At 68.8% G+C, this 53,881-nt stretch carries 57 protein-coding genes (1 of these 57 cut by a window edge); 27 read left to right on the plus strand and 30 right to left on the minus strand.

Annotated elements, in window-relative coordinates:
* The first annotated feature begins 316 nt into the window (after window positions 1-316).
* Together ACQUQ0_RS06130 and ACQUQ0_RS06135 are read left to right on the plus strand one after the other, a co-directional pair.
* Entirely contained in the window at window positions 317-853 is a 537-nt protein-coding gene (locus ACQUQ0_RS06130; protein ID WP_435183837.1) for a hypothetical protein, read from the plus strand.
* Between the two features lie 48 nt (window positions 854-901).
* Window positions 902-1,273 (plus strand): hypothetical protein, encoded by a 372-nt coding sequence (locus tag ACQUQ0_RS06135; protein WP_435183838.1) that lies wholly within the window; start codon window positions 902-904, stop codon window positions 1,271-1,273.
* Window positions 1,274-1,278: 5 nt separating this feature from the next.
* On the opposite strand, the gene ACQUQ0_RS06140 is transcribed toward ACQUQ0_RS06135, so the two are convergent.
* From ACQUQ0_RS06140 to ACQUQ0_RS06155, 4 genes are all read right to left on the minus strand, one after another.
* Entirely contained in the window at window positions 1,279-2,052 is a 774-nt protein-coding gene (locus tag ACQUQ0_RS06140) for an alpha/beta fold hydrolase (RefSeq protein ID WP_435183839.1), read from the minus strand.
* Window positions 2,053-2,106: 54 nt separating this feature from the next.
* Window positions 2,107-2,694 (minus strand): DUF7504 family protein, encoded by a 588-nt coding sequence (locus ACQUQ0_RS06145; protein WP_435183840.1) that lies wholly within the window; start codon window positions 2,692-2,694, stop codon window positions 2,107-2,109.
* A gap of 84 nt (window positions 2,695-2,778) precedes the next feature.
* Window positions 2,779-5,547, minus strand: coding sequence for an alanine--tRNA ligase (alaS, locus tag ACQUQ0_RS06150; RefSeq protein ID WP_435183841.1), 2,769 nt, complete (start codon window positions 5,545-5,547; stop codon window positions 2,779-2,781).
* 121 nt (window positions 5,548-5,668) lie between these two features.
* Window positions 5,669-9,952, minus strand: a complete 4,284-nt coding sequence (locus tag ACQUQ0_RS06155) for an LAGLIDADG family homing endonuclease (RefSeq protein WP_435183842.1) — start codon at window positions 9,950-9,952, stop codon at window positions 5,669-5,671.
* A gap of 118 nt (window positions 9,953-10,070) precedes the next feature.
* Between ACQUQ0_RS06155 and samp2 the strand changes: the two genes are divergently transcribed.
* Window positions 10,071-10,277, plus strand: a complete 207-nt coding sequence (samp2, locus tag ACQUQ0_RS06160) for a ubiquitin-like small modifier protein SAMP2 (RefSeq protein WP_372386596.1) — start codon at window positions 10,071-10,073, stop codon at window positions 10,275-10,277.
* Window positions 10,278-10,283: 6 nt separating this feature from the next.
* Window positions 10,284-10,727: a GNAT family N-acetyltransferase gene (locus ACQUQ0_RS06165; protein ID WP_435183844.1), complete on the plus strand. Its 444-nt coding sequence runs from the start codon at window positions 10,284-10,286 to the stop codon at window positions 10,725-10,727.
* Here the strand turns inward: ACQUQ0_RS06165 and ACQUQ0_RS06170 are convergent, their stop codons facing one another.
* Window positions 10,728-12,107: a phosphoglucomutase/phosphomannomutase family protein gene (locus ACQUQ0_RS06170; protein ID WP_435183845.1), complete on the minus strand. Its 1,380-nt coding sequence runs from the start codon at window positions 12,105-12,107 to the stop codon at window positions 10,728-10,730.
* Between the two features lie 99 nt (window positions 12,108-12,206).
* Between ACQUQ0_RS06170 and ACQUQ0_RS06175 the strand changes: the two genes are divergently transcribed.
* On the plus strand, window positions 12,207-12,746 hold the full coding sequence (locus ACQUQ0_RS06175) for an NADPH-dependent FMN reductase (protein WP_435183847.1): 540 nt from the start codon (window positions 12,207-12,209) through the stop codon (window positions 12,744-12,746).
* Between the two features lie 29 nt (window positions 12,747-12,775).
* On the opposite strand, the gene ACQUQ0_RS06180 is transcribed toward ACQUQ0_RS06175, so the two are convergent.
* From ACQUQ0_RS06180 to larB, 4 genes are all read right to left on the minus strand, one after another.
* Complete coding sequence (locus ACQUQ0_RS06180; protein WP_435183848.1) at window positions 12,776-13,027, minus strand: GIY-YIG nuclease family protein; 252 nt, start codon at window positions 13,025-13,027, stop codon at window positions 12,776-12,778.
* Between the two features lie 11 nt (window positions 13,028-13,038).
* On the minus strand, window positions 13,039-13,935 hold the full coding sequence (surE, locus tag ACQUQ0_RS06185) for a 5'/3'-nucleotidase SurE (RefSeq protein ID WP_435183849.1): 897 nt from the start codon (window positions 13,933-13,935) through the stop codon (window positions 13,039-13,041).
* A gap of 165 nt (window positions 13,936-14,100) precedes the next feature.
* Window positions 14,101-14,250 (minus strand): DUF7563 family protein, encoded by a 150-nt coding sequence (locus tag ACQUQ0_RS06190; protein WP_435183850.1) that lies wholly within the window; start codon window positions 14,248-14,250, stop codon window positions 14,101-14,103.
* A 187-nt stretch (window positions 14,251-14,437) separates the two neighbouring features.
* Complete coding sequence (gene larB / locus ACQUQ0_RS06195) at window positions 14,438-15,205, minus strand: nickel pincer cofactor biosynthesis protein LarB (RefSeq protein WP_435183852.1); 768 nt, start codon at window positions 15,203-15,205, stop codon at window positions 14,438-14,440.
* A gap of 253 nt (window positions 15,206-15,458) precedes the next feature.
* On the opposite strand from larB, the gene ACQUQ0_RS06200 reads away from it, so the two are divergent.
* Window positions 15,459-15,626 carry a DUF1931 family protein gene (locus ACQUQ0_RS06200; protein WP_257627937.1) on the plus strand — a complete coding sequence of 56 codons (168 nt, stop codon included), beginning with the start codon at window positions 15,459-15,461 and terminating at the stop codon, window positions 15,624-15,626.
* A 64-nt stretch (window positions 15,627-15,690) separates the two neighbouring features.
* Here the strand turns inward: ACQUQ0_RS06200 and rpiA are convergent, their stop codons facing one another.
* The 4 genes from rpiA to ACQUQ0_RS06220 are packed head-to-tail and all read right to left on the minus strand — an operon-like array spanning window position 15,691 to window position 19,938.
* A complete protein-coding gene (gene rpiA / locus ACQUQ0_RS06205; protein WP_435183853.1) occupies window positions 15,691-16,383 on the minus strand; it encodes a ribose-5-phosphate isomerase RpiA in 693 nt (230 codons plus the stop codon).
* 51 nt (window positions 16,384-16,434) lie between these two features.
* The gene (locus tag ACQUQ0_RS06210) at window positions 16,435-17,559 is read right to left on the minus strand and encodes an ORC1-type DNA replication protein (RefSeq protein ID WP_435183854.1); all 1,125 of its coding nucleotides are present in this window, start codon (window positions 17,557-17,559) and stop codon (window positions 16,435-16,437) included.
* 57 nt (window positions 17,560-17,616) lie between these two features.
* Window positions 17,617-17,901 (minus strand): hypothetical protein, encoded by a 285-nt coding sequence (locus ACQUQ0_RS06215; protein WP_435183855.1) that lies wholly within the window; start codon window positions 17,899-17,901, stop codon window positions 17,617-17,619.
* A gap of 36 nt (window positions 17,902-17,937) precedes the next feature.
* Window positions 17,938-19,938, minus strand: a complete 2,001-nt coding sequence (locus ACQUQ0_RS06220; protein WP_435183857.1) for a MutS-related protein — start codon at window positions 19,936-19,938, stop codon at window positions 17,938-17,940.
* A gap of 112 nt (window positions 19,939-20,050) precedes the next feature.
* Between ACQUQ0_RS06220 and larE the strand changes: the two genes are divergently transcribed.
* Window positions 20,051-21,001, plus strand: coding sequence for an ATP-dependent sacrificial sulfur transferase LarE (gene larE / locus ACQUQ0_RS06225; protein ID WP_435183859.1), 951 nt, complete (start codon window positions 20,051-20,053; stop codon window positions 20,999-21,001).
* A 3-nt stretch (window positions 21,002-21,004) separates the two neighbouring features.
* Here larE and ACQUQ0_RS06230 read toward each other — a convergent pair whose 3' ends face one another.
* Window positions 21,005-22,483, minus strand: a complete 1,479-nt coding sequence (locus tag ACQUQ0_RS06230; protein ID WP_435183860.1) for a twin-arginine translocase subunit TatC — start codon at window positions 22,481-22,483, stop codon at window positions 21,005-21,007.
* 168 nt (window positions 22,484-22,651) lie between these two features.
* Between ACQUQ0_RS06230 and tatC the strand changes: the two genes are divergently transcribed.
* On the plus strand, window positions 22,652-24,871 hold the full coding sequence (gene tatC / locus ACQUQ0_RS06235) for a twin-arginine translocase subunit TatC (protein WP_435183861.1): 2,220 nt from the start codon (window positions 22,652-22,654) through the stop codon (window positions 24,869-24,871).
* Window positions 24,872-24,890: 19 nt separating this feature from the next.
* On the opposite strand, the gene ACQUQ0_RS06240 is transcribed toward tatC, so the two are convergent.
* Entirely contained in the window at window positions 24,891-25,319 is a 429-nt protein-coding gene (locus tag ACQUQ0_RS06240; RefSeq protein ID WP_435183862.1) for a molybdopterin-dependent oxidoreductase, read from the minus strand.
* 106 nt (window positions 25,320-25,425) lie between these two features.
* Here ACQUQ0_RS06240 and ACQUQ0_RS06245 point away from each other — a divergent pair, with 106 nt between their 5' ends.
* A complete protein-coding gene (locus tag ACQUQ0_RS06245) occupies window positions 25,426-25,599 on the plus strand; it encodes a ribbon-helix-helix domain-containing protein (RefSeq protein ID WP_372386612.1) in 174 nt (57 codons plus the stop codon).
* Window positions 25,592-26,302: a queuosine precursor transporter gene (locus ACQUQ0_RS06250; RefSeq protein WP_435183863.1), complete on the plus strand. Its 711-nt coding sequence runs from the start codon at window positions 25,592-25,594 to the stop codon at window positions 26,300-26,302. The genes ACQUQ0_RS06245 and ACQUQ0_RS06250 overlap by 8 nt, the downstream gene beginning before the upstream one ends.
* 15 nt (window positions 26,303-26,317) lie before the next feature.
* On the opposite strand, the gene ACQUQ0_RS06255 is transcribed toward ACQUQ0_RS06250, so the two are convergent.
* Window positions 26,318-27,103 carry a 23S rRNA (uridine(2552)-2'-O)-methyltransferase gene (locus tag ACQUQ0_RS06255; protein WP_435183864.1) on the minus strand — a complete coding sequence of 262 codons (786 nt, stop codon included), beginning with the start codon at window positions 27,101-27,103 and terminating at the stop codon, window positions 26,318-26,320.
* 198 nt (window positions 27,104-27,301) lie between these two features.
* On the opposite strand from ACQUQ0_RS06255, the gene ACQUQ0_RS06260 reads away from it, so the two are divergent.
* Window positions 27,302-28,045: a DNA polymerase sliding clamp gene (locus ACQUQ0_RS06260; RefSeq protein WP_372386615.1), complete on the plus strand. Its 744-nt coding sequence runs from the start codon at window positions 27,302-27,304 to the stop codon at window positions 28,043-28,045.
* A gap of 6 nt (window positions 28,046-28,051) precedes the next feature.
* Here ACQUQ0_RS06260 and ACQUQ0_RS06265 read toward each other — a convergent pair whose 3' ends face one another.
* The gene (locus tag ACQUQ0_RS06265) at window positions 28,052-28,642 is read right to left on the minus strand and encodes a DUF7474 family protein (protein ID WP_435183865.1); all 591 of its coding nucleotides are present in this window, start codon (window positions 28,640-28,642) and stop codon (window positions 28,052-28,054) included.
* Window positions 28,643-28,764: 122 nt separating this feature from the next.
* On the opposite strand from ACQUQ0_RS06265, the gene ACQUQ0_RS06270 reads away from it, so the two are divergent.
* Entirely contained in the window at window positions 28,765-30,000 is a 1,236-nt protein-coding gene (locus ACQUQ0_RS06270) for a DNA primase (RefSeq protein WP_435183866.1), read from the plus strand.
* 18 nt (window positions 30,001-30,018) lie between these two features.
* Here the strand turns inward: ACQUQ0_RS06270 and ACQUQ0_RS06275 are convergent, their stop codons facing one another.
* Both ACQUQ0_RS06275 and hjc read right to left on the minus strand, forming a co-directional pair.
* A complete protein-coding gene (locus ACQUQ0_RS06275) occupies window positions 30,019-30,213 on the minus strand; it encodes a DUF7472 family protein (RefSeq protein ID WP_435183867.1) in 195 nt (64 codons plus the stop codon).
* A gap of 172 nt (window positions 30,214-30,385) precedes the next feature.
* Window positions 30,386-30,859: a Holliday junction resolvase Hjc gene (gene hjc / locus ACQUQ0_RS06280; RefSeq protein ID WP_435183868.1), complete on the minus strand. Its 474-nt coding sequence runs from the start codon at window positions 30,857-30,859 to the stop codon at window positions 30,386-30,388.
* A gap of 156 nt (window positions 30,860-31,015) precedes the next feature.
* Between hjc and ACQUQ0_RS06285 the strand changes: the two genes are divergently transcribed.
* Both ACQUQ0_RS06285 and ACQUQ0_RS06290 read left to right on the plus strand, forming a co-directional pair.
* Complete coding sequence (locus ACQUQ0_RS06285; RefSeq protein WP_435183869.1) at window positions 31,016-32,485, plus strand: sulfatase; 1,470 nt, start codon at window positions 31,016-31,018, stop codon at window positions 32,483-32,485.
* A 2-nt stretch (window positions 32,486-32,487) separates the two neighbouring features.
* Window positions 32,488-32,910, plus strand: coding sequence for a GtrA family protein (locus tag ACQUQ0_RS06290; protein ID WP_435183870.1), 423 nt, complete (start codon window positions 32,488-32,490; stop codon window positions 32,908-32,910).
* Between the two features lie 22 nt (window positions 32,911-32,932).
* On the opposite strand, the gene ACQUQ0_RS06295 is transcribed toward ACQUQ0_RS06290, so the two are convergent.
* The 3 genes from ACQUQ0_RS06295 to ACQUQ0_RS06305 all read right to left on the minus strand — a co-directional run bounded on the left by ACQUQ0_RS06295 (window position 32,933) and on the right by ACQUQ0_RS06305 (window position 36,491).
* On the minus strand, window positions 32,933-34,222 hold the full coding sequence (locus ACQUQ0_RS06295; RefSeq protein WP_435183871.1) for an adenosylhomocysteinase: 1,290 nt from the start codon (window positions 34,220-34,222) through the stop codon (window positions 32,933-32,935).
* A 358-nt stretch (window positions 34,223-34,580) separates the two neighbouring features.
* On the minus strand, window positions 34,581-35,180 hold the full coding sequence (locus tag ACQUQ0_RS06300; RefSeq protein WP_435183873.1) for a DUF192 domain-containing protein: 600 nt from the start codon (window positions 35,178-35,180) through the stop codon (window positions 34,581-34,583).
* Between the two features lie 3 nt (window positions 35,181-35,183).
* Window positions 35,184-36,491: an amidohydrolase gene (locus ACQUQ0_RS06305; RefSeq protein ID WP_435183875.1), complete on the minus strand. Its 1,308-nt coding sequence runs from the start codon at window positions 36,489-36,491 to the stop codon at window positions 35,184-35,186.
* A 153-nt stretch (window positions 36,492-36,644) separates the two neighbouring features.
* Between ACQUQ0_RS06305 and eif1A the strand changes: the two genes are divergently transcribed.
* The 3 genes from eif1A to ACQUQ0_RS06320 are packed head-to-tail and all read left to right on the plus strand — an operon-like array spanning window position 36,645 to window position 38,535.
* Window positions 36,645-36,935, plus strand: a complete 291-nt coding sequence (eif1A, locus tag ACQUQ0_RS06310; protein WP_089765603.1) for a translation initiation factor eIF-1A — start codon at window positions 36,645-36,647, stop codon at window positions 36,933-36,935.
* Window positions 36,936-36,980: 45 nt separating this feature from the next.
* Entirely contained in the window at window positions 36,981-37,934 is a 954-nt protein-coding gene (rio1, locus tag ACQUQ0_RS06315; RefSeq protein ID WP_435183876.1) for a serine/threonine-protein kinase Rio1, read from the plus strand.
* Window positions 37,935-37,992: 58 nt separating this feature from the next.
* Entirely contained in the window at window positions 37,993-38,535 is a 543-nt protein-coding gene (locus ACQUQ0_RS06320) for a KH domain-containing protein (RefSeq protein WP_435183877.1), read from the plus strand.
* Between the two features lie 61 nt (window positions 38,536-38,596).
* Here the strand turns inward: ACQUQ0_RS06320 and ACQUQ0_RS06325 are convergent, their stop codons facing one another.
* Window positions 38,597-39,370 carry a DICT sensory domain-containing protein gene (locus ACQUQ0_RS06325; protein ID WP_435183878.1) on the minus strand — a complete coding sequence of 258 codons (774 nt, stop codon included), beginning with the start codon at window positions 39,368-39,370 and terminating at the stop codon, window positions 38,597-38,599.
* 254 nt (window positions 39,371-39,624) lie between these two features.
* Here ACQUQ0_RS06325 and thsA point away from each other — a divergent pair, with 254 nt between their 5' ends.
* Entirely contained in the window at window positions 39,625-41,274 is a 1,650-nt protein-coding gene (gene thsA / locus ACQUQ0_RS06330; RefSeq protein WP_435184247.1) for a thermosome subunit alpha, read from the plus strand.
* 377 nt (window positions 41,275-41,651) lie between these two features.
* Here thsA and ACQUQ0_RS06335 read toward each other — a convergent pair whose 3' ends face one another.
* Both ACQUQ0_RS06335 and ACQUQ0_RS06340 read right to left on the minus strand, forming a co-directional pair.
* Entirely contained in the window at window positions 41,652-41,816 is a 165-nt protein-coding gene (locus tag ACQUQ0_RS06335; protein WP_175454563.1) for a DUF6757 family protein, read from the minus strand.
* 66 nt (window positions 41,817-41,882) lie between these two features.
* Window positions 41,883-42,713 carry a PHP domain-containing protein gene (locus tag ACQUQ0_RS06340; RefSeq protein WP_435183880.1) on the minus strand — a complete coding sequence of 277 codons (831 nt, stop codon included), beginning with the start codon at window positions 42,711-42,713 and terminating at the stop codon, window positions 41,883-41,885.
* Between the two features lie 157 nt (window positions 42,714-42,870).
* Here ACQUQ0_RS06340 and ACQUQ0_RS06345 point away from each other — a divergent pair, with 157 nt between their 5' ends.
* On the plus strand, window positions 42,871-43,155 hold the full coding sequence (locus ACQUQ0_RS06345; RefSeq protein WP_372386629.1) for a DUF5789 family protein: 285 nt from the start codon (window positions 42,871-42,873) through the stop codon (window positions 43,153-43,155).
* A 16-nt stretch (window positions 43,156-43,171) separates the two neighbouring features.
* Here ACQUQ0_RS06345 and ACQUQ0_RS06350 read toward each other — a convergent pair whose 3' ends face one another.
* On the minus strand, window positions 43,172-44,161 hold the full coding sequence (locus tag ACQUQ0_RS06350; RefSeq protein WP_435183881.1) for a DUF5784 family protein: 990 nt from the start codon (window positions 44,159-44,161) through the stop codon (window positions 43,172-43,174).
* Between the two features lie 116 nt (window positions 44,162-44,277).
* Here ACQUQ0_RS06350 and ACQUQ0_RS06355 point away from each other — a divergent pair, with 116 nt between their 5' ends.
* Window positions 44,278-44,451 (plus strand): DUF5786 family protein, encoded by a 174-nt coding sequence (locus tag ACQUQ0_RS06355; protein WP_435183882.1) that lies wholly within the window; start codon window positions 44,278-44,280, stop codon window positions 44,449-44,451.
* 11 nt (window positions 44,452-44,462) lie between these two features.
* Here ACQUQ0_RS06355 and ACQUQ0_RS06360 read toward each other — a convergent pair whose 3' ends face one another.
* From ACQUQ0_RS06360 to ACQUQ0_RS06370, 3 genes are all read right to left on the minus strand, one after another.
* Window positions 44,463-45,182: a DUF7530 family protein gene (locus ACQUQ0_RS06360; RefSeq protein WP_435183883.1), complete on the minus strand. Its 720-nt coding sequence runs from the start codon at window positions 45,180-45,182 to the stop codon at window positions 44,463-44,465.
* Entirely contained in the window at window positions 45,182-46,108 is a 927-nt protein-coding gene (locus ACQUQ0_RS06365; protein ID WP_435183884.1) for an NAD(P)H-binding protein, read from the minus strand. The genes ACQUQ0_RS06360 and ACQUQ0_RS06365 overlap by 1 nt, the downstream gene beginning before the upstream one ends.
* Before the next feature lie 393 nt (window positions 46,109-46,501).
* Window positions 46,502-46,639: a hypothetical protein gene (locus tag ACQUQ0_RS06370; protein WP_375797876.1), complete on the minus strand. Its 138-nt coding sequence runs from the start codon at window positions 46,637-46,639 to the stop codon at window positions 46,502-46,504.
* Window positions 46,640-46,842: 203 nt separating this feature from the next.
* Here ACQUQ0_RS06370 and ACQUQ0_RS06375 point away from each other — a divergent pair, with 203 nt between their 5' ends.
* The 5 genes from ACQUQ0_RS06375 (at window position 46,843) to ACQUQ0_RS06395 (ending at window position 51,626) form a co-directional block, all read left to right on the plus strand.
* The gene (locus tag ACQUQ0_RS06375) at window positions 46,843-47,433 is read left to right on the plus strand and encodes a hypothetical protein (RefSeq protein WP_435183885.1); all 591 of its coding nucleotides are present in this window, start codon (window positions 46,843-46,845) and stop codon (window positions 47,431-47,433) included.
* Window positions 47,434-47,500: 67 nt separating this feature from the next.
* Complete coding sequence (locus tag ACQUQ0_RS06380; RefSeq protein WP_435183886.1) at window positions 47,501-49,303, plus strand: ABC transporter ATP-binding protein; 1,803 nt, start codon at window positions 47,501-47,503, stop codon at window positions 49,301-49,303.
* A complete protein-coding gene (locus tag ACQUQ0_RS06385) occupies window positions 49,300-50,091 on the plus strand; it encodes an energy-coupling factor transporter transmembrane component T family protein (RefSeq protein ID WP_435183887.1) in 792 nt (263 codons plus the stop codon). Before ACQUQ0_RS06380 ends, ACQUQ0_RS06385 begins: the two co-directional genes overlap by 4 nt.
* A gap of 2 nt (window positions 50,092-50,093) precedes the next feature.
* Window positions 50,094-50,540 carry a hypothetical protein gene (locus ACQUQ0_RS06390; RefSeq protein ID WP_375797872.1) on the plus strand — a complete coding sequence of 149 codons (447 nt, stop codon included), beginning with the start codon at window positions 50,094-50,096 and terminating at the stop codon, window positions 50,538-50,540.
* Between the two features lie 15 nt (window positions 50,541-50,555).
* Window positions 50,556-51,626, plus strand: coding sequence for a PhoU domain-containing protein (locus ACQUQ0_RS06395; protein WP_435183888.1), 1,071 nt, complete (start codon window positions 50,556-50,558; stop codon window positions 51,624-51,626).
* Between the two features lie 117 nt (window positions 51,627-51,743).
* Here the strand turns inward: ACQUQ0_RS06395 and ACQUQ0_RS06400 are convergent, their stop codons facing one another.
* Entirely contained in the window at window positions 51,744-52,625 is an 882-nt protein-coding gene (locus ACQUQ0_RS06400) for a YkgJ family cysteine cluster protein (protein WP_435183889.1), read from the minus strand.
* A 371-nt stretch (window positions 52,626-52,996) separates the two neighbouring features.
* On the opposite strand from ACQUQ0_RS06400, the gene ACQUQ0_RS06405 reads away from it, so the two are divergent.
* Together ACQUQ0_RS06405 and ACQUQ0_RS06410 are read left to right on the plus strand one after the other, a co-directional pair.
* Complete coding sequence (locus ACQUQ0_RS06405) at window positions 52,997-53,200, plus strand: DUF7561 family protein (protein ID WP_435183890.1); 204 nt, start codon at window positions 52,997-52,999, stop codon at window positions 53,198-53,200.
* A gap of 75 nt (window positions 53,201-53,275) precedes the next feature.
* On the plus strand, window positions 53,276-53,881 hold the beginning of the coding sequence (locus ACQUQ0_RS06410) for a helicase C-terminal domain-containing protein (protein ID WP_435183891.1). Its footprint extends 1,278 nt past the window's final position; only the first 606 of its 1,884 coding nucleotides appear in the window; its start codon is at window positions 53,276-53,278; its stop codon lies off the right edge, out of view.

A 53,881-nucleotide genomic window follows, 5' to 3' on the forward strand; every position in this document is an offset into this window, starting at 1 on the left:
CGGGCGAGCACTACCCGTCTGGTTCCGCTTCGAGGTATTCCGGGAGTGGATTGATCACGCTCTCGACGACACGTTGGGTCGGAAGTGGGAAGCACCGACCAACGGTATCGGAATCCCGGCGACCTACAGCGAGCTGGACGCGGGCTGAAGCTGCCCGCGTCCAGCGGCAGCCCTGTCTGTGAGCGACAGCTTCGCCTCTTGTCTGGATTGACAGCGCTCTCACTGGCGTGAGACCGCTGTCTTTGTTCGACTCGATGAATCAGTCGCTCCAATCTCGTTCATTTCTCTGCAGAAATCGAGTCAGCAATCAGAAACGATGGGAACTACCGAGTGTCCGGAGTGCGGCTATGACGCCAACGAGGCCGCAAAGCAGTCGGGGAAGAAGCGGGCTGTCATCGGTGGCGTGGTCATCGTACTCTCGTACGGCCTGATGAGTGCGATCAGCGGTGCGTTGCCGAGTTTTCTCGGCTTCGTCGGCCCGGTCATCGCGATCCCGGGCTTTCTTGTCGGCGGCTACGTCGGCTACCAGGGCGTGACCAAGATGCAGGCCGAAGAGAAGACTGCCGCGGACGAGGACACGACCGAGGAACTGTTCCGGGGGGACGACTACGGATCTCTCGACAGCATCACGGATGCGTTCGCGGGCGAGAACAAGGGGTCCGGCGAACCCGAACACGTCCGGCGAGAGCGCAAGCGAAAGCGGAAGGTCCGAAAGCAACGGCGGGAACACGACCTGCCCTCGGCGTGTCCGAGCTGTAGCGCCGACTGGACCGGAGGCGGGTTCGAGATCTACGACGACGGCAATCAGGTCCGATGTCGCGAGTGCGGTCACTCGAAGATGCTGTTCGGCTAATCGGCGGGACCGAATCCGCCGCTCAAATCACTATTCGATCCACAACGTATGTCCGAATCCAACTCTGGAACTGGAGAGAAGTACTGTGTCGAATGTGGGACGGCGCTCGACGCCGGAGTGGGAATCTGTCCGGACTGCGGGGCCGCACAGGATTCCACGATCAATCTGTCCGCCGGGTCGGACGCGACGGCGCTTCGGAATCGAGCCGAAAAAAACCTCCTCGTTGCGGCGCTACTGGGCTTTCTCGCCGGGCCGATCGGGTACTACTACGTCGGGAGAACGAAGCTGGCAGTGATCAATCTGCTAACGCTGAACTATCTCCTGACGGGCATCTTGCTCGTCCCGGTGCACGCGGCCTGGACGATCAAGTCGGCGCGAGATCGACTCGATGACTTGGGCGCCGAATACGACGCCTCGTAGAGCGGCTAGGACACGTCGTCCAGAAACCCCAACAGTTCGTCGTTGACCCGCTTCGAGGCCTCGACGTGGACCAGATGCCCCGCGTCGTCGACGGCGCGGAACTCGCCGCGCGGGAGCCCCGCCGATAGTTCCTGGCCCCGCTCGACCGGCCAGACGGCGTCGTCGGCGCCGTGGATCACGAGCGCCGGTTCGGTAATCTCGTAGAGCGCGTCGGAGACGTCGAAGTCCGAGACGGCAGCCGCTTGGGCCGCCCACGCCGCCCGGTCGGCGTCCTCGCTCGCGCGCCACTCGACCATCCGCTCGACCTCGCCGGGGCGGTCGTCGACGAAGGACGGAGAGAGCGCCGCCGCGAGCGACCGTTCGAGCGCGTCGGGGTCGTCGGGCGCGCCCCACAGCGGATCGAGATCGAGGCCGTCGCCGCGGGCGGCGGTCCCGACGAGCGTGAGGCTGTCCACGCGGGCCGTCTCGCGGGCGGCGGAGAGCGCGACCATCCCGCCGAGGCCCGCGCCGACGACGTGCGCCGAGCGGGCCCCAGCGTCCGAGAGGACCGTCGTGAGGTCGTCGGCGAGCGTCGACACCGAGTACGGGCCCGCGGGCGCGTCCGATCGCCCGCACCCGCGGAGGTCGGCCACGAGACCCCGGTGGGGCCCGGCGACCGCAGCGTGTTGCCAGCCCCACTGCCAGGCGCCGTAGCCGACGTCGCCGACGAAGGCGACCGTCTCGCCCGCGCCGGCCGTCTCGTAGTAGAGGTCGACGCCGTCGTTCGAGACCGTGGGCATACCGGACGGTGGGCCGCGGACGGTTTAGGCGTCCCGGAGGCCGGACGGCGTCGCCTACCCGGCCCGGCAACTGACCGTCCACTCGTCGTCGCCCTCGTATTCGAGGACCGCATCGAAGAGCGTCTTGAGGAGTTCGACGGTCTGGTCGTCCTGGGCGGTCGAATCGAAGAAGAACTGCCCGCACGCGTCGGCCGCGCGCAGCCGGCTCGTGAGGACGTGGAGGAACCGATAGACGATCTGCGGCCCCGCGTACTGGAGGAGCACCGTCAGCGACTCCACGGTGACGACGGGGTGGCTCCACTCGTTCAGGTACGGCGTGAACTTCACGCCGACGCCGGTGAGGTTCGAGGGGCTGGCGACCGTCTCGACCGAGACCGCCTCGGACGCGTCGTCGGCGTCGGCCAGGTCCGGGGTCGTGATCACGGCGGCGTTCGCGGGCCCGCCGTCGACGACGTCGGTCCACTCGTCGTACCATCCCGACGGCGGCGTCGAAAAGTCGACGCCGAGAACGTCGACGTCCGTACAGCCATCGAGAAGCAGGCGCTTGCACTCAGAGTCTGCAGCAGCGGCGGTCTGCGGCCGGAGGACGAGGACGGCACTGGCGTCGCCGGTCTGGGCGACGGCCTGTTCCAGGGAGGGCATAGTGTTAGATCGAGTACATTTATGGATAAGTCTTGTGTGGTCGGAAGTGGCGACAGACGAAAGGACCGGGGGAGCCCGGGGGGTTCAGGCGCTCTGGACCGCGCGGAGGACCTCGGGTGCTTCTTCGAGCGCCTCGTCGAGGGCGTCGACGTCGGGACCGCCGCCCTGTGCGAAGTCCGGCGGGCCGCCCCCGCCGCCGCCGACCTTCGCGGCGAGTCGGCCGACGACCTCGCCCGCGTTGATCCCGGCCTCGTCGGGGACGCCGACGACGAACTGGGCGCTGTCGCCCGCGCCCGAGCCGAGGACGGCGATCGTGCCCTCCTCGACGAGCGCGTTGGCGGTCGCGCGCAGCTCGTCGGCGTCGCCGTCGAGCCGCTGGACGACCGCGGGCGTCCCGTCGACGTCGATTGCGTCCTTGCCGGCCGCGGCGCGCGCCTCGGCGAGCTCGGTCTTCAGCCGGTCGATCGTCTTGCCGCGCTCCTTCCACTCGGTGAAGAACCGCTCGGCGGTCTCGGGGACGTCCTCGGGCGTCACGTCGAGCACGTCGGCCGCCTCGTAGAGCGCGTCCTCGGTGCGCTGGGTAGCCTCGATCGCGGCGTCGCCGGCGGCGAAGGCGATCCGCTCGACGCCGTCTTGGACCGGCTCCGTCGAGAGGATCTTGATCGCGCCGATGTCGCCCGTCCGGCTCACGTGGGTGCCGCCGCAGGCCTGGACGTCGTCGCCGACGGTGATGGTGCGGATCGTCTCGCCCGGCGGGATGCCGCCCTGGTAGAGGTCGAAGCCGTGTTCCTCCTCGGCCTCGTGGCGGTCGGGCCAGCGCTGTTTGACCGTGAGGTTCTGCCGGACGACGTCGTTGGCGACCGCCTCGATCTCCTTCACCTCCTCGCGGGTGATGCGCTCGTAGTGGGCGACGTCCAGGCGGGCGCGGTCGGTGCCCTTCTGCGCGCCAGCCTGGCGGACGTGCTCACCGAGGACCCGCCGCGCCGCGTAGCCGATCACGTGGGTCGCGGTGTGGTGGCGCATCAGGCGGCGGCGGCGCTCGACGTCGAGTTGCCCGCGGACGAACTCGCCCTTCCCGGGGTTGGCGTCGGCGCGGTGGAGGACCACCCCGTTTCGGGCCTGGACGTCCGTGACCTGGACGGTCGCGTCGTCCGTCGCGAGCGTCCCGTGGTCGGCAGGCTGGCCCCCGCCCTCGGGGTAGAACATCGTCTGGTCGAGGACGACGTCGTAGCCCTCCTCGCGCTCGATGACGTCCAGCACGACGGCCTCGAACTCCGTGCGCTCCTGGTCGTCGTAGTAGAGCTTCTCGGTCTCCGGAAGGTCGGCGAGCCGCTCCTCGCGCTCTATGGCCTCGCGGGAGGCGCCCTCGCCGCCGTGGCGGTCGGCCACGAGCGAGTAGAAGTCGTCGGGGACCTCGACGTCGGCGCCGCGCTCGGCGGCGATCTCCTCCACCATCTCGGGCTGGATCCCGTGGGAGTCGTACAGTTCGATGAGCTCCTCGACCGGGATGGGTTCGTCCTTGTCGGCGTAGTCGGCCGCGAGCGTCTCGACCTTCCGGCGGCCGCGTTCGAGCGTCTCGCGGTACTTGCGCTCTTCCGTTCGGACGATGTCGCGGATCGTGTCGCGGTTCTCGTAGCCCAGGCGCTCGGCCTGCATATCGACGAGCTCGTCCAGCGGCGCGTCGACGCCGACGTCGTCGACGAGGCGCTTCGTGCGGCGGAGGACCATCCGCGCGAGGTAGCCCGTGCCGACGTTCGAGGGGACGATCTCGTCGCCGAACATGTACGCCAGCGTCCGGCAGTGGTCGGCGATGGCGTAGATCGTCTCCAGGGGTTCGAGGAGTTCGGTGAGCTCCTCGCGGTCGACGCCGAGCTCGTCGGCGACGTCGGCGCGGGCGGCCGTCAGGTCGTCGATCTCGTCGATGTCGAGGTAGCCCGAGAGTTTCGCCGCCCGGTGGACGAGCTCTTCGTCCTCGTCGGTGAGCTCGATTCCGGCGTTGTCCTTCAGGAACTCGATCATCTCGGGGTAGACCGCCTCGTAGACGGTGGGCGTTCCCTGCGACACCCACGTCCAGCGTTCGAGGCCGTAGCCGGTGTCGACGATGTAGGTGTCCATCGGCGAGTACCGGTTTCCGTCCTTCATCTCGTAGTCGCCCTCCTCGTCCTGTTCCATCGACATGAAGACGAGCGTGGCGAGCTCGGCGCCCCGGTATAAGACCTCGAAGGCGGGCCCGGCGTTGCCGCCGCCGACCCACGGGTCCTCGATGTAGGTGATCTCTTCCAGGTTAGCGCCCATGTGCTCGAAGAACTCGTCGCAGAGCTCGACGGTCTTGTCTTTCCAGTAAACCTCGCCCTCGTAGGCGTAAGCGTCTTCGACCTCCTCGCGGGCGTTGAAGGCGTGGTGGGCCATCATCTCGAAGGCCATCGTGTGGCGGCCGGTCTTGCCCACGTTGTCGATGTCCTGCATCCGGATGCAGGGCTGGGAGATACAGAGGGGGTTCGCCGGCGGCGGGGTCTGCCCCGAGGTGACGAGCGGCTGGAAGTCGTAGATCGACGCCTGGGTCAGGAGGACGTCGTCACGCCAGCGGTTCGCGGCGACGGGGTAGGGGTCGATGCGCTCGTGGCCGTGCTCCTCGAAGAACGAGAGGAACTCCTCGCGCATCTCTTCGAGGGTGTACTCCTCGTCGAAGCCGGGGTTGTCGATGAAGGAGTAGTCGTCCGCGGGCGGTTCGCCGCAGGTCTCGCGGTCGGGGTCCCGCGTCCAGAAGTGGACGCCGGTCACCGGACACTGCTTCCGGTGGAAGCCCTCCTCCTCGAAGTAGTCGAGACGGTACTCCGCTTCGAGCTCACTCATTACGAGTCAGTTGACCAACGGCCGGGTAAAACAGTTCCGGGTGCGCGAGACCGCGGACGGGAGCGCGAGCCCGTTTAACGAGGGATTAGACCCGCGACGGGCGCTCGGACGCTCATAGTGATTACTCTTCGGCCGCCAGCGACGCCAGCAGCGCCTCCAGTTGGACCCGCTCGTTGGCGCCGGCGGTGATCCGGTAGTCGGCCTCGCCGATCCGCTCCATCAGCCGGATCGTCGTCCGCTCGTCGAGGTCGAAGTCCCACGCCGAGCGGTGCAGTTGGTCGATGATGTCGCCGCCGGCCATCCCGGTGTCGACGAGCAGCGTCTCCAGTTTCGCGCGGGCGCTCGCGAAGTCGCCGTCGATGGCGGCCTCGACCATCTCCTCGATGTCCTCGGGCCTCGCCGTGGAGGTGATCATAAACACCGCCTCCTCGTCGACGACGTCGCCCGTCGTGGCCGCCGCCTGGAGGGAGTTGATCGCGCGGCGCATGTCGCCGCCCGCGGCGTAGACGAGGGCGTCGAGACCGTCGTCTGTCACCTCGATGTCCTCGCTCGCGGCGATCTCTTCGACCTGGTCGCGGACCGCCGCGTCCGAGAGCGGCGCGAAGCGGAACACCGCACACCGCGACTGGATCGGGTCGATGATCTTCGAGGAGTAGTTACACGAGAGGATGAAGCGCGTGTTGTCGGAGAACTGCTCCATCGTCCGGCGGAGCGCCGACTGGGCGTCGTCAGTGTTGTGGGTCAGGATGCCGTTAGCGAGCATAAAGTTCGGCGTATTCTCCATAGAGATGTTGTACGCCTTCCCGCGGTGGCTATACTCGATCCGACGAATCTCTACCGTTTCGATCTCGGCGAGCCCACCGTCGGCGACGAATGCGGGGTCGAAATCTTCCCGTTCGTAGTGCTCGTGGTGAGGGAGTTCGCCGTCACCCACGACGACAAACGTGTATTCGTCTCCGTAGGTCTCCAGGAACTCCTCTACCTTCTCTGTCTGCCCCCACAGTTCGGCGACTCCTTTGACCTCGATCACTGTATCGCCGACGAGGAAATCGGGGTGGAACATCGAATCGGACAACTCGAATTCGGGTTCGTACTCGTAGTCGACATCGGCGTCTTGCAACGCTTTCGCGACTTCGTACTCCCAATCGGATCTGACGAGGTGCCCGAGCTCGTCACTGAATCTGATGTTCCCGCCGGTCGGTTCGTGGCCCTTCAGTGCCTCCGAGACCTTCTGTGCAATCTCGGGATCACGCATCGGGTTGTTGTCTCCGGTGATGTCGCAGACCGGATAGTCGCAGTTCTCGACGCTCTTTTGGATCACTCGTGCTCTCTCGTCGTCGCTCAGACTGTTCCGCCACTTTGCGGTAGCCTCGCCGATCCGTTCTTTGACCCTTTCGGGATCAGCATCCACGACCCACTCGTCCCACGAAGTTCCGGACCGCATCTCGCTGAGCAGTTCTCTGACTCGCTTGACGGTCTCTTCGTCCATCTCCCAGACGTGGACTCCGTGGAACTCCCCCCCGTAGTTCGGGTTGTTCTCGCCCGCGAACCGGCCGTCGGCGAGTTTTTCGACGATTTTCTCTCGCCGCTCGTCCGACCACTCCGTCCCGTACATCGGGTTCCCCGAACCCTGCATCCCACGACTGTGTCCCTCGTTCTTGCAGTCGAGGGAACAGAACCGTCCCGCAGTCCAGTCGCCGCAGATCTCGCATCGCGATACGCCGACCTCGTCTTTGAAGTCTGCAATCTCGTCACCCGGCGACAGGTCTCGAAGTTCGGTCTCGACCAGTCTGCCGCTTTCATTTACCGTAAAGAACGGGTGGGTGAGACTCGCGGTGATCGTCCGCCCGTCGGCGAGTTCGACCTCGAAGAAGTCGGCGACGCCGGAGTCGACGAGTTTGCCCTTGTCGGACTGAATGTCATTCGTCTCGAAGTCGACGGACGGGATGGGCTCGCCATCATCACTCACCTCCTCTATCGGTTTCACTTCCGGAGACGACGGATATCCGGTGACGACTTCCGTTCCGGGGGGAACACACAACGAGTCCGCCTCGTCGAGGAAGATGATCCGGTAGTCGTGGCCGCCGAACGACGACCGCGCGAAGTTCTTGATTCTATCTCTGACGACGTCGATGCCGCGCTCGTCGGAGGCGTTGAGTTCGAGGAAGTTCTCCTCCCAGTCGTCGCCGTAGAGCTCTCGCGCGATGGCGGTGGCTGCGGTCGTGTTGTGCATTACCGTCGGGACGTCGCCGGCGACGTAGTTTCGGGAAGCTGGGACAGTGAGGTCGTACACGCGACGAGACTCGTCGATCGTTTCGACGTGAGTCACCTCGTCGTAATAGAGGTCCGAGTCGGCGACCCGCGAAACGTCGTCGAGGAGTTCGATTACGTCGAGCGAGAGCATCTCGTTCGCCACCGTACGGAGTCGATCCGCCACCGTCTCGAACCGGGCCAGCGATCCGAGTTCGTGGTCGTCAGTGTTCAGGAGATTGTTTACGTCGAGGCCGCGGAGATCAGTTCCCTCCGCGATCCGTTCGTAAGAGACGCCGAGCGCGTCGACGCACGTCGAGAGGTCACGCTGTAGCCGTTCGATGTCCGGTCCGCCTCCGGACGGCGAATCGGGAACTGAGGGGTCCGATCCCGCGTCAAATTCGGCCACAAGGCGACAGACACGCGATGCGTATGGGGTCCGCCGCCCGTCTGCGTATTCGAGTAATCGGTCGCTCCGAACGCCAGTGGACTCGCTGACGTCCCGCCGAACGGGGATGGGTTCGAGAGACTCGCGCGTCCCGATCCACGTCGCTGGTATCGCACTGGTGGTATCGAGTTCCCGCGAGAGGGCTTCGATGCGAGAAAGCACTTCTTGCGCCGATTCTAACCGCTCCGTCGCCGCTTCGACGACGTCTGTGAGTTCCGCCCGGTGTGTCTCTCGTCCGGGGTTCTTCGGATCGAGCGTGTTAGAGAGGAGCGACTCGACGGGGAGATTGAGACGCTCGCACAGACGCCGAGCGGCTCGCTGTCGTGGAATCGTGTCGTGGCTTGGATTCGAGGCTTTTCTCGCATTCGCCTCGAGCTTCCGCTGTTTTGCGTCGATATCGAATCCGACCTGCTCGGAGAACCGTCTGAGCGCCGGAGCACCCGAAATATAGAGGGCGTGGCACTCACGTATGGTCCCGGATCCGTTGGTCGCAGACTTCTCGACCGTTTTGCGACGGCTCGGGACACCGAACGACGAGAGGAGATACGAGAGCAGCGTGATGTGTGCTTCGTTCTTTTGGATCAGCTCGATGATGCCGTGATCCGAAACGTGCGCCTCGCCGTCGAACATCGCACGAAGGAACGCCGCGCGGCTCTCGTCGTCGCCGGCGACGAGGGTCGATCCGATGCCCGTGCCACCGCTGGCGCTCTCGAAGACGTCGAAAGACGCACGGAGCAGGTGCGTGAGCGTCTTCGAACGGAGTGCGACGTAGGGGACATCCTTCCGGACGCCGCGCTCGGGGTCGAGAGCGAACAGCGACTCGGCCGCACTGGCGAACGCATCGCAGAGCCCGTCGTCGGTGTTGTAGAACTTGATTCGGCCGTTCTCGATCCGCGCTTCGGCCACCGCGAGACCGACGAACCGCGCCAGCTCGGGCGTCAGTCGCCACGGCGGCGTGACCGGTCGAGAGCGCCCGCCGGACGCGCTGACGTACTGGATCGATTCGACACCCGCGCGCAGCCGGTCGGTAGACGCGTCCAGCGCGCGGAGTGCCGACGGTGAAACCGTCGTCTCGGGGAGGTCGAACTCGGCGGCGAACGCGTCGGTAACGGAGACCCGGATCCGATCGTCGTCGACCGCGTCAAGCCAATCGAGGGCTACGCGTTCTCCGTCGGCGTTCCCGGAAGGGATCGGTGTCCGTCGCGGGCGAGCGATCCGGTCGCCGTCAGCAATCTCGGCCGCTTCCTTCCACCTGAGACCGTCTTCGGTCGCGACGAGCAGTTTGTGCTCGGGCGTGACTTCCATCGCGTTCCCGTCGCGCGTCTCGATCCGCCGGAGTTCAGAGGTCCGCTTGCCGAACACGTGTGAGGGGCGGACGTACTCGAAGTCGTTCGAATCCGTGAGCGAGAGCACCTCCAGGTCGTCGTCGGGGTCGTCGAACCCCTCGACATCGCCGACGACGGAGCCGATACGCTCGACGCCGTGATTCGTGAGTACTGGCGTCTCACCCGTCACGCACTTCCCCACGCCGGCCGGACCGGCGAAGAGCAGGTGCGGCAGGTCGTCGCGGTCGACGTACGACTGGAGTCGGTCGACGATCTCCTCCTGTCCGTGGATGTCTGCCAGCCGCTCTGGCCGGAACTTCTCGATCCAGATCTCGCGCCCGGCCGGGGTGTCGTCGTCCGCGGACGCGTCGGCCTCGCTCATACGGGTGAGAGGGAACCGGCGGGTGATAAACCACCCGCGTTCCGATCGGCCGGCGGGCGGAGGATCGACGGCGACACCGGAGCGAAACGCGCAAGCCCGCGACGCGTCAAGCGGGGGTATGCGCGTGCGCGTCGAAGTCGTCGGCGAGGGCGAAACGGACGTCGAAGTCGACGACGACGGGACCTACGCCGACGTCGTCCGGGCGGTGGGCTACTCGCCGCACGAGACCTCGGTCCTCGTCGACGGCTCGCCGGTGCCGGAGGACCAGCCGGTCGAGGCCGAACGGGTGCGGGTGCTCAGGCTCATCAAGGGCGGCGCGGAGTGACGGACGATGGCGGCCACCGTCCGCGAGGCGACCGGCGACGACGCCGACGACGTCGAGCGGCTGCTCGACGCGGCGATGCTGGATTTCTCACGCGAGCGGCTCAGACAGCGGATCGAGCGCGGCAGCGCGCTCGTCGCCGTCGTCGGCGACGGGGCGGGTGACGAGCGAGTGGTCGGAGGGTGCGTGTTCGACGACTCCGCTCGGGCACCCGCGAGCGTCGGCGACGCGGACGCGGCAGTTACGGAGATCGAACACGTCGCCGTCCACCGCTCGCGACGCGGGCGCGGGATCGGCCGCGCGCTCGTGGCGGCGGTCGACGAGCGCGCGGACGGGCCGCTGATCGCGCGGTTCCGCGAGTCGGTGCGGCCCTTCTACGAGTCGCTCGGGTTCGAGATCCGCGAGGACGGCGCCGACGCGTCCGAGAAGCGCCTGCTCGGCGTCCGAAACTGATCAGATCAGCGGCTCGACCAGGTCCCGGCCGGCCGCCAGGAGGGCGTCGGCGCGCTCCCGACTCGCGGCCTCCGCGTAGACGCGCATCTTCGGTTCGGTGCCGGAGGGCCGGACGAGGAGCCACGAGCCGTCGTCGAGCAGGAGCTTGAAGCCGTCGAGGGTGACGACCTCGGCGATGTCGCGGCCGGCGACCTGCTCGGGGAGATCGTCGTCGAGGTCGGCGATGACCCGCTCCTTCTCGGCGTCGGGGCAGTCGAGGCTGATCTTGTCCGCGACGATGTCGCCGTGGGTGTCGAGCAGGCGGTCGACGCGCTCGTCCATCGGCTCCTCAGCTACGGCGGCGGCGCCGAGCAGCGCCATCAGGACGCCGTCCTTCTCGCGGACGTGGCCCCGGATCGAGAAGCCGCCGGACTCCTCGCCGCCCATCAGGGCGTCGTGCTCGGCCATCCCCTCGGCGACCCACTTGAAGCCGACCGCAGTCTCGAAGACCTCCTCGCCGTGTGCCTCCGCGATGCGGTCGATCAGGAACGTCGTCGAGACCGTCCGGATCGCCGGGCCCGAGTCGGATTCGAGCAGGTAGTCGTAGGCGGCCGCGAAGAAGAGGTTCTCGTCGAGGTGGCCGCGCTCGGGCGTGACGAACGCGACGCGGTCGGCGTCGCCGTCGTTGGCGACGCCCAGGTCCGCGTCGTGGGCCTCGACGGCCTCGACGAGGGGTTCGAGGTTCTCGGCGCTGGGCTCGGGCGGCGTCCCGCCGAACTCGGGGTCCCGGTCGTCGCGGATGCACGCCACCTCGGCGCCCGCCGAGCGGAGGAGTTCGTCGGTGACGCCCCGGCCCGAGCCGTGCATCGCGTCGTGGACCACCGTCAGCCCCGAGAGGTCCGCGTCGATCAGGTCGCGGGCGTGCTCGAAGTGCGGCGTCGCCAGGTCGACCCGGCGGACGGCGCCGCGCTCGCCCTCCGGGAGGAGTTCGGGCTCGCGGAGCCGCTCCGCGACGGCGTCGGTCACGGCTGGCAGCGCCGGCGCGCCGTCGGCGGGGATGAACTTCACGCCGTTGTACTCAGGGGGGTTGTGGGAGGCCGTGATCATCAGCGCGCCCGAGAGCCCCCGGTCGGCGATCCCGTACGCGACGAGCGGCGTCGGGCAGTCGCGCTCGGGGATGAGTACGTCGAAGCCGTTGCCGGTGAGCACGTCGGCCAGCGACCCCGCGAACCCCTCGGAGCTCGGCCGGGCGTCGTAGCCGACGAGGACGGGCTCTGTGAGCCCCTCGTCGCGGAGGTAGTCCGCGACCGCCTGGCCGACGATCCGGACCCGATCGTCGGTGAAGGTATCGAGCGTCGCGCGCCACCCGTCGGTGCCGAAAGAGATCGCGTTCGCGTCCATACTGCGGTGTTTCCGTCAGCGATCAAAAAGGTACGGCGCCCGGCGGCCTCGACGGGTCGCCCCGCCGCGCTTTTCGGGGTCGGCGTCCGAGTGAGAGTAATGCTCACCGTCGTCGCCATCAGCGGCAGCCGTCGGGACCGAAGCTACACCCGTAAGTCGCTCGGGATCGTCCTCGAGGCCGTCGGAGACGAGCCCGACGTAGAGACCGACTGCGTCAATCTGGCCGCGGCCGACCTGCCGCTGTACCACCCCGATCGGGACGAACAGGGCCAGTCCGAGGCGCTGACGCGTCGCGTCCGCGAGGCCGAGGCCGTCGTCATCGGCTCGCCGGTGTACCACGGCTCGTACTCCTCGACGTTCCGGAACTTCCACGACTACTGCTCGAAGGACGAGTTCCGCGACACCGCCGTCGGCCTCGTCGCGACCGCCGGCGGCGGCTCCTACGGCGCGACCCTCGAACACATGCGGAGCACCGTCCGCGGCGTCCACGGCCACACCGTCCCCGAACAGGTCGGGATCCGGAACGCGTCGAGCAAGTACGACGGCGACGACCTCACCGACGACGACACGCGGCGGCGACTCGAAGAGCTGGGCGCGGCGGTCCTCGCGGAGGCGCGGCGACTGCATCCCGACGCCTGAGTCTGGGCAGGCAGGCCGGCAGGTCGCCCTCAATCGAGGCCGACCAGCCGCTCCTTGTCGGGCCGCGAGAGCTGTTTGATCTCGTACTCGCGGGACATCGCCGCGGACTTCGAGTCGAAGGACTCGACGTGGACGAGTTCGACCGGCGTCCGCCCGCGCGTGTACTTCGCGCCCTCGCCGGCGTCGTGTTCGGCGACGCGGCGCTCGACGTCGGTGGTGTAGCCCGTATAGAGCGAGCCGTCCGCACAGGAGAGGACGTAGACGTAGTGGTCGCCAGTCATTCGCCCCGACGCTACTCGACGCTGATCGTCTCCACGACGTCGGCCAGCGCCGCGCTGTCGGGCGAGGCGTGAGTGACGGACAGCGGCGAGACCGAGACCGCGGCGTCGACGAGCGCCCGCCGGTCGGTCCCGACCGGGTAGCGCTCGCGGTGTTCGTCGGTCGGCGGGAAGGGGCTCTCCCAGCCGACGACGCCCGGCCAGGTCCGGTCCTGGAGGCGGACGACGTGCTCGTCGGAGGCGAGGTCGTCGGGGTCGACCCCGTCGAGTTCCAGGTCCGACGAGAGCGCGCCGTCGGCCGCGACGCCCTCGGGCGAGACGTGCTCGACGTCCTGCTCGTAGTCGTGGTACGGTTCGGTGAGGATGACCGGCGGCGACGACGCGTCGACGGGGGCGTTGACGTTCAGGAGGTCGACGTCGTCGTAGACGCCGGCGTCGAGCGCGCGGGCGACGAGCCGGCGGGCGATCCGGGCCGGCCGGGCGAAGTCGTACTCCTTGGGCGGCGAGAGGAAGAAGTCGGTGGAGTGGTACGCCGAGATGGCGAGCGCGGGCGTCCCGAGGAAGGCCGACTCGATGCCGGCGCCGACGGTGCCCGAGCGCCCGACGACGTAGTTGCCGGCGTTCGGGCCGTTGTTGACGCCGGAGACGACGACGTCGAAGTCGGTGTCGAGCCCGCGGAGGCCGTAGGCGACGCAGTCGGCGGGCGTGCCGTCGAGGGCGACGCCCCAGGGGTGCTCGCGGACGATGGCGGTGTGGCTCCGGGTCCGGCCGACGCCGCTCTGGTTCGAGGCCGGCGCGACAACGGTGACGTCGCCCAGCGCCGTGAGCTCGGTGCGGAGCGTGGCGAGCCCCGGCGCGTCGATGCCGTCGTCGTTGGTCAGGAGAATCGTGGGGGAGGGACCGTCGCTCATTACGCGTACGTTCGTGGAGAGTCAGGTAGCCCTTCCGGTCCGCGGCGCGGCGCCGCGCGGCCGCACGGCTCGGGAACGCGGAATTAGCGGACCGGACGGCGGTTCACCCGTCCGGCCGCAGAACGGAACACGGCTTCGCGTGGTGGTCTGAGTCCGCTTCAGTGGTCACGCTGTGCGGGTCCGCTGTCTCGCGACCTCCGCGATCCCCGCGTTCGCCGAGCAGTTTGGACAGGCGAGGAGTCGCCCGTTCTCGTCGGCGAACACGCGCGCGAACCGATCGGAGACGTGTGACCCGCAATGGTCACAAGTTGGCATGCGTGTGTCCGGCAGCCACCAGTTGCCGGTACCCGGGATACGAGCGCACCCCATATTAGACTTCCCGCGCGTGCGCGTGGGCGTTCGATTCGTGCAGAAATCCGGCCCATAATCGGACGTTTGTCTGTGTCTGTGTCGCACACCGCCGCCTCGTTCGGCGCGCGTTGCGACAGCGGACGTCTGCGGCCTACTCGCGTGCGGCGGCGACGGCGCGGGCGATGAGCCCCGCCTGCGTGCCGGCGACGAAGCCCGCGTCGACGTTGACGACCGAGAGGACCGTACAGGACTGGAGCAGCCCCGCGAGCGCGGCCTCGCCGTCGCCGCCGTGGCCGTAGCCCGTCGAAATCGGAAGGCCGACGACGGGCGTGTCGACCAGCCCGGCCACGACGGTCGGGAGCGCCCCCTCCCGGCCCGCGGCGACGACGAGGACGTCGGCCTCGCGGAGCAGTTCCAGGTGGTCGAGCACGCGCCCCAGGTGGGCCACGCCGACGTCGTCGACGCGCTCGACGGTCGCGCCCATCGCGTCGAGGACGGTCTCGGCCTCGCCCGCCGCGGCCGCGTCGGCCGTGCCGCCGGTGACGACGCCGACCGTCGCGTCGATCGACGGGGGCTCGAACCGATCTGTTCGAGCGACGAGCGTCCGGGCGCGCTCGTCGTGGTCGAGATCGACCGCGGCGTCGATTTCGGCGTCGACGGTCTCGGCCACGGCCGCGACGTCGTCCTCGCCCGCGCGGGTCACGAGCGCACGGCCGGTCGATTCGAGCGCCGCCGCCGCGAGCGCGGCGACCTCGGCGGGCGTCTTCCCGGCGGCGAGGATGCCCTCGGGCGCGCCGCGGCGGTGCTCGCGGGCCGCGTCGAACCGCCCGGCGGCGGTCGTGACGTAGCCCGACAGTCGCGCTTCGGCGGCCGCCGGCGAGAGTTCCCCGTCGGCGACGGCCTCCAGAACATCGCGCATACCCGCAGTCGATCGGCGAGGGGGACGTAGCTGTCGCTTCCGTCGGGCGGGCGCGCCCGCGCCGTCAGCGCGCCCTCGACCGCCGTTTCGCGCGGCGCGGAAGCCCCTCGACGGCGAATTCGAGATCCCGCTCCGTTGCGACCCCTGGGTATATAAATTATTCCCCTAGGAAACCCCGCAGACGACGGGCACGGACGGAGACGCCGGCGTTTTGGAAAATATTTTTATATAGGGCCGATATAGGAGGACCTGTATGGCAGACCTCATTGTCAAGGCAGCCGTCAAGGAAGCGCTTCAGGACAAAAACGTCGCTTCTGATTTCTACGACGCGCTCGACGAAGAAGTCGAAGAACTGCTCGAAGACGCGGCCCGTCGCGCGGAACAGAACGACCGCAAGACGGTCCAGCCGCGCGACCTGTAACTCGGGAGAACGACTCCGATTTTTTGCGACGCCACCCCCTGAGCCGTCGGCTTCGCGTTCGCGACTATTCTCGGGTCCGGACCTCGACCCCGTCGTCGGTGCCGACGTAGACGGCGTCCGCCAGCCCGACGAACAGGCCGTGTTCGACGACGCCGGGGACCGCGGCGAGATCGGCCGCCAGCGCCGCGGGCTCTGCGATCGCGCCGAAGTCGCAGTCGAGGACGACGTTCCCGTTGTCGGTGACGACCGGCCCGTCCTTGCGCTCGGCCCGGCGGAGCGTCGGCTCGCCGCCCAGGGCGTCGATATCGCGCTCGACGGCCGCTCGGGCGTCGGGGAGGACCTCGACGGGCACCGAGCGGGAGAGCGTCTCGGCCGTCTTCGAGGGATCGACGACGACGACGAAGCGCTCGGCGGCGGCGTCGACGACCTTCTCGCGAGCGTGGGCCGCGCCGCCACCCTTGATCGCGTCGAGTCTCGAATCGAGCTGGTCCGCGCCGTCGATCGCGACGTCGATCCGCTCGACCTCGTCGAGCGCCCGGAGGGGGACGCCGACCTCCCGCGCGAGCTGGCGGGAGTCGAACGACGTCGGAACGCCGACGACGTCGAGGCCGTCGTCGACCGCCCGGCCGAGCGCGCGGATGGCGTACGCGGCGGTGCTGCCCGTGCCGAGCCCGACCACGTCGCCGTCGTCGACCGCCTCGGCGGCGCGCTCGCCCGCGCGCCGCTTCTGGTCGTCGGTGCCGCCGGTGGTCTTCATACGCGCCGCCTCGGCGCGCGCGGGCACAAAAGTTCCGCTCTCTCGGCCGCGTCAGAGCCGCTCCAGCACGGCGTCGGCGTCGTAGGCCAGCGACAGCGAGCGCGACCGCCCCCGGCCCTCGACGTCGGCGTACGAGGCGTCGAGCACGCCCAGCTGGTCGAGCTTGTTGACGATCTCGGAGTACCGCGTGTAGCCGAGGTCGGTCTCCTCGTGGAACGCCTCGTAGACCGCGCCCGCCTGGTCGCCGTCGTGCTCGGCGACGACGCGGACGAGGTCGCGCTCCCGGTCCGAGAGCCCGCGGAGCCGCCGCGAGAGGTGGACGTACTTGGACTTCTCGTAGGCGGCCTCGACGTCTTCGATCTCCACTGTTCGGCTCGCGCGCATCTCGGCGTGGAGGCCGGCGCGCCGGAGCAGATCGATCCCCACGCGGAGGTCGCCGCTCTCGGCGGTGAGTTCGGCCACGCGGTCGAGTTCGGGCGCGCCGACGACGTCCTCGTGGAAGCCCCGCCGCACGCGCTCCCGCAGGATGTCGACGATCTCGTTGACGTCGTAGACCGGGAAGTACACCTCCTCCGGCCGGAAGACGCTCTGGACGCGGCCGTCGAGCTCCTCGATCACATCGAGCGCGAGGTCCGAGGAGACGACGACGACGCCGATCCGGGCGCCCGAGTGCGCCTCGTGGGCCCGCAGGAGCGAGTACAGCGTGTCGGAGGCCTCGTTCTCGTAGAAGAGGTAGTTCACGTCGTCGAGGGCGACCGCCAGCACCTCGTCCTCCTCGACGAGGCGGTCCGTGATCTGGCTGAAGAGCTTCTTGAACGAGATGCCCGAGGAGGGGGGCTCGTACTCGAAGATGTGCTCGAAGATCCGCGAGAAGACGGCGTAGCGCGTCGAGTCGACCTGGCAGTTGACGCGGACGGTCCGGACGCCGCTCTGGGCCCCGAGCTCGCCGAAGAGCTTCTGGACCGCCGTGGTCTTGCCCGTCCCCGGCGGGCCGCGGACCATCGTGTTCAGCGGTCGCGAGCCCCGGACCGCGGGGCGGAGCGCGTACTTCAGGCTCTCCAGTTGGCTCTCGCGGTGCTCGAACGTCTCGGGGACGTAGTCGATCTCGAAGACGTGCTCGTCGCGGAAGACGGTCTCGTCCCACGACAGCATCCCCTCCTCGGGGTCGTCCCTCATCGGTTCAATCACGGCCAGGAATCTACTTAACCGTTCCCCAGCGCGGGGGCATGCGCCTCACTCCGTGACGAGCCGATACGCGCGGAACGCGGCGACGAGGCCGACGCCGAGCGCGACGAGGCCGATCGCGAGCGCGGTGAGCGACGCCGACCCGCGGAGGAAGGGGCCGATCCCGCCGACCGCGATCGACAGCGCGATCGCCGCGAGCGCCAGGTAAAACAGGATCAGCGTCGCGGTGCCGACGACGTCCCAGACCGCGTCGCGGGTCGCGCGGTAGACGAGGGCGTAGGCGTCGTCGGCGTCGAGATCGGCGAGCGTCTCGGCGGAGGAGTCGGGGACCATACCGGCGTTTGTGCCGAAACGGACAAAAAACCCCGCTCAGAACTTCCGCAGCAGGCGGTCGTAGAACGCCGAGTCTGAGGCGTCGCCGTCGGCGAGCTTCTCGACGATGAGCTCGGGCGTCGAGCGCGCGAGGTGGTCCTTCACCGGCGAGCGGTTCACCACCAGCTCGCCGTCCTCCAGTCCGAGCGCCTCGATGCCGTCGACCGCGACGTCGAAGGCGGCGACCTCGCGGATCTCGCCCGCCAGGTGCGAGACGAAGACGGCCGTCGCGTCCTGCTCGGCGAGCGCCTCCAGGATGCCGGCGATGATCTTCGCCGAGGCGCCCGGCTCGGTGATGCTCTCCAGTTCGTCGACGAGCACGAGGCGGTTCGCCTCGCCGTCGACCAGGTCGCGGAAGTCCCGGAGCGTGCTCTCGAACGCGCCGGCGTCGAGCGTGCCCTGGGTCTTCGCGTAGTAGTGCAGTTCGGAGAAGCGTTCGAGGCGGACGCGCTCGGCCGGGACGGGCAGGCCCATCTGGGCGAGGACGACGACGAGCGCGACGAGGTCGAGCGTCGAGGTCTTGCCGCCGGAGTTGACCCCCGACAGAAGCGTCGCGCCCGAGACGCGGTAGTCGACGGGATCGACGTCTTCGAAGTCGACGTCCAGGAGGGGCGAGCGGCCGCCCTCGATGGCGAAGCCGCGGGGTGCGTCGTCGCTCTCCCGGCCGTCGACGAACTCCGGGAGCGTGCAGTCGAAGTCCTCGGCGAACCGCGCGACCCCGAGCTCGACGTCGAGTTCGAGCGCGTCGCGGACGAGCGTCTCCACGGGTTCGCGGAGGTCCGAGAGGTCCGCGGCGAGTTCGCGCTTCAGGCGGGCGGCCCGCTGGTCGCGGGCGGCCTTGAGCTCGGTCCGGAGCCGCGAGACCACCGAGTCGTTGTGCTCGACCGGAAACGAGGGGTCGTCGGGGAAGGCGCGCTCGGCGAAGTCGGCCTCGCCGGGGCCGAGATCGAGCGCCTCGATCAGGTGCTCGCGCGCTGCTGCGACTGCGGCGTCGTACTCGTCGGCCAGTTCGCGGTCGAGCAGGGAGTCGACGCGCGCGCCCTGTTCGACTAACGAGAGGAAGTCCGTGCCCTCGATGGTCACGTCGCGCTCGCGGATCGCGTCGCGGAGGCGGTCGTTGGCGACGGACTCCGCGGTGCCGACGGCGGCGTCGAGGTCGTCGACCGCGGTGGAGAGGCGGTCGAGTTCGGCGTCGCCGACGACGGTGCCGTCCTCGTCCAGGCGATCGAGCGCGTCGCGGAGGCCGTCGGGGTCGCAGGGTGGGTCGAGGTCGGCCGCCTCGTGGACGGCCGCCGCCGCGAGGATCCGCTCGCGGTTCGCCGCGAAGAACGCCAGCACGCGCTCGGGGACGATCTCCTCCTGCTCGTCGATCGCGTCGGGGCGCACGCGCACGTCGCCCTCGACGTCGACGCCGGCGAACTGCTCGTCGAGCGCGATCACGGTGGAGTACGACCGGGCGAGCTCGGCGAGCCCGCGGGCGTCGTCGACGACTTCGACCGACAGTTCGGGGAACGCCTCGTCGGCCTCGGCGTAGCGCTCGGCGTCGGCGGTGGCGAGACAGCGGTCGCGCACGCGACGCGTCGGCGGCGGATCGAGCGGCTCGACGCCGGAGAGCGCCTCCAGCACGTCGGGGTCGGGCTCGCGCTCGGTCGCGCGCTCGACGAACTCCCGCACCTCGGCGATGCGGGAGGCCGACCGCGTCGGGTAGAACGTCTCGATCCGCCGGGCCGCGTAGTCGGTGACGGTCCGCTCGCGCAGGAGCCCGCAGACGTCGTCGTAGATCTCCCGCGCGCGGTCGGTCGCGAGGAAGCCGCCGTCGTCGTCGTGTCGTCGCCGGATCGCCCCGCGGGCGACGGCGGCCGCGCGCCCCTCCGAGAGGCCGGGGGCGCGGGCGAGCGCCGCGACGTCGCCCTCTTCCAGTGCCCGCTCGGCGTCGTCGAGTTCCGACAGCGCCGCCGCCGTCTTCTCGCCGACGCCCGGGATCGCCTCGAACTCCATTCGGGGATGGGTTGGCCCCCCATCGGACAAAACCTTGTGGGTATCCGTGCCACGGCCTCCCACCCCGATCGCGACGCGTCGCGCTTTTGCGAGTGCGTCGAGTAGCGCGGGTATGCAACCCGAGACGGACGTCGAGGGCGGCGCGACGGACGCGACCGACGCGGACCCGACGCCGTCGGCGCGGGAGAAGGCCGAGGCCGTCCGCGAGTCGCTGTCGGCCCGCGACGGCGTCCTCGTCGCCTTCTCCGGCGGCGTCGACTCCGCGGTCGTCGCCGCACTCGCAGACGATGCCCTCGGCGACGACGCCGTGGCCTGCACGGCGAAGTCCGAGACGCTGCCCGACGCCGAACTCGACGACGCGAAGCGGGTCGCGTCCGAGATCGGCATCCGCCACGAGGTCGTCGAGTTCTCCGAGCTTGACGACCCCGACTTCGTGCGGAACGACGGCGAGCGGTGCTATCACTGCCGGACGATGCGGCTCGGCCGGATGTACGAGGCCGCCGCCGAACTGGGCATCGAGACGGTCTGTGACGGCACCAACGCCTCCGATCCGGGCGAGGGCCACCGCCCCGGGCTCCGCGCGGTCGAGGAACTGGAGGTCCGATCGCCGCTCCTGGAGGCCGGCATCGAGAAGGAAGAAGTGAGGGCTATCGCCGACGACCTCGGGCTCTCGGTCGCGGACAAGCCCGCGATGGCGTGTCTCTCCTCGCGGATCCCGACCGGCCTCGAAGTGACGAACGAGCGGCTCACGCGGATCGAGAAGGCAGAGCGCGTCCTCAGGGAGTGGGGCTTCTCGCAGTTCCGCGTCCGCGACCACGACGGCCTCGCGCGCATCGAGATCGACCCCGACGAGCTCGACGCCGCGCTGAATCACGACTTCGTCGTCGCCGCCCGCGAACATCTCTCGGACCTGGGCTTCGAGCACGTGACGCTCGATCTCCACGGGTACCGGACGGGGAGCGTCAGCCCCGAGGGAGACGGATCGGACCCGGACGGAAACGGCGAGAGGGACGCCGATCCGGTCGTCGCCGACGTCTTCGACGCGGAGTACCCGACCCGGTAGGCGTCAGTTCCCGGAGCCGGTCCACCGGAGCGCGAGCAGCGTCCCCTCGAACAGGCCGATCATCGTCAGCGCGATGATGATCGGCGCCATCCCGGTCGGGTCCGGGGAGACGAGGAAGGCGAGCCCGAGGAACGTCCCCCAGAAGAGCAGGCGGCGCTCTTCGAGCCACGTCCGGGTGACGAGGTTCATCATGATCGCCAGCATCACGAAGAGGGGAATCTGGAAGATGATGGCGTTGTAGCCCATCAGGATCAGGATGAGGTTGAACGTCTCCTTGAGGCCGAACGCCACGAGCGCCGTCCCGGTCGTGTAGGAGGTGAAGTACGCGAAGATCGCCGGCAGGACGATGAAGTGCGCGAAGGAGATGCCGATGAACGCCAACACGACGCTCGTCGGGACGGCCGCGAGGTAGTACCGGCGCTCCTTCGGATACAGGCCCGGCCGCATAAACAGGTACGTCTCGTAGACGAACACCGGGAGCGCGACCACGAGGCCGCCGAGCGCGGCCACCTTCAGTTCGGTGAGGAGGAGTTCGAGCGGCCCGTAGACCCGCGGCCGGCGGTCGACCATCTCGGGCGCGCCGGGGATGTGCTTGTTCCAGAGGAAGTCGATGACCTCCGTGGAGCTGACGAGATCCAGCCCGAACGCGGAGTTCACCAGGTCGGCGCCGGGGTACAGGAGCAGCGTGACGATGCCGCCGACGCCGAGGACGACCGCCAGCCGGCGGATCATCTCCTCGATGTGCTCCGCCAGCGGCATCTCCTCGTCGCTCTCGGGGCCCTCGGGCTCGAACCCCTCGTCGACGACGGGCGCGGGGTCGGCGACGCCGGTCTCGCCGGCGTTCACCGAGGCGCCGCCGTCGGTGCCGGCGACGATCTCCTCCGAGGAGGGCCCGATCTCGGAGTCGGTGGCGGTGTCGGCGTCGAAGTCCGAGTCCGAGTCCGAGTCCGAGTCCGAGTCCAAACCTTCCTCGTCGTCCGCTGTCTCCTTTGGGTCGTCGTCTGCGGCGTCGGCCGCGACGTCGGCGACTGACGGCGTTTCGGAGTCGTCGCCCGTCCCGGAGCCGGCATCGGCGCTCGAATCAGCGTCGGCGTCCGATTCCGTGTCGGTATCCGAGGCGGAATCCGCCGACGACGACGAGCCGGCCGCGGCGGCGACGTCCTCGGCCCGCGGGTGGATGTCCGGCGTCTCCGTCGGCGGGTCGACGTCGGAGTCCGACCCCGACTTCGATCCCGACTCCGACCCCGTGTCGGTGTTCGCGTTCGCATCCGTGTCCGTATCTGCATCCGCGTCCGATTCGGGGATCGACTCCCCATCCGGCTCGGAATCCGAGTCGGGATCGGGAGTCGCGTCGGGATCGCGGTCGGGCGCCGAGTCCGCGCCGTCCGCGGGACTGACGCCGGACGCGTCGCTGTCGACGTGACCGCCCTCGGCTTCGTCGCCGTCGGGCGTCCGGTCCGGATCCTCCCCGTCGTCGGCCATTCGTCTGAGATTGGCCGCCCGGTTCTTATAGGCCTTTCCGCATCGGCTCGCGGCCGTCCCCGACGATCGGGGGCGGGCCACGGAGACGCGGACGCGAGGCCCCCGAGCTGGCCCGGCCGAGAGCGCCGGTCGAAAAGATTGATAACTGCGAGCGGGTTCACTTCGGGTATGTCCGGCGCGCTCGACGAGGATACGAGAGAGACGCTCGACGCCGGCCGGGAGACCGCCGGCGCGATGCTTCGAGCCGCGCAGAAGGACCTACAGAAGGTCTTCATCGTCTTCCTCGTCGGCTTCCTCGGGACGTTCTACGCGCTCCGCCTCTACGTCTGGGACTTCTTCAAGCGTGTGACCCGCGCGCGGATGTCCGCGCAGGTCAGCGGCGAGGTCTCCATCATCGCCCAGACGCCGTTCGACGTGATCCTCCTGCAGGCGAAGATCGGCCTCGTTGTCGGGATCATCTTCGCGCTCCCGGTATTCGTCTACTTCTCGCGGGACGCGCTCAAAGACCGCGGGCTGTGGCCCTCCTCGCCGATCCCGACCTGGCAGCTCGGGCTCATCCTCGGCGGGATGGCGCTGCTCTTCGCGCTCGGCGTCGGCTACGGCTACTACGTGTTCTTCCCCTTTACCTTCGCGTTCCTGGCGCGGAACGCCCTCTCGGCGGGGTTCACGCCGACCTACTCCATCGTCAAGTGGGCGCAGTTCATCTTCCTGCTGACGGTCTCGTTCGGCCTCGCGAGCCAACTCCCGCTCGCGATGACCGCGCTCTCCTACGGGGAGATCGTCCCTTACGAGACGTTCCGCGACAAGTGGCGCCACGCCGTCGTCGGCGTCTTCGCCGCCGGCGCGCTGTTCACGCCGCCGGACCCGTTCACCCAGATCATGTGGGCGATACCCGTGATGACGCTGTACGGCGTCAGCCTCTACCTCGCGAAGGTCGTCACCGTCGCCCGCCGCGGCAGCGAGCAGATGGACGTCGTCGGGAGCGTCCGGGCGCGCTGGAACGTGGTCGCGGGCGTCGGCGTCGTCGGCGGGCTCGCGGTCTACGCCTTCTTCGAGCGCGGCGGCGTCGCGCTCTTCAACGCCGGGCTCGATCTGCTCGGCAGCGACTACGCGGTGTTCGCGCCGGCGTCGACGGCCGTCCTGGCCGGCTACGTCCTGCTCGCGGGCGTCGTCGCCGCGGCCCTCGCCGTCGGCTACGTCGTCTACCGCGACATCGACGAGATGGCCGTCGTCGAGGCCGGGGTGGGCGACCCCTCGGCGATCGACCTCGCGGACCTCGACGCCGGCGGCGTGCGGGCGGCCCCGCCCGAGGTCTTCGCCGAGATGAGAGAGGACGAGGCGATGGCCGCCGCGGGCGACGCCCTCGACGCCGGGAACAAGGAGAAGGCCCGGGCGATCGTCGACCGGTTCGACGCCGACGGCGAGGCCGGCCAAGAGGGCGACGCGGACGGAGCCGCCGGCGCGGCCGCCGCGGGCGACGCCGAGCAGTCGGCGACCGGAGGAGGGATCGGCAGCCGGGCCCGCCGCGCCGGGAGCGCGTTCTTCGACGAGTACAGCGGCGACGACGCGGCCGAGGAGAGCGACGAAGCCGACGACGCAGACGACGACTTCGAGGGCTACTACACCGACGTCCAGTTCATCCTCGACTCCCTGACCTCGAACGCGTTCCGCATCGTCGCGGTGTTCATGGCGGTGCTCGCGGTCACGTTCGGCTGGCTCTACACCGGCGGCATCAAGCGCGTCTACGAGGACTTCCTCTCGCGGCTGCCGGCGCAGATCCGCCCGAACGAGGTGCTCGACGTGGTCGCGCTGCACCCGATGGAGGCGCTGATCTTCGAGGTGAAGTTCTCGACGATCATCGCTGTCATCGTCACGCTCCCGCTCGTGGCCTACTACGCGTGGCCGGCGCTCCGCGAGCGCAACGTCATCAGACAGCGCCGCCGCGCGGTCTTCCTGTGGACCGGCGCGCTCGCCGCGGGGCTGTTGGGCGGCTTCGTCTTCGGCTACACCACGATCGCGCCCTCGGTGATCTCCTGGCTCGTCAACGACGCCGTCCGGGCGAACATGGTGATCGCCTACCGCATCACCAACTTCTTCTGGCTCATCTTCTTCACCACCGCCGGCATCGGCATCCTCGCCGACGTCCCGATCCTGATGATCCTCCTCAACAGCGCGGGCGTCGGCTACGAGACGATGCGGAGCCGCTGGCGCGAGGTGACCGTCGGGGTGCTGGCGGTCGCGGCGCTCTTCACGCCGGCGGACGTCCTCACGATGTTCCTCGTGACGATCCCGCTGATGGCCGCCTATATGATCGGTCTGGGCGTCCTGTTCGTGCTCACGCTCGGCGGCCGTCGGGATCTGGCGCCGCCGCGGACGGCCGATATGTGAGAGGAAACGCGCGGGCAGACTACAACAGGAGGTCTTCCCAGTCTTCGGGGTGCTCGCTCGGATCGAGCGTGACCGGCTCCAGGCGTCGCGCGCCCTTCACCGTTCGCGTGCCCGACACGCCGGGGGCCGCGAACCGCGGCTCGGCCTCCACGGCCCGGCCCTCGAACGCCAGGACGCCGTCGAGGGCGGCGCCGATCGGCACGCAGACGGTGAAGCCGTCGGCGCCTTCGACTTGGAGGTGGGTCGTCTCGTCGGGGACGTCGGCCGCGACGAGCAGCGAGCCGACCGCGAGGCCGCTCCAGCCGTCGGCGACGAGGTCGCCCGACGAACAGCGGAACTGCCCCTCGATCGCGGTCGTCTCGTGGTCGTGATCGGACGGGAGCGGCACGGGAATCCGGACGGTGCTCTCGCCGGTCACTGTGACGTGCGCATCGGCGGTCGCTGTCATCGGTCAGTGAGAGTTCGGTGGCGGTCGGATTTAGTCCCTGCCCCCGCCGTCCGCCGCGCCGACGCCGAGAGCGAATGCCTAAATATTCGCGAGCGAATCCTCGGATATGGCCAAGATAAGCGTAGAGATCCCCGACGAGCTGCTCGCGGACCTCGACGAGCACGTCGGCGACGACGGGAAGTTCGTCAACCGCAGCGACGCGGTCCGGGCCTCGATCCGCAAGACGCTGGATATGCTGGACGACATCGACGCCCGACACGGGCGGTTGGACGATGAGTGAGCGGTCCCAGGTCGGCTCGATCGCGCTCGTGGCGCTGTTCGTGACGGCGCTGACGACAGCGCAGCTGACCGCCTCGAAGCTGCTCGCCTTTTCGCTGCCGGTCGAACTGCCGGTCACGGGCGCGAGCATCATCCTCCCGGGGGCGGCGCTGGCGTACGCGCTGACCTTCTTCGCGTCGGACTGTTACTCCGAGCTGTACGGGCGCCGCGCCGCGCAGGTGATGGTCAACGTCGGCTTCGTGATGAACTTCGTCCTCCTGGCGCTGGTCTGGAGCACGATCCTCGCGCCGGCGGCCAACCCCGAGTCGGCCTCGCAGTTCCGCGCGGTGCTCGCGCCGGGGACGAACATCGTCCTCGGGAGCCTGCTGGCCTACGTCGTGAGCCAGAACTGGGACGTGCTCGTGTTCCACCGCATCCGCGAGGCGACCGGCGAGTCGATGCTGTGGCTCCGGAACATCGGCTCGACGGCGACGAGCCAGGCGATCGACACGGTGATCTTCGTCGGCGTCGCGTTCTACGTCGCGCCGCGGGTGCTCGGCTTCGGCTCGCCGCTTCCGGTGTCGGTCGTGCTCTCGCTGATCGTCGGCCAGTACCTCCTGAAACTGCTCATCGCGCTCGTGGACACGCCGTTCGTCTACGCCGTGGTCTCGGCGTTCGGCGGATCACAGATCGGAGTGGACGACGAGGGCTGGGCGCCCGAGTGAGCCCGGAACTTAGGCTCACGCCGCGTCGTCGCCGTCGACGACCTCGGCGAACCCGTAGTTCGCCTTGACGTCGTCGACGCGGATCCGGACCGACTCGCCGGTCTCGACGCCCGGCACGAACAGCGTGTAGCCGTCGATCTTGACGACGCCGTCGCCCTCGCTGCCCACGTCGTCGACGACGACGTCCAGTTCGTCGCCTTCCGAGACGGGCGCGGTGACGCGGTGTTTGCCGACGAGATACAGTTCCGACGAGGAGTCCCGCGAGGCGTCCGGACGGATCGTGCGGACGTACTCGAACTCCGCGTCGATGTCGTCTTTCAGCTCCTCCAGGTCGGGCCCGTCGAAGACCTTTGCGGCGAAGTCGCCGCCGGCGGGCAGGAAGTCGAGGGCGACCTCCAGGGCCTGGCGCGCGAGGTGGACCGAGCGGGCGTGGTCCAGCGAGTACTCGCCGGTCATGTTCGGCGCCATATCCGAGACGACCGCGTCGGCGCCGTCGTCGCCGACGCGCTCTCTGAGTTCCGCCTTGGTCTCCCCGTCGATCATATCGCCGCGGATCGTCTCGACGTTCGCCAGGTCGAGGTCGCGGATCCGCTGGAAGTCGACGCCGACGACGGTGCCCTCGGGCCCGACGGCCTCGCTCGCGACCTGGAGCCACCCGCCGGGGGCGGCGCCGAGGTCGACGACGGTGTTGCCGGGGCCGAACAGCCCCGCCCGCCGGTCGAGCTGCTTCAGTTTGTACGCCGAGCGGGCGCGGTAGCCCTCCTGTTTGGCCTTGTTGTAGTATTCGTCCTTCCCCGCCATCGTCAGGTCACCGGGGACCGTCGCGGCTCCCCGTCGCGTGAAATACCGATCATAACGGTCTCCACGCCGCCGACGCTGAAATGGGTGCCGACTCGACTGTGAGCCAGCCGTCCGGTACGGAAGTCGGCCGTCGCGTCCGCGTCGCGCGCGCGATGAACCAAGAGTATTTTTAAGCCCGCTGTTCGTACCTCCGCGCATATGTTCAAGGCCATCGTGGGCGCGTCGACGCTGCAGGACGCGCTGGACTCGGTGAGCGTGCTGGTCGACGAGTGTAAGATCCGGCTGAACGAGGACGAACTGGCGATCCGCGCGGTCGACCCCGCGAACGTCGGGATGGTGGATCTCTCGCTCGACGCGGCGGCGTTCGAGTCCTACGAGGCCGACGGCGGCGTGATCGGCGTCAACCTCGCGAAGCTGGAGGACTTCGTCGGGATGGCCAGCGGCGACCAGCTCGTCGAGCTCGAACTCGACGAGGAGACGCGAAAGCTAAACATCCGGATGGACGGCCTCTCCTCGACGCTCGCGCTCATCGACCCCGACTCCATCCGCCAGGAGCCCGACATCCCGGATCTGGATCTCTCCGCGGAGATCGTCCTGGAGGGCGCCCAGCTGGACCGCGGGATCAAGGCCGCCGACATGGTCTCCGATCACGTCCGGCTCCGCGTGGACGCCGACGAGGAGGCCTTCCACATCGAGGCCCAGGGCGACACCGACGACGTCGACTTCGAGCTCGACGCCGACGACCTGATCGCGCTCACCGCCGGCGCGGCCGACTCGCTGTTCTCGCTGGACTACCTGAAGGACATGAACAAGGCGATCCCGAAGGACGCCGAGGTCACGATCGAACTCGGCGAGGAGTTCCCGGTGAAGATCCACTACGCGGTCGCGGAGGGCCAGGGCAACATCACGTACATGCTCGCGCCCCGGATCCAGAGCGAATAGGTACGCTTACCCGCGGTGGCGGTCGATGACGCGCTTTGCCGCCTCGGCCTTCTCCTTCCAGCCGTACCCCGCCTCGTAGACGTGGCGCTTCGAGTCGACGAGCGCCTCGGGCGAGGGCTCCTCGAAGCCGCCGCGGGCCCACGCGCCGCTGTCTTGGAGCCACTCGATCACGTTCTCGCGGGTCTCGGACCACGAGAGCCCGACCATCTCGTACCACGCGATCATCGCGAACACCGCGTTGTCGTGGCAGCCGGGGACGCTCCCTCTGGTGTACAGGGTCCGCATCGGCTCGCGGGTCGGTTCGGCGACCTGCTCGCGGAACTCCGCGGCGGTCCGGAGGCGAAGCACGTCGTTGTTCTCGGTCACGCGCTCGTCGCGCTTGAGGCGTTCGAGCGCCGAGCGGTGGAGCGCGCCCCACTCGCCGTCGACGGCGTCGTAGAGGTCCGCCTCCGCGACGGGGCCGGCCGAGAGCCGGGCGACGATGTCGGTGTAGGCCTTCTCGACGTCGGGCCAGGGCGTGCCCTCGAAGTCGCAGTCGGCGTCGTGGAGGCTGTTCGTGGCCCGGCAGTCGGGACACGGGTAGTCGAAGCGCGGCACAGGGAAAGAAGGGCGGCGGCCGGTCTTAGGTGCCACGGTGTGGGCGATGCGTCCGCGGGCGGGCGACGGAGAGAGTCGTCCGATCGTCGTGTTTATTCGGCGGCGGCCGAGATAGAAAGCCGATGCCGATCGACCCGCTCTACGCCCGGTATCCCTTCTTCGAGGGCGCGCGCGAGGCCGTCCGCGAGGCGGACATCTCGCCGGCGGCGCTCGTCGTCGAGGACGCCCCGGCGGTCGAGCGCGGCCGCGAGCGGGTCGAACGCGCCCTGATGGAGGGGACGGTCGCCGCCGAGGAGCCGAAGCGGTGGGACCGCCGCGAGGAACTGCTCTCGTATCCGATCGCGCGGATCCTCGTCTCGCTGGTCGACACGCCCGCCGCCGTCGACAAGTACGCCACCGCGGAGGCGGCGACAGCGCGGGAGCGCTTCGAGGCCGACTTCGGCGGCGCGGAGTTCCAGAGCACCGGCCGAGCGCGCGCGTCGTTGGACGAGGTCCTCCGCGAGTTCGACCTCGACGGCGACGTCCGCCCGGACCGCAGCGACGGACCGGGACGGAGCGGCCCGTCGAGCCAGGCCGGCCGCGGCGGCGTAGGCCCCGGATCGGGCGGGGATGCGGGCCGCACCGCCCCCCACTACTGGGTCGCGCTCGGCCCCTACCTCGAACTCGGCGAGGAGAGCTGGGGGAGTCGCTGGCGGCTCGTCAACCGCGAGGTGCGCGACGGCGAGGTGCGCGTCGAGTCCGCGGAGCTGTCGCGGCTGCTGGAGGCGGCCGTCGAGCGCCGGGTGAGCGGGGGGCTCCCGTTCGAGGTGCGCGGGACCGACGGCGGCGACGCCATCGCCGACGCGCTCGATTCGGCCGTGGCCGACCTCCGGTCGCTCTTGAACGACCACGACGCCGGCACCGAGGAGGCGATCGAAGCCGTGGTGCCGGCGCTCTTCCCGCCGTGTATGAAGGCGCTCGTCCAGCGGGCCCGGAGCGGGGAGTCCGTGCCCGAACACGCGGAGTTCTCGCTCGTGTCGTTCCTCGTCGCGCTCGGGATGGACGGCGACGACGTCACGACGCTGCTCGGAGTCGCGGACGCAGAGAGCGACGGCGACGAAACGGAGGAAGGAAGGGAAGAGAGCGACGGCGATGGTGAGCGCCCCGCCGAGCGGATCCGAACGCGCGTGGAGTACCTCTCGGATTCCGACGGGACGCAGTACCCGCCGCCGTCGTGTGCGACGATGCAGTCCTACGGGACCTGCGTCGACCCCGACGAGCGCTGTGAGAGGATCTCGCACCCGCTGTCGTACTACACGGACGCTCTCGCCGACGCCGGTGACGTCCGCGACTGGCGGGAGGCCACGAGCGGAGAGTGATCACGATGACACGGTCGGTCACTCGTCGAGAAAGACGCCCGCGAGCGCCATCACGACGATGAAGAGCGCGACCGCGCCCACGAGTGCGAGGCCGCCGTCGTTCCCGAGGTCGGGCCCGAAGGTGACCCCGATGCCGACGAACACGGCGAAGAAAGCGCCGACAGAGACGATGGAGACGACGATCTTCCGCCGCATCTCCGCGTCGATTTCCATACTTCCGCCTTCCGGTGGCCGTTCTAAAAGGGCTTCGATGCGGCGCTGACGCCGGTTCGCGGTCGTCGGCGTCGACCGGCCGCGCGCCCTCATAGTGATTACTCTCACTGTTTACCGCCGAACGCCACCCCCGGTAACGGCGTTCGGCGGTAAGAAACGAGAGTAATCACTATCAGGCGTCCGGCGCGTCGCCGTCGTCTGTGGGTCCGTCGGACGTCGTCTCCTCGACGTCGGTCAGCCGCGCCTGCGCCGGCCCGCCGACGAACGACTCGAAGGACTCGCCCTCGGCGAGCGCGGTCTCCTTTTTCACCCGGTAGTTGCCGCCGTCCGTCACGTGCAGGTCGCCGGGGTGGAAGAAGTACCACGACTCGCGGTCGAACCGGACGCCGATCCGGGCCTTCGCGCCGAAGTTGCGAGCGAAGTAGATCAGCGCCTCCACCTCCTCGCCGGTGAGGTAGATCGGCCGCCCGGAGCTGGATTTGGCCTCGATGGCGTAGAAGACGTCGCCGTCGCCGGCGAGCACGTCCGGGAGCTCGCGGTCGGTCGCCGAGCCCGAGGCGGGAGCGCGCATCACCGCGAAGCCGGCCTCGTCGAGGCGGTTGACGAGTTCGCGCTCGCGGCGGTCGCCCTTCCGGTTCGAGGACATACCCGCTCTCGGGCCGAGAGGGTCTTAAACCGGACGACACGGTCGCCGTGAGTCGGCCGCGAACCCGCGAGTATATATATCGAAAACCCCATCAATCGAGTACTACGCGCCTCCGGCCGGAGCGGAGCGTCGCTGGAGGCCGAGCTCGGGGACGATATGGACGCCGATACCGCGGTCTCGAACGTCGTGCTCGTCACGGTCGACTCGCTGCGAGCCGACGCGCTCGGCACCTACGATTCGGACCGCCACACCCCCGTCTTCGACGGTCTGGCAGGTCGCGGCACCGTCTTCGAGCGGGCGTTTGCGACCGGGAACTGGACGCCCTTCTCGTTCCCGTCGATCCTGGCCTCGCGGCCGGTGTTCGCCGACTCCGGCCGGATCGGGGTCGACGGCGCGCCGACGCTGGCGTCGGTCCTCTCCGAGAGCGGCGTCGCGACCGGCGGCTTCAACGCCGCCAACGGATTCCTCACCTCTCACTGGGGCTACGACGACGGCTTCGACGAGTTCGAGCCGTTCGTCGCGAGCGTCGGCGGCAGCCTCTACAGCCGCTACCTCGCGACCCACCCGACGGTCGAGGCGTGGCTCCAGCTCGCGGCCTCTCCCCTCCGACGGCTGCGTTCGCGGCTCGCGGGCGACGTCGACGACCGGCCCTTCCTCGACACCTCCCGGATGTTCGACGTCGAGCACGCCGCGACGGCGTTCCTCGAATCCGTCGAGGGGCCGTTCTTCCTCTGGATCCACTACATGGACGCCCACACGCCCTACGTCCCCGCGCCGCGGTACATCCGCGAGGTCTCCGACAGCCGCGTCGGCACCCACCGGATGCTCCACGCCCACACCCGGACCGGACTCGGTTGGGAGGTTGGCGAGCGTACCCTCGCCGATCTCCGGACGCTCTATCAGGCGGCCGTCCGCCAGATCGACGCCAGCGTCGGCCGGCTGCTCGACGCGCTCGACGCCGAGGGGCTCTCCGAGGAGACCGCCGTGGTGCTCGCGGGCGACCACGGCGAGGAGTTCCAGGAGCACGGCCACCTGGCGCACTACCCCAAACTGTACGACGAACTGATCCGCGTGCCGCTCATCGTCGACGTGCCGGGCGCGGAGAGCCGGCGGATCAGCGGCCAGGTCGGTCTCGACGCGGTCCCGCCGACCGTGACCGGCCTGCTCGGCGTCGACGCCCCCGACGTCTGGACCGGTTCGTCGCTCCGACCGACGGTCCGCGACGGCGCCGCGCCCCCGGACGAGCCGGTCGTCTCGGTCACCGTCCGCGACGAGGACGTGACCGCCCAGCCGATCCCGCGGGGCCTCGACGACGGCGACCTGCTCGTGAGCGTCCGGGACCGCGATTGGACCTACATTCGAAACGTCGACCGCGAGACCGAAGAGCTGTACTTCCGCCCAGACGACCCCGGCCAACAGATGGATCTCGCGGGGAACGTCGCGGACGGTCGCGGGGGCGACGTCGGGGGAGAGGCGCGGGCGGTCGCCGACCGCTTCCGGCCGCTCGTCGACGCGCACGTCGAGCTCATCCGGGAGCGAGGCAGCGACGGCGACGGCGAATCGGAGCAGTCGGCGGAGATGGACGCGGACCTCGGCGCGCGGCTGGAGGCACTCGGGTACAGGTAGCGATGCTCCGGCGCTTCCTTCGCAACCTCCATAGCGCTCCGCTCGCGCTCCAGCTGCGGCGGTTCGTCGTCGTCGGCGCCGTGACCGCCGGGATCCAGATGGTTCTGTTGTGGCTGTTCGTCGACGTCTCGGGGCTGTACTACCTCCTGGGCGCGGTGATCTCGATCGAGATCACGATCGTGCTCTCGTACGTGCTCAACAACGCCTGGACCTTCCAGGCGACGCCGAACACGGGGATGAACTACCTCTACGGCCTGCTGCGCACGAACGTCGTCCGCGGGACGGCGATCCCGATCCAGATCGTCGTGCTCTATGCGCTCGTCGAGTGGCTGTCGCTGTTCTACCTGCTCGCGAACGCCGTCGCCATCGTGATCAGCGGCGTCTACCGGTACGTGCTCGACGCGAAGTGGACGTGGGGGCAGTGAGCGGCGCGGGGACGAACTCCGATTACGTCCCGTGGCTCCAGCTGTCCATATACTCGGCCTGCGCGTCCGAGAGGGAGTCGATCTCGACGCCCTCGGCCGCCAGTTTGATTTCGGCGACCTCGCGGTCGAGGTCGTCGGGGACGTCGTGGACGCCGGCGTCGTAGGCGTCGCCGTTCTCGACGAGTTCGCGGACACAGACCGCCTGGATGCCGAACGACTGGTCCATCACCTCCGCGGGGTGGCCGAGCGCGACCGGGGCGGCGAGGTTGACGAGGCGCCCCTCGGCGATGACGTTGAGGCGGCGGCCGTCGTCCATCTCGTAGGCGCGGACGCCGTCGCGGGCCTCGTACTCGTCGACCGCGAGGTCCGAGAGCGCGTCGAGATCGATCTCGATGTCGAAGTGGCCGGCGTTCGCGAGCAGGACGCCGTCTTTCATCTCCGCGAAGTCCTCGCGGGTGATGACGTCGCGGTTGCCGGTCGTGGTGACGAACACGTCGCCGACTTCGGCGGCCTCGTTCATCGGCATCACGTCGTAGCCCTCCATATGTGCCTCCAGGGCGCGGCGGGGCTCGACCTCGGTGACGATCACGTTCGCGTTCTGGCCCGCGGCCTTCTTCGCGACGCCCTTGCCGCAGTAGCCGTAGCCCGCGACGACGACGTTCTTGGCCGCAAAGGAGAGGTTCGTCGTCATCGCGATCGTCGCGAGCGAGGACTCGCCGGTGCCGTGGACGTTGTCGAAGAGCCGCTTCATCGGCGTGTCGTTGACGGCGAAGACGGGATATTTCAGCTCGCCGTCGTCGTCCATCGCGCGCAGGCGGTGGACGCCCGTGGTGGTCTCTTCGGCGCCGCCGACGATGGTGTCGATGAGTTCGGGGTGGTCCTCGTGGATGGCGTAGACCATATCCATCCCGTCGTCGACGGTGATCGTCGGCTCGTGGGCGACGACCGACTCGATCGCGGCGTAGTAGTCCTCGTCCCCGACGCCGCGCTTCGCGTAGGAGGTGATGGCGTCGTGTTCGTCGAGCGCCGCGCTCACATCGTCGTGGGTCGAGAGGGGGTTACAGCCCGTGATCGCGACCTCGGCGCCGCCGAGCGCCAGCAGTTCGACGAGGTTCGCCGTCTTGGCCTCGACGTGCATCGCCATCCCGATCGTCTGGTCCGCTAACGGCTGTTCCTCGCGGAACTGCTCGCGGAGTTCCTGAAGGATGGGCATATGCTGCAGCGCCCAGTCCATCTTCCGGCGGCCCTCGTCGCGAGCGGCCGCGACGTCGTCGAGGTGCTCGCTGATCGGCGGGTACGTGCTCTTGCTCATACCCCCGATTGCGACAGGTGAAAGAAAACGCTGCCGAACCACCTTTTTACTTCGTCGGGTGCGCAGAGCGCACCCTCCTCGCAAAAAGCTGGACGAAAAAGGGTCCGCGAGGCTCGCTCTGCTCGCCTCGCGGTGCGCTCACTGGAGAGTACCACTGGAATGGATACTCCGTCGGACGATCAGAGATCGAAGCGAAGAGTAGAGGGGTCAGCTGTCGGCGCTACCGTGAGTTTATATACGAACATGGGGCCAGCGCCCCCGTGACGTAGCGGATACCCCGCGTCGGGCAGCGGTTGTCCGGCACGTCGGCGCGGGAAGCGGCGGTGCCGGCTGTTCGCCAACGATCCAGCAGTGTGCCTCACTCGGGGAGTGAGAACGCCAGCACGTCGCCTTCGGTGATTCCGCGATCGGTCGTCCAGCCGTAGTTGACTTCGAGGACGTACTGCCCGCGACCCGGATAGCGCTGGTCTTCGCCGTCCTCGCCGGGGGGCGGTTCGGGCGCGTGGTGGATCTGGGTGATGGTGCCGTCGCCGTCCGCGTAGACGATGTCGAGCCCGAAGTCCATCCCCCGCATCACGTAGGTGTGGTCGCCGACTTCGTCGTACACGAAGAGCATCCCACGGTTCGCCGGCAGAGATTCGGTCTCGCTCAGACCGCGGTAGCGGAGCTGTCCGGTGTCGGCGATGGCCGCCGTGACGGACCCGAGCAGGTCGCCGTTCGGAGACCGGACTTCCACTACCGTCGTCTCGTAGCCGCGGAAGATCGGGGTGCCGGTGGACGTGTCCGCCGTCGCCGTCGGGGACGTCTCGGTGCCGGTCGCCGCGACATCCGAAGTCGTATCGACCGCCGGCGTCGGCTCTGTTCCGGTCTCGGTGCCGGAATCCGACGGGGCGCCCGCGCATCCCGACGCCCCCACAGCGGCAGCGCCGAGCAGGCCGAGGTACGTGCGACGTCGCATCCGTCACTCCGCGCGGGCGACGAGGTCCACCGCGCGCTTTCGCGCCGTCTCGACCACGCGCTCGGCATCGAGCGTCAGGACCTCTCGGTCCCGCATCAGCACCTGCCCGTCGCAGACCGTGTGGCGGACGTCCGACCCACGGACGGCGTACGCGAGGTGACTCACGAGGTCGTGGGCTGGCGCGAGGTGCGGCGCGTCGAGGTCGACGACCGCCAGGTCGGCCGCCGCGCCGGCTTCGATCCGCCCGCCGGGGAGCGACAGCGCCGCGGCGCCGCCTTCGGTCGCCATCCGGACGGCCGCCGCGGCGGGGACGGCCGCGGCGTCGTCGGCGCCGAGCTTGCCGAGCATCGCGGCGTCCCGGAGCTCGTCGAAGAGGTCGAGGTCGTTGTTGGAGGCGGCCCCGTCGGTTCCGAGCGCGACCGTCACGCCGGCGTCGAGGAGGTCCTGAACGGGCGCGATGCCCGAAGCGAGCTTCATATTCGACGCCGGGCAGTGGACGACCGCCGCGTCCCGCTCGGCGAGGAGGTCGATCTCGGCCTCGTCGACGTGGACGCCGTGGGCGAGGAACGAGGTCTCCGAGAGGAGGCCGACGTCGTCGGCGTATTCGAGCGGCCGCTCGCCGCGTTCGTCGACGATCGGCTCGACCTCCTCGCGCGTCTCGTTCGCGTGCGTATGCACCGGGACGCCGGCGTCGCGAGCGGCGTCGACCGCCTCACGGAGGAGCGGCTCCGCGACGGTCGTGAGCGAGTGGGGCATCACCGCCGTCCGGACCCGGCCGTCGGCCGCGCCGTCGTACTCGCGAGCGACGTCGACGCTCTCTTCGACGTCGGCGCGGGCCGCCTCGTCGTCCTTGCCGACGGTGACGACGCCGTGACCGAGTCGGGCACGTAGGCCGGCGCGGTCGACCGCGTCGACGAGCTCGGGGACGTGGAAGTACATATCGGCGAAGGCGGTGGTGCCCGAGCGGATCATCTCGACGAGCCCGAGTTCGGCGCCGGCGCGGACGTCCTCCGGGCCGAGTTCGGCCTCGGCCGGCCAGATGTCCTCGCGGAGCCACGCGTCGAGCGGCTTGTCGTCGGCGTAGCCCCGGAGAAGCGTCATCGCGACGTGCGTGTGCGCGTTCACGAGCCCCGGGATCACGAGGCCGCCCGCGGCGTCGAGCGTCTCGTCGGCCTCGTGGTCGGCCGCGAGGTCCGGCCCGACGGCGTCGATGACGCCGTCGTCGCGATCGATCAGCACGTCCGCGTCCACGACCTCGAAGTCCGGCCGGAGGACTCGTCCGCCGGCGACCAGGAGCGTGTTCGATGACATACCGTGCGGTACCGACGGCGCGGGTATCATACTGTCGTCTGGCGGCGGCAGAGCGCCGGCCGCGAGGTTCCCCGAACGGACCGGTACCGGGCCCCAGCGCCGGTCAGAGCCAGTCTCGCAGAACTTAAACCGGGGCGCGACGAACCCCCGCCTATGAGCGACGACGAGAACGGGGGGCGACGAGACCTCCGGATGCCCGACGACGACGAGGTGTTCGCCGTCGTCACGAACATGCTCGGGGCGAACCGCGTGAAAGTCCGCTGTGCCGACGGCGTCGAGCGGACCGCGCGGATTCCCGGCCGGATGCAAAAGCGCATCTGGATCCGCGAGGACGACGTCGTCCTGGTCGAGCCCTGGGACTGGCAGGACGAGAAGGCCGACGTGGTGTGGCGCTACGAGAAGTCCGAGGCCGACCAGCTGCGCGAGGAAGGCCACATCCAGTGACCGTGCCCCGAGCGCCCGCGGCCGGACCGACGAGAGACTGATTCGATGACCGATCCCGAGCGCGGTTCCGACCCCGATCCCGACCCGGATTTCGACGACGACGAGGACTTCGGCTTCTTGGCGCCCGACGAGGTAGAAGCGCCCGGCGACGAGTGGAAGGAGATCGACGTCACCGACACCGAGGCCGACCGGATCGCCCGGCGCCGCGATCGGGAGTTCGACGAGTTCCGGAAGCGACTGAAGGACGCCGACCAGTTCAAGGTCGAGCAGTCGGTCTTCGACGACGCCACCTTCGCGGCGATCTACAAGCTCGTCCAGGACGGCCACATCGACGCCTTCGGCGGGCCGATCTCGACGGGGAAGGAAGCGAACGTCTACGAGGCGCTGGGGAGCCACGACGGGAGCGAGCGGGACGTCGCGGTGAAGATCTACCGCATCAACGCCTCGAACTTCCGGCAGATGCGGGAGTACCTGGAGGGCGACCCGCGCTTCGAGGGCCTCGGCAACGACAAGAAGCAGGTCGTCCTCGCGTGGACGCGCAAGGAGTTCGCGAACCTGAAGCGGGCGCGGGAGGCCGGCGTCCGTGTCCCCGAGCCGATCGCCGTCGAGCGGAACGTCCTCGTGATGGAGCTGGTCGGGCTCGTCGAGGACCGGGCGCGGCGGCTCGCCGAGGTCGACGTCGAGAACCCCGAGACGGCCTACGACGTCGTCAGCGAGTATATGCGGCGGCTCTACTCCGCAGGCTTGGTCCACGGCGACCTCTCGGAGTACAATATGATCATCCACGACGGCGAGCTCGTCGTGATCGACCTCGGCCAGGCGGTGACGGTCCACCACCCCAACGCCGACGAGTTCCTCCGGCGCGACTGTCGGAACGTGGCCGCCTTTTTCGGCCGGCAGGGGCTCGACGCGAGCGGCGACGAGCTCTACGACTTCGTCACCGCGGTCGAGCCCGAGCCCGCCGGCGAGCCCGAGGGGCCGGACGTCGCCGACGGATAACGCTTCCGCGCCGGGGTGCGAAGGAACGCTTAAACGGCTTCACCGGGTAGCGAGGCGTATGAAACACGTGAAGGTACCGCAGGATCGGATCGGCGTCCTCATCGGCGAGGGCGGCGAGACGATGCGGGAGGTCGAACGCCGGGCCGAGGTGCGCCTCGACATCGACTCCGAGAGCGGCGCCGTCGCCATCGACGACGTGGGCGACCCCGTGTTGGGGATGCTCGCGCCCGACGTCGTGCGGGCGATCGGTCGCGGCTTCACTCCCGAGGCCGCGCTCTCCATCCTCGACGACGAACTACGGACGTTCGAGCTGGTCGACCTCGAATCGCACACCCGGAACAAGAACGACCTCCAGCGACAGAAGGGCCGGCTCATCGGCGAGAACGGCCGGACGCGAGAGCTGATGGAAGAGCTCACCGGCGCCGAGGTCGTGATCAAGGGCACGACCCTCGGCGTGATCGGACAGCCCGAGGAGGTCGAGGCGGTGCGGCGCGCAGTAGGGATGATCCTCGACGGCGCGCCCCACGGCGCCGTCTACTCGTTCCTCGAACGGAAGCACAACGAACTGACCCAGGGCTTCGACGTCCGGCAGTCCGGCTGAGTCATCCGCGTCGGTCTCTGCGTCCGGGCTCGGCGTCGGGACTCGGCCGTCGTCTCCGTGCTCAGTTCGCGCCGTACCGCTCCGAGAGGTGTCGCCGGACCCGACGCGCCGCGTCGGCGTCGAGGGTCCAGACCCCGTCCCACTCGTCGCCGTCGTCGGTCACGGCGATGAGCGCCGCGCCCTCTCCGTCTCCGTCGGCGGGCGGCGTGAACACCACGAACCACCCGTTTCTGATCTCGGAGGCCTCGTCGTTGTGGACCGTGAGCGACGAGGACACCACCCGCTTCGGGCTCCCGAGGCCGTAGACGTGGACGTCGAGGTCGGTGTGGGAGAGCTGCCGATAGGCGCGTTCCGTGCCGCGTTCGTCCGCGATGCGGGAGAGCCGCTGGAAGCCCGTGTGGAGTTCGCCCTCGCCGTGGCGGAGCGCCATCGCCTCGATGTATCGGGAGATCTCGATGAGGAGGAGCTTTCCCTTCGTGCCGGCCGGGTAGCCGTGGACGCGGAACCGCGTGCCTTCGAGGTTGTGAACGACGTCGGGGGTCTGGATCTCCGAGAGGGGTCGAGCACCCGTGATGTAGATGTCGGAGTTGACCGCGAGGACGGAGTCGCGGACGTCGGTGAACGGGGACTCGGCGACGACGCTGCCGTCGCGCCGCAGTTGGACGATGTCCGAGTCCGAGAGGATCCGGGTGGCCTCGGAGACCGACACGGGCTGGTCCGAAAAGAGCGAGTCCAGCATCCGCGCGACCATCGGCGGCTGTTCGCTATTGACGATCGAAAGCGACGTCTCCCGCTCTCCGGATGCGAATTCCTCGATGAAGTCCCGGAGTGCCATTGCACCCTCCTAAGACCACTCCCGACATTAGCGCTTTGTCACGGTATCACGTTCGATAACCACCGATTCGGGCTTCCGACAGATGCGGGATCCAGGGTGGGAGAAAAACGATATAAAGGCGCTCGATATGGTAGTAGTTACCACGGACATTCGCCCGTCGGAGGGCCTCTCTCGGACCGGTAGCGTTACTTTTTTATAGAATCACAAACAATCAACGGGCGACTATGTCTCAGCGAATGCAGCAGGGCCAGCCCATGATCATTCTGGGCGAGGACTCCCAGCGCACACAGGGGAAGGACGCGCAGTCGATGAACATCTCGGCCGGCAAAGCCGTCGCCGAGTCCGTCCGGACCACGCTGGGTCCGAAAGGGATGGACAAGATGCTCGTCGACTCCGGCGGGTCCGTCGTCGTGACGAACGACGGCGTAACCATCCTCAAGGAGATGGACATCGACCACCCGGCGGCGAACATGATCGTCGAGGTCTCCGAGACCCAGGAGGACGAGGTCGGAGACGGAACGACGACCGCCGTCGTCGTGGCCGGTGAGCTCCTCGATCAGGCCGAAGAGCTCATCGAGCAGGACGTCCACGCGACCACCATCGCCCAGGGCTACCGCCAGGCTGCAGAGAAGGCCAAGGAGGTCCTCGAGGAGAACGCCATCGAGGTCTCGAAGGACGACCGCGAGACGCTCGTCAAGATCGCCGAGACGGCGATGACGGGCAAGGGCGCCGAGTCCTCGAAGGACCAGCTCGCCGAGCTCGTCGTCGACGCCGTGCTGGCTGTCGCCGACGAGGACAGCGTCGACACCGACAACGTCTCCGTCGAGAAGGTCGTCGGCGGCGCCATCGAGAACTCCGAGCTCGTCGAGGGCGTCATCGTGGACAAAGAGCGCGTCCACGAGAATATGCCCTTCGGCGTCGAGGACGCCGACGTCGCGCTGTTCGACGGCGCGCTGGAGGTCCGCGAGACGGAGATCGACGCCGAGGTCAACGTCACCGACCCCGACCAGCTCCAGCAGTTCCTCGACCAGGAAGAAGAACAGCTCAAGGAGATGGTCGACGAGCTCGTCGACGTCGGCGCCGACGTCGTCTTCGTCGGTGACGGCATCGACGACATGGCCCAGCACTACCTCGCGAAGGAGGGTATTCTGGCCGTTCGCCGCGCGAAGTCCTCCGACCTGAAGAAGCTCGCCCGCGCGACCGGCGGCAACGTCGTCGGCTCGCTCGACGACATCGAGGCCGACGACCTCGGCTTCGCGGGCTCGGTCGCCCAGAAGGACATCGGCGGCGACGAGCGCATCTTCGTCGAGGACGTCGAGGACGCCAAGTCCGTCACGCTCATCCTCCGCGGCGGCACAGAGCACGTCGTCGACGAGCTCGAACGCGCCATCGAGGACTCCCTGGGCGTCGTGAAGACGACCCTCAACGACGGCAAGGTCCTGCCCGGCGGCGGCGCGCCGGAGACCGAACTGTCGATGGAGCTCGGCGAGTTCGCCAGCTCCGTCGGCGGCCGCGAGCAGCTCGCGATCGAGGCGTTCACCGAGGCGCTCGACGTCATCCCGCGCACCCTCGCCGAGAACGCCGGCCTCGACCCCATCGAGTCGCTCGTCAACCTCCGCAAGGAGCACGCTGACGGCGACATCGGTGCGGGCCTCGACGCCTACACCGGCGAGATCGTCAACATGGAGGACGACGGCGTCGTCGAACCCCTCCGCGTCAAGACGCAGGCCATCGAGTCCGCCACCGAGGCGGCCGTGATGATCCTCCGCATCGACGACGTCATCGCCGCCGGCGACCTCAAGGGCGGCGGCAGCGACGACGGCGGCGACGAGGGCGGCGCGCCCGGCGGCGCCGGCGGCATGGGCGGTATGGGCGGTATGGGCGGCATGGGCGGCGCAATGTAAGCGTCGGCTTCAGGCCAACACCCACCCCCCACCGACCGCAGTTCAGTACCGCCCGCCGAACGCCAGCGACCGATTTTCTTCGCGAACGGACCGCGTAGCGGTAGCGCCGTCGCTTGAGACGGCGTCGTCGACCTGGCGCTTTTCACAGAGCGGAGCGACCGTCGAGAAATGGGCGATCCAGCCTGCTACCGGGAGACGTGTCCGACCTGCGACGCGCCGGTGACGGTCGTCGACGAGGAGTGTCGGCATTGCGGTCGCTCGCTGGCGCACAGCCGAGGCGACGAGTGAGGGGCAAGAGGGATCCGATCCGGAATGCGAAAGAGCAAAACGAAGAGCGAAGAGCGGAGAACGAAGAGCGAGACGGCGAGCGGCGACGGTTACTCGGTCCGGTCGATGTCGATCTGCTCGCGGATCGCGGCCAGTTCCTCGGAGTCCGCGAGCGCTTCGACCTGCGTCCGGAAGTGCCGCTCACACAGCCCGACCTTGATTCCGTCCTTCTCCGCGGCGTACGCGGCATCCCGGTCGCAGTAGTGGCACTTCATACGAGGGGGTTCGTTCTCGATGGGGTTTAACTCTATGCTCCCGGCTATCTCGGCCGAGAACGGGCGTCATACGCCCGGCAGACGAGCGGCGAACGCGTCGAAGTCAGCCGCCGGCGGCCCGGCCACGCCGAGGGTCCGGTCGTGGGCGTCGGAGCCGCCGGTCCGGACGAGGTCGGCCTCCTCGGCCACGCGGTCGACGAGGGCGGGGTCCTCGCGCTCGGCGCTCGATCCGCTGTAGGGGTAGTACCGCTCGACGGCGTCCAGATCGCGGGCCAGATCGAGCGCCGCCTCCGGGTCGCGGTAGCGGAACGGGTGGGCGAGGCCGACGACCGCACACGACTCCCGGAGCACCTCGACGCCTGTCGCGGCCTCGGGGACGTAGCGTTCGACGTAGCAAGGGCCGTCGTCGCCGATCAGGTGCTCGAAGGCGCCTTTGTAGTCGTACGGGGCGTCGCTCTCCTCGACGGCGCGGGCGATTGTCGGCCGGCCGAGGCCCTCGCGGAGTTCGACGTCGAGCGCGACGTCCAGGTGGGCTTCGACCTTCCGGACGATCTCGGCCCCGCGGCGCTTCCTGTCTTCTTGGATCCGGTCTGTGACCGACCGGAGCCCCTCGGTCGCCTCGACGCCGTAGCCCAGGAGGTCGAGCCGCTGGTCGCCGGCGTCGACGCGGAGTTCGATCCCGCGGATCACGGTCACGCCCTCTCGGGTCGTCACCGGGGCGTCCAGTTCCGGGTGGATCCGGTCGTGATCGGTGACCGCGACGACGTCGACGCCGCCCTCGCGCGCGGCGGCCGCGAGGTCCGGGACCGTCAGGACGCCGTCCGACGCCGTCGTGTGGACGTGGAGATCGGCCGACGGCGCCGGGCCGTCGGGATCGCCGTGTCGGTCGGGAGGCACAATGGGGCGTCGGCGACGGAGCGCTTTATTCCTTGTGTGGTGAGCAAATTCATATTAGTGACATAACATTTGATATTAGGATATATTACGTATTAATCTTCTACAAATACCATAACAGAAAACCATTAAGAATCTCCGGCATTCAGATACGAGTGCAATGCGCTTGAACCGCACCGGCGAACTCATCGACGCTCACGAGTTCCCGGCGACGACCGAGGAACTCATCGAGGCGTACGGCGACCAGACTATCGAACTCCCCAACGGGTCCGCCCGCCTCGGAGACGTACTCGCCCGTGCGGGTTCGGAGACCTACACGGACGCCGACGACGCCCGCTCGGCGCTCCACTGCGGGCTCGGCCACGAGGCCATCGGCCGACGGTATTACAGCGACCGCGACGCCTACGCGATGGGCGAGGACGGTCCACAGCAGGTCTCCTTCTGAAGCGACCGACGCGATTTTAGAACGGTAGTTCGAGGGGCACGCGCCCCTTCGTGTACCCCTCCACCCGACCGGACGGTCTGAGTCGGAAGACCGCGGCCGGCCGGTGGTGGACCTCCGGCCGCTCGGCGAGGATCGACTGCCACTCGTCGTCGGGGAACGACGAGCAGTCGACGAAGAGGACGACGCCGCCGCCGTGTTCTTCCAGTTGGCCGTCGGACTTCGTCTCGGCGGTGTCGCGGACGGCGGCGATCGGCGTTCCGGCGCTCCGCCTGGCCGTCGGCGTCGGGCGCGTCACCTCGACGAGGACGGCCTCGTCGCCCTTCCCCGCCCGGTAGTCGATGGCGTGGCCCGTCGAGACGTCGATCTCCGGTTCGATCTCGTAGCCCGCCTCGACGAGGAGGTGGCCGACGTTGAACTCGCCCATCGCGGCGGTCATCCGCGTGAGGTCGAGGTACTCGGAGGTGCCGAGCTTGCCGGCCATCACCTCCCGCCAGTCGTCGAGCGCGCGGGTGCGGAAGAACGACTCATAGAACTCCAGGGCCTCGTCGCGGTCGGCGTCGGGAAAGCCCGCGGCGTGGTCGCGGAAGAACTCCCGGGTCGTCTCGCGGCCGTCCTTCGAGAGGAAGACCGGGAGGAAGAACCACGAGAGGTGGGGGTACGGTTCGAGCCAGGGGCTCTCCTCGTGCAGTTGGGCGGTGAGTTCGCGCGTCGCCCACCGCGAGACGTCGCTCGGGACGTGCTCGAAGCTGTACTTGTCGGTGCGCCAGAGCGCCTCGGGCGTCTCGGTGTTGCCGAGCCAGTAGGCCTCGTCGTCGGACCACAGAAAGAGAGCGACGTCGCCGTTGTCCATCTCGAAGCGCTCGCCGGTGTAGCCCTCCGGGGGACGGAACCACGGGGAGCGGCGCGTCGCGCCGAGATTCCGGTCGAGATCGCGGTAGATCTGCCCGACCACCCGGTCTTCGGTCCAGCGACCAGGGGCGTATCGAAAGCGTAGGGGGCGTGCCACGGTCGTACTAACGCGTCGACCCGTTTATACTGTCGGCTCTGCGGCCCCAGAATCGGCGCCGGCGAACCGATCGGCGACACATATATGTGGGTAACACTCTCACGGTATGGTGTATCATGTCGATGGGCGCATACGACGACGACGAACACGAACGTCGTGAGCGGAAGAACGGTGCGGTCGATACGGACTTCTCCGACGACCGAACGGTGTATCGGGGATCCGTGGAGTACGAGGCCGGCGAGTCGGCGGAGGCGCTCCTCGACCAGTTCAGAGAGCTTAACGGGAGCTGAATCCGGCTCTTCTAGCCGCGCACGCGGAGCGTCGCCATCGCCGCCACGGAGACGACGGCGACGGCGACGACGTGGCCGCCGACCGCGACGAGCAGCACCGGCCGGTCCAGGAGGAACGGCACCATCGCCAACTGAAAGAGGCCGAACGCGACGTTCGTCGCGTCGAGCCGGCGGAGCTGGCGGGCGGTCTCCGGTTCGAACTCGAACCGAAGCGAGCGCCACAGCGCGACGACTGCCGCCCACCACGAGGTCCCGATCCGGTAGCAGAGGTCCCAGAGGATCAACAGCGTGAGGTACACCGCGGGCACGGGCGGCTCGGGGCCGAACAGCCCTTCGAGGAGCCCCGGCCCGGCGGTCTGCGGGTCGAAGATGAACAGGTGCGTCACCAGCGCGACGAACGCGAGCACGCCGAGGACGACCTCGATGCTCGACCCGAAGAGGAGCCGTCGATACGGCTCGGGCAGGTCGAGCCGTCGCGTCCGCCGCCCGAACCGCCGCATCACGACGCTGCCGGCGGCGGCGACCGCCACCGCGACGGTGCCCGGGAGGACGGCGGTCCAGAGGTCGTACGCCCACGCGAGGACGAGGACGCCGGTCTCGAAGAGCACGAGCTGGATCGCCATCGCCTGCAGGTCCGTGAGGTCGACGCCGGGGACGGCGCCGACGATGCTCTCGTAGACCCAGGTCTCGCCGTACGGCTCGGCCTCCGACCGGAGCTCGGGGCGGGCCATCAGCGACCGGCCCGTCCCGAGGCGCCGGCGTCGGTCTCGCGGGGCGATTCGTCGCCGAGCGCCCGCGCCACGGCCTCGTCGAACGGCGTGCGGTCGACGTCGATCAGCGACTCGATGCGGTGGTCGCGGACGACGACGGGGTTCTTCAGCCCCTCGATCAGCGGGCGCGCGACCGCGGCGGGGACGTCGGTGACGAGCCCGACCCACAGCGAGGACAGGCGCGTCGAGAGCACGGGCACCGGGAGGACGACCGGGCGCCGGCCGCGCTTGGCGCCGACGCGGAGCAGGATCTCACGGTAGGTGAGGACGTCCGGCCCGCCGATCTCGTAGGTCTCGCCCGCGGTCTCGGGGATGGAGAGCACCCCCGCGAGGTACGCGATGGCGTCGTCGACGAAGATGGGCTGGCACTTCGTGTCGACCCACCGCGGCGTCACCATCACCGGCAGCCGCGAGGAGAGCTGCCGGATCATCTCGAAGCTCGCCGACCCCCGGCCGATCAGGATCGCGGCCCGGAGCGTCGTGAGCGCGTAGTCGGCGTCGCCGAGGATCCGCTCGACCTCGCGGCGCGAGCGCAGGTGCTCGGAGAGCTGGTCCCGGTCCTCGCCGAGGCCGCCGAGGTAGATCACGCGCTCGACCCCGGCCGCGGCGGCCGCGTCCGCGAAGTTCCGCGCCGCGCGGCGGTCGCGCGCCTCGAAGTCGGCGCCGGCGCGCATCGAGTGGACCAGGTAGTAGGCGGCGTCGACATCGAGCGCCGCGTCGAAGCTCCCCGGCTCCAGCAGGTCGCCCTCGACGGTCCGAACGCCGTCGGGGGCGTCGTAGCGCCCGGCGTCGCGGACCAGGGCGGTCACGTCGTGGCCGGCGTCGAGGAGCGCCGGGACGAGTCGACATCCGACGAACCCCGTCGCCCCCGTCACGAGCACATCCATAGCGGCGGGAGGGTCCCGAGCCTGTTAACGGTTCTCGCCGGAGAGCACCGGACCCGAGCGCGGTTCGGAGCGCCGCCGCGACGTCTCCGGGCGCTCGGGCGTCGAAATGCGCGGCCGTCGCGTTTCCGGCTCCGACCGTCCAGCGCGCTGGACAGCGCGCCGCGCTCGGGCGACGAACGGCGACGTGTCGGGTCGGATGCGGAACGCGGGGCTCCGACCCCGAGACGCGGCGGACAGCTGCGGCGGTTGTGGTAACTCATAGTGAGTGCTCTCGTCTCTTACCGCCGAGCGCCGTCACCGGGCGTCGCGTTCGGCGGTAAACAGTCAGAGTAATCACTATCAGGCGACGTCCCGTTCGCGGGGTTCACCGGCGAGGGACCACGGCGGTCGCCGTCAGTCCAGATCGTCGGGTTCGACCACGTCGGGGCCCACGGAGACGGCTGCAACGCGGTCGGCGATCGCATCGTGGAACGCGAGGCCGCCGAAGACGAGGACGGCGAGGATCGCGGAAACGACGAATTCGGGTATCATATATATGGCTATACACCACTATGTAAAGAACGCATCGCCGGCAGTCGGACCCGAGCGGGCACCGTCGGTTCGGTATGTAGAGTATATATCGCCCTATATCACAACGCAAAGGTATGTTTGAGTATTTCCGATAGTGCCCGATACCCAGCCAGACATACGCCTCATAGCAGTCTTCTTTTTATACCGCCCGAGTGTCTGACGTGATGTCGCAGGCAACCGCAGAAAGGGGGAAGTCGTCCTCCTTCACGACCGACGTCGATCTGACGAACCTCGTGGTGATCGCGGGGCTCACAGCCGTACTGTTCGCAGGGGCACTGGCAATCGGTGAGGGCCTCGGAGAGATTCCGCCGGACATCGACTGGAAGGCGTTCTTCGTCGTGTACACGGTCATCGTGTTCGTGCCGTGGGGCACGCCGACCATCGCCGCGGCCGTCGGCGCGACGATGGCGGAGGGCATCCTCGACTTCTTCGAGGGCATCGAACCGGACGAGCCGTTCGGCTGGACGGGCTACATCGTCGGGTTCACCGTCGCCGGCTACTTTATGAAGGACCCGAGCGACACGGTCAAGCTCGCCATCGGCGCGGTCCTCGGCGCGTTCATCCAGTTCGCTATCGAGGGGCTGAGCCTGGTCCTCATCTCCGGTGACGCCCTCTCGGTGTACTTGACGTCGCTCGCCGGCAACACCCTCACGCACGGGGTCGTCCTCGGCGCGATTCCCCTGATTCCGGTCGTCAGCGCGCTCAAGGGCCGGATGGAACGGGTGCTCGCGCCGGCGGCACAGCAGTCCGAGTAACCGCGGTCCCCCCGTCTTTCATTCATACACCGTATGCCCACGAACCAGACCGACAGTACGAGGGACGATGATCCGAGCTGAGGCGTTCACGTTCACGTATCCGACCCGCGACGAGCCGGCGCTGACAGACCTCTCCTTCGAGATCGACGATGGCGAGATCCTGGGCGTCGTCGGGCCGGTCGAGGGAGGGAAGACGACGCTCGCGATGGCGCTCGCGAGTTTCGCGCCGCAAAACACCGGCGGGAGCACCGAGGGATCCCTCACCGTCGCCGGCCGGGATCCCCGCGAGGCGACGGACAACACGGTCGCGATGGTGTTCGAAGACTACTCCGCACAGCTCACGCAGGTCCACGTCATCGACGAGGTGATCGCGCCGCTGGTGAACCGCGGGGTCTCCCGGTCGGCGGCGATCGAGCGCGCGCGCGGCCTGCTCGACGACGTCCGGCTGGGCGACGTCGAGGAGACGAAGTTCACGTGGGAACTCTCGGGCGGCCAACAACAGCGGCTCGCCATCGCCGCCGCCCTCGCGACAGATCCCGAGGTAATGATCTTCGACACGGCCACGGACATGCTCGACCCCGAGGGCCGGGACGACGTCTCGAACCTCATCGCGTCGCTCAAGGGCGACAAGACCCTGGTCGTGACGGAGAACGATCCCGACGCGCTTGTGGGGATCGCCGATCAGCTGCTCGTCCTCGAGGGGGGCGAGCAGATCGCGTTCGGTCCCGCCGACGACCTCCTCCGGGACATCGACCTCCTCGAAGGGATCGGAGTGGCCCCGCCCGTGTGTACCCGCATCGCTCGTGAGGTCGGCCTCTCCGGGTCGCCTCTCACCCCGGGAGAGTTCCTCACCGCCCTCGAGACGCACGACTCCGATCTGCCCCAGAGCGATAGTGGTTCGGAGAGCGCTTCCGCCGAATCGGCGGGCTTCGGGGAGCCCCTCATCGGGACGGACGGGATGGAACACGAGGGCGCGGTCGAGGGAGAGACCGCCTCCGAACTCGGGGAGCCGCTGCTCCGCGCGGACGACGTGCGGTATCAGTACTCCTCGGAGTCGGTTGCCGTAGAGGACGTCGCGTTCTCCGTTCGCGAGGGCGAGGTACACGCGGTTATCGGGGGCAACGGCGCCGGAAAGACCACGTTCACCAAGCTGCTCGTGGGGCTGTTCGAGCCCGACGAGGGCCGTATGCACGTCAACGGCGAATCCACCGACGGCCGGACCGCACGCGAGGTCGCGGAATCGGTCGGGATCGCGCTCCAGAACCCGGACGAGCAGCTGTCCGAACAGACCGTCGAGCAGGAGATCCGCTTCCCGCTCGAGAAGCGTCGGTACGAACGGAGGGGCCTGCTGGGCCTCTCGAAGCGTGAGCGCTACGACGAGGCCTTCATCGAGGAGCGAGTCTCGGAGGTGTGCGACATCGTCGGCATCTCCGAGGACATCCTCCGGGAGGACCCGATGTTCCTCCCCCGCGGGGTGCGCCGGCAGGTGACGATGGCGTCCGCGCTCGCGCCCGACCCGGACGTGCTGGTGCTCGACGAACCCGTCGCGGGCGTCGACGCGACCGCCCGGGCCCACGTGACGCGGGCGATCGAGCGACTGCGCAGTCAGGGGAAGGGGATCGTCGTCATCGACCACGATATGGACTTCGTCTGCGAGATCGCCGACACGGTCACCGTCCTCAACGAGGGAAGCGTGGCGATACAGGGGCCGACCCACGAGGTGTTCGCCGCCGACAACTGGGAGTGGTTGGCGAGTCACCACATGCGCCCGCCCAGGGCGGCCCGGCTCGCCCGGCGGGTCGGCGTCGACGCGCTCACCGCCGACGAATTCATCGCGGCGTTCGCTCCGAAGCTGGAGGTGTCGCAATGAAGCGGCGGGTCCCGGTCATCTACAACGACGTCGACACGTGGTTCCACCGCCGCGATCCGCGGGCGAAGCTCGCCGTGTTCGTGTTGATGCTGCTGTACCTGTACGCCGCACCGACCTGGGAGTGGATGCTGGCGATGGTGGTCGTCGGCCTCGGGTTGGTGGTCGCTGCGAGAGTCCCGCCGCTCTGGATCGGTGCCCTCCTGGCCCTCCAGATCCCGAACGTCCTCGGGATACTCGCGTTCCCGGCCATCCAGCGGATGGTGACGGGCGGGAGCGCGTTCGGCGGCAACTTCGATTTCGGACTGAAGCTCGCGCTCTCCTGGCAGGCCGCGCTGTTGATCAGCGCGAGCCTGTTCACGACGATGGAGTTGACCGAGATCACCGACGGGCTCCGCGGGCTGGGCGTACCGGAGCTCGTCTGCTTCACGCTCGAGTACGTCCTGCTGCTGTTCTACATCACGATCAGCGACCTGTTCCGAATCATGGACGGGATGAAGGTGAAGGGCCTCCCGATCGAGACGAAGAACCCGATCAAGTTCGCGCTGAACGCCCCGAGTCTGGCGGTACCGATGTTCATGTCGGTGCTCCAGCGCTCCAATACGATGATGTCAGTGCTGACGATGCGGGGGTACTCGTTCTCGAACAGGGACCGCGAGCTCCGTCACGAACTGCAGTTCGACGCCGGCGACGCCCTCCTGTTCGGAGCCGGAGTGGTCGTCCTCGGCGGGACCCTCGCCGCCAATTTCGGACTCATCACCGTTCCCGTCCTGCCCTCGCCCACTCCCTGAGTATGACCGACAACACTGAATCCGTCACGACTTCGACCGACGAAGATTCGGTTGGAATGATCGATCCGAGCACGGCAGAGGGCCGAAGCCAGTTGCTCCTGTTCGGGGGCCTGGCGTGTCTCGCCGTCGGACACCTGATCGAGCTGTCGGTACTCGCGTGGAGCGGCGCCGGGATCGTCACCGTCGCGTTCGTCCTCAACACCGCCGGGAAGATCGTCCACTACCGAGACCTTCCGATCCCGTCGCGAGACCAACTGATACTGTCGGCGACGTGGTCGCTGCTCGCGGTGATCGTCGTCGGACTGCTGGTGAACTTCGCGCACACGCGGTTCGGCTCCGGTGACGGCGCATACTTCTGGTCGATGGCCGTTGCCGGTGTCGGCTTCGGGTTGTTGCATATGGCAGCACAGTCGAAGTACCTCCCCGAGAGCGAGGTAAAAGCGAAATAGCACCGACGAGACGCTATGGAAACACGGAAGATTCAGAAAGTCAGCGGCGGGACGTTCACCGTCTCGCTGCCCCGGGAGTGGGCACAGGCAGAGGGCATCAGCCAGGGAGACGTCGTCGACCTTCATACGCATCTCGATGGGGTGCTCGTCGTGCAGACGCGAGACCGGGAGGTGGACCCGACCGGAGAGGTCACGGTCGAACTCCGCGGTGCCGATCCCGACTGCGTCCGACAGTCCCTGTGGGCGGCCTACACCGCGGGCTACACCGACATAACGCTCACGGCGCGGGACGCATTCGATAGCTCGCAGCGAACCGCCGCCAACGAGGCGGTTGGCGTCCTATCGGGAGCGACCGTTACCAGCGCGACCGACGGGGAGATATCGATCCGGGTGTTCCTCGATTCCGAGGAGATTTCGGTACCGCAGTTGGTACGACAGCTCTCGTTCCTCACCACGTCGATGCACGAGGAAGCGATGGCTGCTGTGGCCGACGACACGACGACCCACGACCTCGGCGATCGCGACGATCAAGCGGACCGGCTGTTCGCGCTGACCGAGCGCTCGTTCGTACTGGCACTCTCCCGACTCAGCGAAGTGGACTCGCTCGGATCGACGCGTCCGGAGCTGTTCGACCTCTGGTCTACGGCTCGAAACCTAGAGCGCGTCGCCGACCACGCAGAGCGCGTCGGTCGGATCGCTCGCGAGGCCGATCAGATTCCGGCGAGCGATCGCGTCTCCGAGCTCCGGCGGCTCGCAGAGCGATCGCGGAACATCGTCGGAGACGCAGTGAGTGGAATCGTCGACGACGTGGGGACCGAGCGAGTACGCGGCGCGCTCCAGCGCCGGGCGCGAGTCCGCGAAGAGATAGCGGAGTTAGACCGGCGCCTGTTCAGGGACGCGACGGGCGAGTATCGGCTCGCGCGGATCCTCTACAGCATCCAGCGGACCGCCGAACACGGTGGTAACATCGCGGAGCTGGGGTTACAGCGGGCCATTCGGCGCGGAGACGGGATCTCGCTGGACTGGGGCGGAGACACGGTGGGGCGCCTCGACCGGCCGGATGCGAACCCATCCGCCGAAGACTAGTTCCCGACCCGATCTGCTCGCTCACGGGGCGTGAGCGTCCGCGTCGGTGACGCCTCCGTCGGGAGCGGTCAGCAGCGTCTGGGCTCCGTGCTCGCATTCCGCCCGCGAGCCCGGCGTTCAGGACTCGTCGAGCGCGTCCCAGCCGGGCGTCTCCGGCGCGCCGCGGGCGACCTCGACGTCGTCGCCCGACGGCGGATCGGACGCGCGCGCTCCAACCTCGCTCGCGGCGTCGGCCCACGCCTCGATCGCGCGGCCGACCCACGAGTCGGCGTCGAGGACGTCGGCGGTGGCGGCCGCGGCGCGGTCCTCGTCGACCGCGAGCGAGCCCGGTCGGGAGCCCGCGGCCACGCCGACGAACGCGGCCCGGTCGGTGGCGGTGAGGCCGTCGTTCGAGAGGCGGTCGACGACGCCGGAGAGCTCCTCGGCGTCGGGGTAGGCGAACACCTTCGCGCCGACCGCCTGGGGGCCGAGCAGGGGCCCGGCGCCATCCTCGGGGTCGTCGTCGAGGAGGCGGTCGCCGCCGAACGCGGCCTCGACGCGCTCGCACTCGGACTCGACGTCGAGGTCGAGGTTCCGCCCGGGGTAGGTGGCGCACTCGTCGGGGTACAGGTCGCCGCCGTGGATCCGACACTGGAGCGTCTCGGGGTCGAGGAACGCGCACGTTTCGAGCCAGCGCCGCTCGGTCCCGAACGGCGCGGCCGGCTTCGGAGCGTGGGCGAGCCCGACGAAGAACGCGGGCCGGCCGGCGATGGCGGCGAGGCGGACGCCGTCGACGACGACGCCCGGCGTGTCGTCGTCGACCCGCCAGAGCCGCGGTCGGAGGGCGTCGCCGAGGCCGCGCTCGACGAACCGCGCGACCTCGTCGCGGGTCAGGGGGACGAAGTTGTACGCGTCGTCGAGGGGCTCTCCGGGGCCGCGGCGCTCGTGGTCCGACGGCTCGTCGGCGATCGGCCGCCAGTCCAGACAGCAGCCGGCACAGCCCTCGCAGTTCAGTTCCATCGTGACGTCACTACCCCGGCGGGTCGGCGTCCGGCCCCGCGTCGGTCGGTTCGGTCGCCGCGTCGGCCGGCGGTCGGTCCCGGGACGACGAAGATGCCCGCGCCGATCACCGTCTGCGGCGCCTCCCCGTCGCGGTTCTCCCCCTCGGGGGGCCTCGCAGGCTCCGAAGCCGTCATTCGATCGGTCGTTCGACGCGGGGGTAGTAGAAACCTCGGGCCGACAGATCGGGGACGGAGCGGGATCGTTCCGCGCTGGAAGACGGTTCATAGTGATTACTCTCACTGTTTCCCGCCGAACGCCGTCACCGGGGGTGCGTTCGGCGGGAAGAGACGAGAGTAATCAATATCACTCCCGGAGGCCTAGGATCGGGTATGACGAGCGAACCCTGCGAGGCCTGCGGCCGGTCGGTCCGGATCGCCGGCGGCATCGGCGACTTCTGGTCGTTCGAGGGGCAGTCGAGCGGCGGGATGACGCTGGAGTTCGACGACGGCGGCGAGTACTTCCTGTGTCTGGACTGCATCGACCGCCTGCCGGACGACCGGGAAGTGACGAGCGAGGACGTCGAGTCGCTGTGACGGGGCAGTGACGCCCCGACGGCGTGACCGCCCGCCGTCTGAAGGGTTTTTATCCGCGTGCGGCACAGGGTCGGTGTGGACCCCGATCGGATCCCCGAGTCGTTCCCCGCGCCGAGCTTCCGCGGCACGCAAGAGCAGGCGCTCGCGGACATCCGCGACGCCTTCGCCGCGGGCAACGACGTCGTTCTCGTGCGTGCGCCGACCGGGAGCGGCAAGTCGCTCCTCGCGCGCGCCATCGCGGGCGCGGCCGCGACGACCGACGACGTGACGCCCGCCGAGGCGACAGACGCCTACTACACGACGCCGCAGGTCTCCCAGCTCGACGACGTCGCCGCGGACCCGCTGCTCGACGACCTGAACGTCATCCGGGGCAAGTCGAACTACACCTGCATCCTCAACGGCGAGACCGACACGCCCGTCGACCGGGCGCCCTGCGTCCGGCAGTCGGGGTTCGACTGCTCGGTCCGGCACCGCTGTCCGTACTTCTCCGATCGTGCGATCGCCTCGAACCGCCGGATCGCCGCGATGACGCTGGCGTACTTCATGCAGACCGCCGGCTCCGACGTGTTCCGCAAGCGGGACGTCGTCGTGATCGACGAGGCCCACGGCCTCGCGGAGTGGGCCGAGATGTACGCGACCGTCGACCTGAACCCCCGGACGGTCCCCGTCTGGGACGACGTC

Source organism: Halobellus sp. EA9 (assembly GCF_051195055.1).
Taxonomy (GTDB): Archaea; Halobacteriota; Halobacteria; order Halobacteriales; family Haloferacaceae; genus Haloquadratum; species Haloquadratum rubicundus.

Coding starts and splice junctions, on each gene's coding strand:
- ACQUQ0_RS06165 (WP_435183844.1), top strand. CDS start 10,284: ATGGCGGCCACCGTCCGCGAGGCGACCGGCGACGACGCCGACGACGTC.
- larE (WP_435183859.1), top strand. CDS start 20,051: ATGCAACCCGAGACGGACGTCGAGGGCGGCGCGACGGACGCGACCGAC.
- ACQUQ0_RS06395 (WP_435183888.1), top strand. CDS start 50,556: ATGGAAACACGGAAGATTCAGAAAGTCAGCGGCGGGACGTTCACCGTC.
- ACQUQ0_RS06400 (WP_435183889.1), bottom strand. CDS start 52,625: ATGGAACTGAACTGCGAGGGCTGTGCCGGCTGCTGTCTGGACTGGCGG.
- ACQUQ0_RS06325 (WP_435183878.1), bottom strand. CDS start 39,370: ATGGCACTCCGGGACTTCATCGAGGAATTCGCATCCGGAGAGCGGGAG.
- ACQUQ0_RS06345 (WP_372386629.1), top strand. CDS start 42,871: ATGCGCTTGAACCGCACCGGCGAACTCATCGACGCTCACGAGTTCCCG.
- ACQUQ0_RS06360 (WP_435183883.1), bottom strand. CDS start 45,182: ATGGCCCGCCCCGAGCTCCGGTCGGAGGCCGAGCCGTACGGCGAGACC.
- ACQUQ0_RS06245 (WP_372386612.1), top strand. CDS start 25,426: ATGGCCAAGATAAGCGTAGAGATCCCCGACGAGCTGCTCGCGGACCTC.
- hjc (WP_435183868.1), bottom strand. CDS start 30,859: ATGTCCTCGAACCGGAAGGGCGACCGCCGCGAGCGCGAACTCGTCAAC.
- eif1A (WP_089765603.1), top strand. CDS start 36,645: ATGAGCGACGACGAGAACGGGGGGCGACGAGACCTCCGGATGCCCGAC.
- ACQUQ0_RS06370 (WP_375797876.1), bottom strand. CDS start 46,639: ATGATACCCGAATTCGTCGTTTCCGCGATCCTCGCCGTCCTCGTCTTC.
- ACQUQ0_RS06210 (WP_435183854.1), bottom strand. CDS start 17,559: ATGAGGGACGACCCCGAGGAGGGGATGCTGTCGTGGGACGAGACCGTC.
- larB (WP_435183852.1), bottom strand. CDS start 15,205: ATGCGCGATGTTCTGGAGGCCGTCGCCGACGGGGAACTCTCGCCGGCG.
- rio1 (WP_435183876.1), top strand. CDS start 36,981: ATGACCGATCCCGAGCGCGGTTCCGACCCCGATCCCGACCCGGATTTC.
- ACQUQ0_RS06365 (WP_435183884.1), bottom strand. CDS start 46,108: ATGGATGTGCTCGTGACGGGGGCGACGGGGTTCGTCGGATGTCGACTC.
- ACQUQ0_RS06285 (WP_435183869.1), top strand. CDS start 31,016: ATGGACGCCGATACCGCGGTCTCGAACGTCGTGCTCGTCACGGTCGAC.
- ACQUQ0_RS06155 (WP_435183842.1), bottom strand. CDS start 9,952: ATGAGCGAGGCCGACGCGTCCGCGGACGACGACACCCCGGCCGGGCGC.
- ACQUQ0_RS06260 (WP_372386615.1), top strand. CDS start 27,302: ATGTTCAAGGCCATCGTGGGCGCGTCGACGCTGCAGGACGCGCTGGAC.
- ACQUQ0_RS06375 (WP_435183885.1), top strand. CDS start 46,843: ATGTCGCAGGCAACCGCAGAAAGGGGGAAGTCGTCCTCCTTCACGACC.
- ACQUQ0_RS06380 (WP_435183886.1), top strand. CDS start 47,501: ATGATCCGAGCTGAGGCGTTCACGTTCACGTATCCGACCCGCGACGAG.
- alaS (WP_435183841.1), bottom strand. CDS start 5,547: ATGAGTGAGCTCGAAGCGGAGTACCGTCTCGACTACTTCGAGGAGGAG.
- surE (WP_435183849.1), bottom strand. CDS start 13,935: ATGAGCGACGGTCCCTCCCCCACGATTCTCCTGACCAACGACGACGGC.
- ACQUQ0_RS06405 (WP_435183890.1), top strand. CDS start 52,997: ATGACGAGCGAACCCTGCGAGGCCTGCGGCCGGTCGGTCCGGATCGCC.
- ACQUQ0_RS06135 (WP_435183838.1), top strand. CDS start 902: ATGTCCGAATCCAACTCTGGAACTGGAGAGAAGTACTGTGTCGAATGT.
- ACQUQ0_RS06275 (WP_435183867.1), bottom strand. CDS start 30,213: ATGGAAATCGACGCGGAGATGCGGCGGAAGATCGTCGTCTCCATCGTC.
- ACQUQ0_RS06305 (WP_435183875.1), bottom strand. CDS start 36,491: ATGTCATCGAACACGCTCCTGGTCGCCGGCGGACGAGTCCTCCGGCCG.
- ACQUQ0_RS06390 (WP_375797872.1), top strand. CDS start 50,094: ATGACCGACAACACTGAATCCGTCACGACTTCGACCGACGAAGATTCG.
- ACQUQ0_RS06200 (WP_257627937.1), top strand. CDS start 15,459: ATGGCAGACCTCATTGTCAAGGCAGCCGTCAAGGAAGCGCTTCAGGAC.
- ACQUQ0_RS06230 (WP_435183860.1), bottom strand. CDS start 22,483: ATGGCCGACGACGGGGAGGATCCGGACCGGACGCCCGACGGCGACGAA.
- ACQUQ0_RS06215 (WP_435183855.1), bottom strand. CDS start 17,901: ATGGTCCCCGACTCCTCCGCCGAGACGCTCGCCGATCTCGACGCCGAC.
- ACQUQ0_RS06335 (WP_175454563.1), bottom strand. CDS start 41,816: ATGAAGTGCCACTACTGCGACCGGGATGCCGCGTACGCCGCGGAGAAG.
- ACQUQ0_RS06190 (WP_435183850.1), bottom strand. CDS start 14,250: ATGCCAACTTGTGACCATTGCGGGTCACACGTCTCCGATCGGTTCGCG.
- ACQUQ0_RS06250 (WP_435183863.1), top strand. CDS start 25,592: ATGAGTGAGCGGTCCCAGGTCGGCTCGATCGCGCTCGTGGCGCTGTTC.
- ACQUQ0_RS06175 (WP_435183847.1), top strand. CDS start 12,207: ATGCTCACCGTCGTCGCCATCAGCGGCAGCCGTCGGGACCGAAGCTAC.
- ACQUQ0_RS06355 (WP_435183882.1), top strand. CDS start 44,278: ATGTCGATGGGCGCATACGACGACGACGAACACGAACGTCGTGAGCGG.
- ACQUQ0_RS06270 (WP_435183866.1), top strand. CDS start 28,765: ATGCCGATCGACCCGCTCTACGCCCGGTATCCCTTCTTCGAGGGCGCG.
- ACQUQ0_RS06385 (WP_435183887.1), top strand. CDS start 49,300: ATGAAGCGGCGGGTCCCGGTCATCTACAACGACGTCGACACGTGGTTC.
- ACQUQ0_RS06300 (WP_435183873.1), bottom strand. CDS start 35,180: ATGCGACGTCGCACGTACCTCGGCCTGCTCGGCGCTGCCGCTGTGGGG.
- ACQUQ0_RS06220 (WP_435183857.1), bottom strand. CDS start 19,938: ATGGAGTTCGAGGCGATCCCGGGCGTCGGCGAGAAGACGGCGGCGGCG.
- ACQUQ0_RS06240 (WP_435183862.1), bottom strand. CDS start 25,319: ATGACAGCGACCGCCGATGCGCACGTCACAGTGACCGGCGAGAGCACC.
- tatC (WP_435183861.1), top strand. CDS start 22,652: ATGTCCGGCGCGCTCGACGAGGATACGAGAGAGACGCTCGACGCCGGC.
- samp2 (WP_372386596.1), top strand. CDS start 10,071: ATGCGCGTGCGCGTCGAAGTCGTCGGCGAGGGCGAAACGGACGTCGAA.
- ACQUQ0_RS06130 (WP_435183837.1), top strand. CDS start 317: ATGGGAACTACCGAGTGTCCGGAGTGCGGCTATGACGCCAACGAGGCC.
- ACQUQ0_RS06290 (WP_435183870.1), top strand. CDS start 32,488: ATGCTCCGGCGCTTCCTTCGCAACCTCCATAGCGCTCCGCTCGCGCTC.
- ACQUQ0_RS06320 (WP_435183877.1), top strand. CDS start 37,993: ATGAAACACGTGAAGGTACCGCAGGATCGGATCGGCGTCCTCATCGGC.
- ACQUQ0_RS06255 (WP_435183864.1), bottom strand. CDS start 27,103: ATGGCGGGGAAGGACGAATACTACAACAAGGCCAAACAGGAGGGCTAC.
- ACQUQ0_RS06180 (WP_435183848.1), bottom strand. CDS start 13,027: ATGACTGGCGACCACTACGTCTACGTCCTCTCCTGTGCGGACGGCTCG.
- ACQUQ0_RS06295 (WP_435183871.1), bottom strand. CDS start 34,222: ATGAGCAAGAGCACGTACCCGCCGATCAGCGAGCACCTCGACGACGTC.
- ACQUQ0_RS06170 (WP_435183845.1), bottom strand. CDS start 12,107: ATGGACGCGAACGCGATCTCTTTCGGCACCGACGGGTGGCGCGCGACG.
- ACQUQ0_RS06140 (WP_435183839.1), bottom strand. CDS start 2,052: ATGCCCACGGTCTCGAACGACGGCGTCGACCTCTACTACGAGACGGCC.
- ACQUQ0_RS06145 (WP_435183840.1), bottom strand. CDS start 2,694: ATGCCCTCCCTGGAACAGGCCGTCGCCCAGACCGGCGACGCCAGTGCC.
- thsA (WP_435184247.1), top strand. CDS start 39,625: ATGATCATTCTGGGCGAGGACTCCCAGCGCACACAGGGGAAGGACGCG.
- rpiA (WP_435183853.1), bottom strand. CDS start 16,383: ATGAAGACCACCGGCGGCACCGACGACCAGAAGCGGCGCGCGGGCGAG.